This is a genomic window from Candidatus Auribacterota bacterium (genome assembly GCA_026392035.1).
Classification (GTDB): Bacteria; Auribacterota; Tritonobacteria; order UBA1439; family UBA1439; genus JAPLCX01.
This window is the reverse complement of sequence record JAPLCX010000016.1, coordinates 1-55345: the sequence shown is the minus strand read 5'-3', so window position 1 is coordinate 55345 and position 55345 is coordinate 1. Positions and strand designations below refer to the sequence as shown.

Sequence of the window (55345 nt, the reverse complement as noted above, 5' to 3'; positions counted from 1 at the left end):
GCACTGCACGCCCTCGGACAGAATGTCATTGGTAAACGCGAACGCTTCAGCCAGTGAGAGGTTCATATCGGCGATCTGGAAGAGCTTATCGTTGGCGACAGTGATGATCGTGTCGGCATGATCGTCAACCCTTCGCACCCCTTCGAGCGCCTGCGATTTCCGCTTCTGCCCTTCGAAATCGAACGGCGTGGTGGCGATACACACCGTGAGGATATTCTTCTCCCGCGCAGCCTGCGCCACCACGGGAGCGACCCCCGTTCCCGTGCCCCCTCCGAATCCCGCGACGATGAAAAGGATGTCGCAATCCGCCACCGATTCCTCGATCTCCGCGAGTGAATCCATTGCCGCCTGCCGGCCGACATCGGGATTTCCGCCCGCTCCGAGGCCGTGTGTAATTCTCTCTCCGATACGCATTTTACGCGCGACACTCGAGCGCGCGAGCGCCTGCCTGTCGGTGTTGATGGCGATATAGTCGATATTTTCTATGTTGCTTCTCAGCATCTGATCAAGGGCGTTCGACCCTGCCCCGCCGATGCCGAGCACCCTGATGCGCACCGGCCTGATTGCCTCGGTGTTCTCGGTAATCATGTTCTCCCCCCATTGCGTTGGTATACTGGGCTATTTTTAACTATTTTCGTAACTACTCAGGTAGTCAGAAGCCAGGAGCCAGAATCCAGAATGGATCGCGCATAAGCTTCCAGGAGCTTACTGACCTCTTCGAGTAAGTGCATTAACCCTGAATTCTGGCTCCTGAGCAGTTACCTATTTTCTTTGCAAACCCTCAGTTAGCGGGGGATAACCATATAATCGTCATTCCCGTCCCGCTAAGCGGGAGGAATCCAGCGTTAAAACTTTTTAAAGCTGTACTCCTGCCTGCCTGCGCGAAGCCGCTTCGGCATAGGCAGGCGTTCGCAGGAGTGACAAACCCCCTCATAATTGAGGCATTACTTTTCTTTCAACTTTCAACCTTACACTATCGGCTGTTGTGTTTATCTGTGGTGATGCATTAAAATCTACTCGCGAGCCACTCGCGCGCGCGGTTCACAACCCTCGCGAAGCTGCTCCTGACTTTGAACCTGGAGATTTTTCCCTCCATCCTGCTGCGGTACCCATACTGGGCGAGGCCCGCGCCGGTCGCGTACAGAGGGCTATCGAGCGCCTCCGCGATACCGGAGATCCCCGTGGGCGTGCCCAGGCGCACCGAAAGGTTGAATATCTTTTCGGCCAACTCGACTGTTCCATCCAGGAGGCACGCGCCTCCCGTGAGCACCACTCCCGACCCCAGGAGCCTCCGTACGCCGGAACGGTCCACATGCCTCCTCACCAGAGAGAGGATCTCTCCCATCCGCAGCTCGATGACCCTCGCGAGCTCTCTTTTGCTGTAGCGCGAAGGGAGCCTGTCGGCGCCCGTGGGTATTTCTATCTCTTCCTCGGGATCAACGCGATCTTCCAGCGCGCTCCCGTGCGCCTTTTTGATTTCCTCGGCGAGGGTGATCGGCACTCTCAGGGCGATCGAGACATCATTCGTCACATGATCCCCCCCCACCGCGAGCACATGTGACTGGTTGATGCTGCCCCGATAAAACACCACGAAGTCAGTCGTCCCGCCGCCGATATCAACGAGGAGCGCGCCGGAATTTTTCTCATCCTCGCTCAGCACCGAGATGCTGGATGCGAGCGACTCCAGCACGATGTCCTCCACCTCGAATCCGGCGCGGTTGATGCTTTTGATAATATTCTGCGTCGCGGTGATCGCCCCCGTGATGATGTGCGCCTCAGCCTCCAGTCGAACCCCCGACATCCCCCTGGGTTCCTTGATGCCGCTCTGCCCGTCTATTGTAAATTCCCGGGGGATCGTGTGCAGAATCTCCCGGTCAGCGGGAAGCGAGACGGCCCGCGCGGCGGTGATTGCGCGCTCGACGTCCTTCTCCGTGATTTCACCCCGCTCACCGATCGCGGCGACGCCACGGCTATTGAAACTCCTGATGTGCCCTCCCGTAATCCCGGCGAACACGGAGTGTATCTCGACATTCGCCATCTTCTCCGCATCCTCGATGGATTTGACGATGGACTCCACCGCGCCGTCCATGTCAACCACCACTCCCTTTCGCAGGCCGCGAGAGGGTGCGTGCCCCAGGCCTATGACGCGCACGGACCTGGTCGTCTTGTCGATCTCCGCGACGACCGTGCAGATTTTGGTGGTCCCGACGTCCAGACCTATGATCAAACTCGAACCATTGTTCATATTTTCTCCTCTTATGCAGGTCGGTAATGTCAAAAGATATTGTAAAGCAACCACAGATTTCTCTGATTATTTATGCCTTTTCTGAGTAAATCAGTGGTGATTCATCTGTGGTAACATCCGTATAATTAAGCCGCTGTATGGAAATTCTTTTCTTTCTCCATTTACCACAGATTTATTCACCACAGATTGGCGCAGACTGCTTCCCCCCCCAAAATCTTCACAACTATCTGTGCAATCTGTGGTTGCATTCAGCTCTTTCATAGAACTTTTGACACTACCTGCAGGTCGGCGTGACGCTCAGGCAGCTACTTCCTGGCGATAATTTCCTTTGAGAGCGGCAGTTCGGCCACGTCCTTCCACCGCAGATCAATGTAGCTCGCGGGGCCATCCAGCCCGCGATACGTGCGTTGCTTCAGGATAAACGAGAGGAGCCGGAGCCGCTCCCCCAGATTCTCGTTGCCGAGACGGATCTCCTGAACGACGTTTGACCTCATCACATAGTTATCAGGGTCACTCACATCCACGCTCACCAGCTCCAACTGACGGCACAGCTCCGATTCCCGGCACTGTTCCACGATTCCGAGCGCACGCTTCGCCGTTGCGGAACAGAGCCTGTCGCCCGGGCGTACCCCGGCCAGCTTCAGGCCGATGAGCACGGGCAGTGATTTACTATTCCTCTCCTTCCTCGCGGAAAGGACAACCCCTTCCGCATCCACCACACAACGGCGCATGCCCTCCCCCCCCAAAATCCCCGCGGCAAACCCCGCTTGTCCGGGGCTCGGCCGGGGGGAGCCTGCCGAGGGGCGAAGCCCTGCTTGTCCAGGGAATTGCCGAGGGGGGCTCAGCGAAGGGCAGAAAATTGCCGCGACAGGGAATCGCTCATGCACCCGTATCAGGATCCCTCCGGGCAGCCTGCGGCTCACGATCGCGTCCCTGATATCAGGATGCGCGCAGATGCGCGCGCGGATCTTCTGGAGATCCGCGGAGAACAGGTTGTCTCCAACTTTTATGCCCGCGAGCGTCCTGATGCGTTCCCTGGAGAGGAGTTCCTCGTTGCTCACCTCTATCCACCTGACGGTAAAGCCCGACGGCTTCAGAAACCGCCCGTTGAGGAGTGCCGCCGCGCACACACACACGGCGAGCACCCCCGCGCCCATGAGCGCGAGTTTCACTCTCGCCCGGCCGCCGCTCCCCGCTCCCCGCCTCGGGGATGCCCCGGGCCTGCGGCGCCGGGCGACATCCACATTAAAAATAATTGTGCGGCGCTTCCTCTTCAGCCGCGCGTTCCGTTTCCACATCGTCGCACCATTATGTGATCAACTCTCGCACCTGATCCTTCGACTGAGTTTATACTGAGCCTAGCCGAAGTGCTCAGGACAAGTTTGCTCTGACTCCACATGAATTTCCACCTGTCAGCGTAATCAGGCTAATCAGGTGCTGTTTTATTGAACGTCTAGGCCAGCATACTATGCCGTGCCGTCTTCCCCGACCACAATCACCTCGGGCTCCAGATCAATGCCCCGTTCCTCGCGCGCTTTCCCCCTGATGAGCTCCATGAGCGCGAGCACATCCCGGGCGGTGGCGCCCCCGCTGTTCACGATTACGTTCGCGTGCCGCTCGCTCACGGACGCCCCTCCCGACCGCGCTCCCTTGAGGCCGAGCTGGTCGATCAATTCGCCCGCGGAACACCCCGCCGGGGGATTTTTAAAAACGCAGCCCGCGCTCGGCTCCGCCGGCAGCACGGACGCGCGCGCCCCCCGGTATCGTGAGAACCGCTCCTCAATCTCAGGCCGCTCCCCCTCCCTCAGCGTCAGCTCCACGCTCAGCACGACCCCATCCCTCGCCGCCGCGCACCCCCTGTACGAGAATCCCATCGCGCTCCGCTCGACGCGCCTGGTGCGGCCGCGCCGATCCATCACGCTCGCCGCATCCACCAGCTCGCCGAACGTAACGCCGTGAGCACCCGCATTCATTCTCACGGCTCCACCCACCGTCCCGGGAATCCCCGCAAGACACTCGAGCCCGCTCAGCGAGCGGCTGACCGTTTCGTCAATGAGCGCGGCAAGGGACGCCCCCCCGCCCGCGCGCACACGCTCCCCGCGGAATTCAATTCGGGTAAAATGATCCCCGCAAAGCCTCACCACCACGCCACGCCATCCGCCGTCCCTCACGATGAGGTTCGCGCCCCCGCCCAGCAACAGCAACGGCATCGCTTCACTCCGGCATACACGCAACAGCTTTCTGAGCTCACGATCATCTGCGACTTCCATAACGGCATCTGCAGGGCCTCCGATCCCCATCCACGTGTGTCGAGAGAGCGGCTCGTTGAATCTCACCCTGGGGCCGGCGATCTTCATCAACTCTGCCTTGATCCTTTCCTCGATCATGAGTAATATTACCGATGAGCCGGTGATTCGTTCCTCTTGCGCGGTTAGCTTCGCGACTTACTTTCTGCACCTGATTTCTCCGATTAGCCCTGAACTCTTACTCATCCGACTAATCAGGTTAATCAGGTGCCAATTTTATTGATGTTCCGCGGCAGTTAGTTGCTCGCAGAGCGGGAGACGGGCCACGAGCGGCGGCTCACGGATTGCACACGGTCTCCTCTATCAGATCCGCGAGCCTCTGAGCCGCGCGAGGCGAGGCCAGCGATCTGGCCGCCGCCGACATCTTTTTCATGGCCGCCGCGTCTCTCTTCAGTGACAGTATGATTGCCGCGAGCCCCTCTGCGCTCAGCCCTGACTCGTCCCGGAGGAGCGCCGCCCCGATTCTTTCGAAGAGGCGCCCGTTCGCCGCCTGATGATCCCCCACCGCGCGCGGGTACGGGATCAACACCGAGGGAAGCCCCGACTGGGCGAGCTCCGCCAGTGTCATCGCGCCCGCGCGGCAGACTGCGAGATCCGCTGCCGCATACGCCCACTCCATCTCTCTCAGGTAGGGGACAACCACCGCCCTGAGGCCGACGCGCGCGTACGCCCTGACCACCGAGTCATAGTCTCCTCTCCCGCTCAGGTGGACAACCTGGAGGTCTCCGCCCCTCGCGAGGAGGCCGCTCCCCTCCGCCACCATCCTGTTGATCGCCCGAGCCCCCTGGCTCCCTCCCATCACGAGGACAGTGAACGCGCCGGGATCCACGCCGAGATACCCCCGCGCCTCCTCTCTCGTCACCCCCTGGAGCATCTCCGGCCGCAGGGGGATACCCGTGAGCAGGTACCCCCTCTCCGCCCACTGGTGTTCATCGGAGAGCGGCAGCCCCAGTGCCACTCTGTCCGCGAGCCGCGCCAGCACTCGGTTCGCCCGTCCCATCACCGCGTTCTGTTCGTGGATGATCACCTTCAGCCCGAGCGCCCGCGCCGCGAGCGCGGGTGGAACGGACACGTACGCACCGTAGCCGATGAGCGCCTGCGTTCCCCTTCCTCTCATCAGCGCGCGCGACGTCCTGTATGAACTCAGCATCGTTGCCACCACAGGAACAATCCTCAGGGAGAGCGCTCCCCCGAAGCCACTCGCGGAGACCTCCTCACACGGGAAACCGTACTGCTCAAGAATCTCCCGCTCCCTCCCCCGCCGCGAAACCAGGAACAGCGCCTCAAACAACCGATCGCGCCTGCGCAGCTCATCCGCAGTGCAGAGCGCCGGGTACAGATGCCCCGCGGTCCCCCCCGCGGCGAACGCGATCCTCATATTCTGAACGTCCTGTCGGAATGCGCCTCCAGGTAGTGAGTCGCCATGTCCACTCCCATATGCTTTCCGATATTCATCAGCACGCCGACCGCAAACAGGTTGACAATCATGCTGGAACCGCCGAAGCTGATGAAGGGGAGCGGCAGCCCCTTCGTCGGCAGCGTCCCCGTCACCACGGCGATGTTGATGATCGCCTGGAGGCTGATCACCGAAACGATGCCGAGCGCGAGGAGATGCCCGTAGAAATCGGGGGCCTTCCGGCATATCATCATTCCCAGAATGAGCAGGATGAGAAAAAGAGTGACGATCACTCCCGTGCCGATGAGCCCCAGCTCTTCGCCTATGATTGAGAATATGAAATCCGTATGCGCCGCGGGCAGGTAGTAGAACTTCTGCCGGCTCTGCGCGAGCCCCATGCCGGCGAGGCCGCCGGAACCAAGGGCGATGAAGGACTGAATGATCTGAAACCCCGTCCCTTCGGGATCAGCCCAGGGATTGAGAAACGCGATGATGCGCTTCCTGCGGTAATCCGAGCCGAGCACAAGGGCATAGATCGCCGGCAGCGCGGCGAGGGCGAGCGGCAGCAGGAGGCGGAGGCGCACACCCGCCACGAACAGCATGATGACCACGATCAGGGCCATGAGGACCGTCGTCCCCAGATCGGGTTGCATGATGACAAGGCCGAGTATCAGGAAGGAGAGGACGAGCGGTAGCGCGAGCCCCTTCCGGAATTGTTCGATCTGCCGCTGCTTCCTCGCCATCACATCGGCCATGTAGAGGATGAGCGTGAACTTGGCCATCTCGGAAGGCTGAAAATTGAAATAGCCAAGCCGGATCCACCTGCTCGCGCCCCCGACCGTCCTGCCTATCCCCGGCATGAACACCAGGGCGAGGAGCGCGATGCTTGTGAAGAGGAACGCGAGACTGTATGTGCGCAGGTCGTGGTAGTCGATATTGACCGCGCACGCGAACGCCGCCAGGCCGAGCCCGATCCAGAGCGCCTGCCGCTTGAGAAAATAATAGCTGTCGTTGAACGTATCCTGAGCGAAGAAGGCGCTCGTGGAATAGATCATCACCACCCCTATGCTGAGGAGCAGTACCACCGTCACAAACAGGAGCGTCCGCTGTTGCACCCCACTCACCCCTTCCCCCTCGGACACGCAGTCCGCATCACGCGCTCGTCACTGCGGTATCACAAGCGACTGGCCCGCCCTGACCTTGCCGGGATCTTCGATCCTGTTGACCTCAACCAGCCTCTTCAATGGCACCCTGTACCGCTTCGCGATAGATGAAAGCGTTTCACCCTTCTGAATGACGTGCTTTTTAAAGACGCCGGACACTCCCGTTTTTTCCGCCGGCGCCTTCTCCCCGGCTCTCGGCCTCAGTGCCGCGGCGGGCGTCTTTCCCGCCGGCGCCTTCTCCCCGGCTCTCGGCCTCAGTGCCGCGGCGGACGCCTTTCCCGCCGGCGCCTTCTCCTGGGCTTTCGGCTCAGGTAACGCCACCGGGCCGGGAATCATGAGCACCTGACCGACGCGTATGGCCGAATCCGCCTTCAGGTTGTTCGCCCCCGCGAGGTCTGCCACAGAAACGCCGTACCGCTGGCTCAATTTCCAGAGACTCTCGCCGGGTGCAACCTTATGTGTCCCTCCCGCATCCTTCTGAACCCCTGCCGCCGGCGCCGGTATCGCCGCGGCGGCAGGCCGTTTGACCTCAGGCACGATTGGCCCTTTCTCCTTCGGTTCACCCGCGGCCAAGAGTTCCTTCTCCTTCCGCTCGACCGCAGCCGCTATTTTCACCTCTTTCTGTTCAGCGGCGGCTGTTACCGCCTCCTCCTTTTGCGCGGCGGCGCCCGCTATGATCGTTTCCTTCTGCTCAGCAGTGGCCGCACCCTTCTCTTTCCCCAGGCCGGCCCCCGCCTGCGGAGCCGATGGGAGCGCTGTTTCTGCCTTCGGAGAGATCGCCTCGGGTTCACGTGCTACCAGCAGGTCAGTTTCTTCGACCATCCCCTTGGGCTCGACGATCGATTCCGGCATGGCCTCCGGCGCGCGGATCTCCTGCACGGGAGCTGCGGTGGTGAGCTTGGGAACCTTTTTCCCCTTGACGCACCCCCCGAAGAGCACGGCCAGGATCAGCACGCTGACATGCGCGCCCACTACCACAATCACTAAATTACGCCCGCTCATAACAACCTCCTTGGTTGAATGACAAATGACAAAATCCAAATGACAAAACTCAGCCGACTCCCATTATTTGATTTTTCCTTTTGCCACCATTAGGTTTTGTCATTTGTGCTTTGTCATCTGTCATTAGCTTCACAACGCTTTTTTTAAACTCCTCACCCCTCTCCTCGAAACTTTTGTACATGTCATAACTGGAGCAGGCGGGCGAAAGAAGGATGGTGTCGCCGGGCGCCGCGCGCTCCGCCGCTGCCCGCACCGCCTCGGGCATGCTCTCCGCACCACACGTTTCGGCCGCACCATCGAGGTTACGCCTCATTTTCCCCCGGGCTTCGCCGATCAGTACGATGACCTTAACCCTCTTCGAGATCTCCCCCCTGAGGACTGAATAGTCAAACCCCTTGTCCCTCCCCCCGGCGATGAGGATCACAGGCCCGGCCACGGCCTGGAGTGCGCGGATCACCGCGTCCGGGTTGGTCGCTTTTGAATCATTGATAAACCTCACGCCGTTCCACGTCCCGACCGGTTCCATCCGGTGCGGGAGGCCGCTGAAACTCCTCAGCACCTCTCCCACCGCTTCAGGTCCCACACCGCAGACCGTCGCCGCGGCGGCTACCGCGAGCGCATTCTCGACATTGTGGCCACCCGTGAGCCGCACCTCATCGCGAGGGCACACCGTCTCAATCTCCCCCCGCCATTTGACCACGAGCGATCCTTCCCGCACGCACGCCCCCCCGTCCACGTCACCCTCGGCGCTGAACTCAAGGACCGGCTGATTCCTGAGCGCGCCCAACCGCTCCAAGCCAGCCCGCTCCCGGGCGTTCACGATCGCCCAGTCGCCGCCATCCTGATTCCGAAAGATCATCGCCTTGGCTTTCCTGTAGTCCTCAATCCCCCGATAGCGGTCGAGGTGATCATCCGCCACGTTGAGCACCACCGCAATCCAAGGCTTGAAGCGACTTACCCCATCGAGCTGGAAGGAGCTCACCTCGAGCACTACAATCTCCGGCTCGCGGCCCTCTCCGACCACGTCGGAGAAAGGCCTCCCGATGTTCCCGCAGGCAACGGCGTCGCGGCCTGCTCTCACCAGCACGCGCTCCATCAATGCCACGGTCGTGGTCTTCCCGTTCGTTCCGGTTACGGCCACGATCGGACGGGAGCAAAAGCGATACGCGAGTTCGATCTCCGACAGCACCGGGACGCCGCGGAGGGCCATCTCCCTCACGAACGGGAGAGACGGGTCAATCCCCGGGCTGATGACAACCATCTCAGCCCCGCGCGCGAAGCGCTCCGTGTGGCGGCCGAGCTCAATTCGGCATCCCACGGCCTCGAGCCGGGAGGCGCGCCGCCTGGCGTCATCTGCTTCGCTGAGGTCACTGCAGCTCACGACCGCCCCCTCGCGCACAAGGAGTTTCGCGGCAGCCGTTCCGCTCGCCCCGATGCCGAGCACCAGCACCTTCTTGCCCCGCACGCCTGTGTCCGTCGTTCGTCGTTCGTCGTTCGTCTCACGTCCATCCCCACCACTGGTCCTTCGTCGTTCGTCTCTCGTATCTCGTCTTTCGCACATCGCGAACGAAGTACGAACGACGACGTACGAACTACTGTAATTTCAGCGCGCCCAGGCCGACCAGCGCGAATATGAGCGCGATGATCCAGAACCTCACCGTCACCTTTGTCTCCGACCAGCCCTTCATCTCGAAGTGGTGGTGCAGGGGCGCCATCAGAAATATCCTCCGGCCCGTGAGCTTGAAGGAGGCCACCTGCATGATCACGGAGAGCGCCTCCATGACAAATATCCCACCCACCAGCAATAGCGCGATCTCCTTTTTGATGAGAATCGCCACCAGCCCCACGGCCCCCCCGAGCGCAAGCGAACCGGTGTCGCCCATGAATATGTCAGCGGGGTGCGCGTTATACCAGAGGAAGCCAAGGCCCGCTCCCGCGATGGACGCGCAGCACACCGCGAGCTCCCCGCTGTGCGGGATGTAGCGGACCCCCAGGTAGCGCGCGAACACCGCATGGCCGCTCACGTAGCTCAGCACCGAGTACACAAGCGCAGCGATGACGACGCATCCGATCGCCAGCCCGTCAAGCCCGTCCGTGAGATTCACGGCGTTCGAGCTCCCCACGATCACAAGGACGGCGAACATAATGTAGAAGAGGCCGAGATTGGCGGCGAGCGGGTGCTTGTAGAAGGGGACACTCACCTCGCCGGCGTACCGCGCGGTCGCAGGATGGGCGAGCAGATAGGCGCCGATGAACAGACCGAGGATAACTTGCCCCGTGAATTTCACCTTCGCCCTCATCCCGTGGACGTCTTTCCTCCTCACCTTCAGATAGTCGTCTATAAAGCCGAGGGTGCCGAGCCAGACAAGAGCGAACAGAACCAGTAGCACGAAGCGGTTAAGGACATCCGCCCACAGGAGGGAGGAGACGAGTACCGCGAGAATGATGAGCACCCCCCCCATCGTCGGGGTCCCCTCCTTGCTCTTGTGCTGGCTGTAGAGGGGGAACCAGTCGCGCCGCACGCGCTGGCCCAGCTCAAGTTCGTGCATCTTCCGGATCACCCAGGGGCCGAGGGCGATGCTCAGGATCATGGCGGTCACCGCTGCGGCGGCCGCGCGGAACGTGATATACCTGAACACGTTGAATCCGAAGAAATATTCCCTCAGCGGGTACAGCAGGTAGTACAGCATCGCCCCCTCTTCATCGTTGTTTAACCTCCTTTGTAAAAACCCCATTCGTCGAGTATCTTCTCCAGTCCGATACGCCGCGACGCCTTCAGCAACACGCAGTCACCCTCTCCGGCGCGCTCCCCGAGCACCGACGCCGCCTCCCGCACGCACGGGCATGAGACCGCGTTGCCCGCGGGCATGCCGGCCTGTCTGGCGGCTTCCGCCGCGAGGGCGCTCTGCTCGCCCACCGCAATCAGCAGATCCACGCCGCGTTCCGCGGCGAGGCGTCCGATCTCCCGGTGGGCCGCTTCCGCCGCCGCGCCCAGTTCGAGCATGTCGCCCATCACCAGGATCCTCTTGCCGCTCACCGCCATTCCCCTGAGCGTCTCCAGCGCCGCGCACATCGAGGCGGGGTTTGCGTTGTAGGCGTCGTTGATCACGGTGATCCCATCCCTGTCTAACATCTCCATGCGCATCGGCGGCAGGCGCACGGTGCCCAGGCGCTCGGCAATCTCCTCAGGTTTTATCCCCAGCTCCTCGCACGCAGCCGCGGCGGCGAGGGCGTTATAGACGTTATGAACCCCGGCGACAGGGATGGTGACCGCCACCGCGCGGCCCGCCTGCATGAACCTCATCGAAAAGCGCACCCTCCCTCGCTCAGCCCTCATGGACTCTCCTCGGACATCGGCCCCCGGACCCACGCCGAATGTCTTCACCTTGAAACCCAACCCTTCCCCCATTCGTGAAACATACTGATCATCGCAATTGAGCACCGCGACACCACCACCCCCCGCCGGCATCGCATCGAGGAGTTCTGCCTTTGATGCCGCAACCTCCTCAATCGTCCCGAGAAACTGGAGGTGGGCAGGGCCCACATTCGTGATCACGCCGATGCCGGGCCCCGCGAGCCCGGCGAGCCTGCCGATCTCCCCGCGGGCGTTCATCCCTATCTCCAGCACCGCGAGCGAGTGGTTCCGCTCGAGCCGCAGGAGCGTGAGCGGAACGCCCACGTCGTTATTGAACGTTCCCTCGCTGCCGAGCACCGAGAAACGGCCGGAAGAAATCGCGACCACCATCTCCTTCGTCGTCGTTTTCCCGTTGCTCCCCGTGATGGCAATGAGCGGTATCCGAAACCGTTCCCGATAGCGCTTCGCGAGCGCCTGCAGCCCCGCGAGGGTGTCGCGCACCCTGATGAGCACCGCGCCCCTCGTCGACCACCTCTTCACGTCGGCATCAGATACCGCGCGAGCGAACATGCTGCCGGCGCAGCCTCGTTCCAGCGCCTCATCCAGATAATCGTGACCGTCGAAAATTTTCCCTTTAAGCGGCACGAAGAAATCACCGCGCTTCAGCTTTCTGGTATCGGTGGCTATGGAACGGATACTGCCTCTCCTGTCCCCCGCAACAAGCTCGCCGGAAGTTGCCTCCAGCGCTTCGTCAATACCGATCGGTTCCATTCCCCTGCCCGCGAGCCGTCCCCCGTGTCCCGCAGTGCCCCTTGAAACGTAAGGGATTAATTACATCGTTCAACGTTTACCACAGATACACACAGATGAACACAGATCCCAGATCATCCCTGCCCAGCCAATTCCGTGATCACATCCCAATCGCTGAAAGGCACCACCGTGCTCTCGAACTCCTGCGTGCGTTCATGCCCCTTCCCCGCCACCACGACAATATCGCCCTCCCGGGACTCAGCGAGCGCCGCGGCTATGGCCTCGCGCCTGTCCGGAATTTGGACGCAGCGTTTCCCGGTCCCGCTGAACCCCCTCGAGATCTCCGCAATGATTTCCAATGGGTTCTCCCGGCGCGGGTTGTCCGTGGTCACTATCGACAGGTCGGCCAATCGGGCCGCCGTGCGTCCCATGGGGAGCCTCTTGCTCTTGTCCCTGTCGCCGCCGCAGCCGAACACAAGGATGATCCTCCCGCGGGCCCCCTCGCGCACGGCGAGGAGGGCGCTCTCGAGCGCTTCCTCGGTATGCGCGTAATCGATGAATACCCTGTACGGCCTCGCGCATGGTACCTCCTCCAGTCTTCCCCGCGCGGGTTTCGCCCCCGACAGGGCGGAGATAATCGCCTCGGGAGCGATGCCTACCGAGAGGGCCGCGCCAACTGCGGCGAGCGCGTTGTACACGTTGTGCCTGCCGAGCAGCGGGAGCGTGACGCTCAACCGCTGGTGCTCCGCCTCGATGTCTAACCGGCTGCCACCCGGGCCCGACTCGATGGAGAGCGCCCGCACCATCGCGCGCTCACCCATGCCGTACGTGAGGATCGGAGCGGCGATCGCCGCAGCGAGCTTCCGCCCCCATGGATCATCGCTATTCACCACCGCCCGCTTCAGGCCCGGAGTCGTGAAGAGGGGCGCCTTCGCGTTGAAGTACTCCTCAATGCTGCCGTGAAAATCGAGGTGGTCACTGCCGAGATTCGTAAACACCGCGACGTCGAAAGCGACGCCCCCCACCCTCTGCTGCTCCAGGGCGTGCGATGAAACCTCCATGACAAGGCAATCGCATCCCTCCCTCACCGCGTCTCGTATCATCGCCTGGAGATATGGAGCCTCCGGCGTGGTGCGCGCAGCCGGTATCGAACGCCCGCCGATGAGGTATTCGATTGTCCCGAGGAGGGCGGGCCTTCTTCCCGCCTCCTTCAGCATCGCCCGGAGAAGGTAGCAGACGGTCGTCTTGCCATTGGTCCCCGTCACACCGATGATCTCGATCTCCTTCGACGGGCTGCCGTAGAAGCAGTCTGCCACCCGCGCGAGCGCAGACCGGCTGTCCTCGACCCTGAGGGAGGTTGCCCGGTTTGAAGTGGCAACGTCTCTCTGGGACAGGATGGCAACCGCTCCCCTCTCGATGGCCTCGGTCACAAAATCATGTCCATCGGCTCTTCCCCCCGGGAGCGCGGCAAAGAGATAGCCAGGCCTCACCATGCGCGAATCAAAGGTGATGCCGGTCACCTCGATATCGCGTCGGCCGGTGACCGTGCAGGGCCCCAGTTCGGGGAGAAGCTCATTCAGTTTCATTGCGCTATCCAATCATCATCCCCTCAGTTCAAACAATCCACCCCGACGAGTAGGCTCAATCGGCGTACTCAGGAGCGGCGCCCTTCGAGAGGCGCGCCGCCGGAGCGTCCCACACCACCTTGACCCCCCCGTCGCCCTTCTCCGGCGGGATCGCGAGATATTTCAACACCCTCTTCGCAACCTCCCTGAATACGGGCGCGGCCACCGTTCCGCCGTAGTAGAGGGGTCTGGGCTCATCGAGGGCGACCAGGATCAATGCCGCGGGATCTTTTGACGGGGCGAACCCCACGAACGACCCCACGAATCTGGAGTGCGAGTAGCGGCCATCCGGATCAACCTTCTGTGACGTGCCCGTCTTTCCCGCCACGGTGTACTCCTCAAGTGCCGCGCGGGGCGCCGTTCCCTCGCGGCTCGGGACGCCCTCCATGGCGCTCACCAGGGCTGCCGCCGTCGCCTCGCTCACGACCCTCCCCCTCACCTCGGGCGAATAGGACTTGACGACCCTGCCCGAACTGTCTTTCACCGTTTCAATAATGTACGGTCTCATCGCGACGCCCCCGTTTGCGAGCGCCGCCACCGCCATGGCCATCTGGAGCGGCGTGACGCCCAGCTCCTGTCCCATGGGGACGGCGGCGATGGACAGGCCCGACCACCGGCTGAGCGGGTGCAGCATACCGCCCACCTCGCCCGGCAACCCTATGCCCGTGGGGGAGCCGAATCCGAACCGATGGATGCCGCGATAGAGCCCCTCCTCGCCGAGCCTCATCGCGACCTTCACGGCTCCGATATTGCTCGACTTCCGGATCACCTCCACCGTGCTGAGATTCCCATAGGGATGCACATCGTGCAGGGTGTGCCTGCCGACGCGGAAGGCCCCATTCTCACAGAAGAGGACATCGCTCATCGTGATGCATCCCCTGTCCAGCGCAGCGGCCACGGTGACGACCTTGAACGTCGACCCGGGTTCATACACGTCAGTGATGCACCGGTTGCGCCGGTACTCCGCAGGGAAATCCGATGGGGAGTTGGGGTCGTATGCGGGCCAGTTGGCGAGCGCGAGCACCGCTCCCGTTTTCGGATTCAGCACGATGAGGCACCCCGCCGCCGCGTTGAACTGGCGGCATCCCTTTTCGAGTTCGCTCTCCGCGATGTACTGGATGACCGCATCCATGGTGAGCGAGAGGTCGTAACCGTCAAGGGGAGGGATATCCTGGCTCCGGAGGGTCATAATCTCACGGCCCTTGCGGTCTCTGTGGGAAGCCATCCAACCCGATTGCCCGCGCAGGTACTGGTCCTCCTGGAGCTCGATCCCCTCCAGGCCGCGGTTGTCGATATCAACAAAACCGAGCACATGGCTGAGGAGGCCCCCCTGGGGATACACCCTCTTCACCTCTTCGCGGAAGCCGACGCCCCCGATCTGCAGGCGCTCGATCCGGTCCGCCAGATTGCGGTCGAGCTTCCTGGCCAGCCACACGAATTTTTTCTTCTTGTTCAATTTTTCCAGGAGCTGCTCGTACGGGAGGGAGAGGCAGCGCGCGAGGGAGCGCGCAGCCCCTTCCGTCGACGCGAATTTGTCGGGTTCGGCGTAGGCCGACTTCACGCGCATGCTCATGGCCAGCGGCCTTCCCTCGCGATCGTAGATATTCCCCCTGCGGGGATCTATCTTCACATTGAGACGGTGGAGACTGAGCCCCCTGTTGAGGAGTGCTTCGTGGTTGACAATCTGGAGGAGGAAGAGTCTGTAGTAGAGGCAGGAGAAGCAGAGGAGAAAAAATAAATAGACAGAAAACGACTTAAGCCTGTACTTCTTGCCAGTCAACATTATACTCGCCTTTTATACACCCGCCGCACTGAGCGGCGTTGAGCACGTGAGCACGAATTATGGGAGGCCACGATACACGTGCGCGTTGGCCCATGCCGCGCCGGGCGCGGCACCCGTGCCACATTTACATATTGTCATGTCCGGCTCCGCCCCCGCCGCTCCTGTAACTCAAAAGAGTATCGGTGCCCCCTTCGCTCCCCGATTTCTCCTTATCCCGTTCATTCGCGTGGCGGTAATAGCGGAGCCGGACAATATCCTTCGCCTGAGGGAACACGAGGCCCAGATTGTTTTGGGCGAGCACGTGTTCGATACGCTGCGGATTCTTGAGCCGCTCGTTCTCCAGCTTCAGCGTCTCATTGGTTTTCTGCCACTCTGCGACTTCTCTTTCGATTCTCTTTATCGTGTACCCGGTGCGCACCAGCTGCACGTGCTGCCACACATACAGGAGCGACAGGGAGACGGCCATCGCCGCCAGGAGGACCCACTTCCCCGTCAGCGCAGCCATGGAGAGCCCCTCATCGCATTTCCTGTTTCTCTTGGGCACCGCGTTCTCCTGTTCGTCAGCTTAATAGATTCCCACGCTACACACACTGCAGCGCCGAGTGCAGGGTATCGACCAGGAATGGTTTCGAGAGAAATGAGCTCGCTCCATTCTGGAGCGCCGCCGAGGAGTGCTCCTCGCCCGCTCCCGACATCACGATCACCGCGGTTCGTGGCGCGCGCTTTTTGATTTCTTCGAGCAGGCTCAGGCCGTCCATGCGCGGCATCTGCACATCGGTGATCACGCAATCGTACTGTCTGCGCACCGCTTTCGACAGCGCCTTCTCACCGTCCTCGGCCTCTTCGGTGATGTAGCGCCCCTGGAGGCACAGGCTGATAAACCTCCTCACGATAGGTTCGTCATCCACGATCAGAACTCGTTTCATCGTCCCTCCGTCGACGCGCCGTACACCGAGGGGCAAGGCCAGGGAATGCAGAGCCTCTAGGGTTGGAGGTGCATCATTGACGAGTTGCCACGCGCAACTCAGATCACTTTTCAATGATCGCTTATAAAGACGTACCTGCCATTCCCTGACCTATCCCCCTTGTTTTGTTTATGTTGCTTTTACCATTTTTTACTATATTTTCTCTGCCGCGCGCAGCCGCGCGCTTCGCGCGCGCGGATTATTTATAACCTCCCCCGGAGAGGGCCGCACCGGCTTCTTCGTGATTATCTTCAGCCGCGGGGTTCTCCCGCAGATGCACACCGGAAACTCCGGAGGACACACACATCCCCGCGCCCCCTGCGCAAACTCCTCCTTCACGATCCTGTCTTCAAGCGAGTGGAAGCTGATCACAACGATCCGCGCCCCTCTCCGCGCGACGTTGATCGCCTGCGGTATCGCGAGCCTGAGGTTCCCGAGCTCATCGTTCACGGCGATCCGGAGGGCCTGAAAAACCCTCGTCGCAGGATTGATCCTGCTCCGCCTCCCCTCGCGCGCATAGACACGCGCGACGAGTTCGGCGAGTTCGACCGTCCCCTCCGGGCATCCCCTCCTGGCAATCTCACGCGCAATCGGGCGGGCGAGCCCTTCCTCCCCGTACTCCGTGAGCACCCGCTCCAACTCGCGCGGACCGCACCGCGAGAGGAGCATCCTCACCGTCTCCGTCCTCCGGCTGTCCATCCGCATGTCCAGCGGCGCGGGTACTGAAAAGCTGAACCCGCGCCCCTCGGATTCCAACTGCAGGCTCGACATCCCTAGATCAAAGAGCAGCGCCTCAACCTCATGAATCCCTTCTTCCCCAAGAACCTTTTCCAGCTCGCTGAAGTTCCGGCGATGGAGCCTCACATCCCACTCCGGCCGCTTCAGCTTCCCCCTGGCAACCGCGAGCGCCTCGCCATCCCAATCCAAGCCGATCAGAACTCCACCAGGGCCTATGCGCTCCGCGATCGCCGCAGCGTGACCCCCGCAACCTACCGTGGCATCTACCACGCGCATGCCCGGTTGAAGCCTGAGGAACTCGAGCGCCTCCCCACGCATCACGGGCGTATGGCCATTGTTCATCAGGACATTGGCCGTGTATAAAATCGGTAATTCTTCCGCTGCCTTCGGCCCACATCGATGCTCCCGCTCGCCGCCATCATTGTAGCGAGCGCGCCCTGTTCCCTTTGGCCACCGTGTGGTACGCTCTTCGCCCCGACCGCCGCGAGCACTGACGCGATCCGTGGATACCTGAGCAGGATTCTCTCCGCGAGCGGCCTCTGAATTCTCCTGGGAATTATCGGTTCATCACTTTCGAACTTGAGCTTCCCCACTCCATCCTGCGCGGACGACTCGTGCATGGATTTCCCCTCCTCACAAACCCACTCCGATGAGCTCTTCCGCAAGCCCCTCGTAATTGCTCCCCCGCTCCAGCTCAAACGTGCGCCAACTCTCCTCGTCCCATATTTCAAATCTGTTCAGCACGCCGATCACCATGACATCCTTCTTTATCCCCGCCCACTTGAGCAAACTCTGCGGCAGCATGATCCTCCCCTGACGGTCGCATTCCACCTCGCACGCGCCCGAGAGAAACAGACGCATGAAGTCCCTCGCCTTCTCCTTCGTGAATGGCTGCTCTTTGAGCTTGTTGATAATAAGGTTCCAGTCGGTTGGCGTAAAAACAAAAAGGCAGTGCTCAAAACCTATTGTCACAAAAAATTTATCAATGTAATTTTCGCGCAGGGCATCCCTGAATTTAGCGGGGATGATCAGTCTCCCCTTGCCATCTACTGCGTGTCTGAATTGGCCGTAGAACATATGTCTTGACACCTAGTATAAAAGACCGCTTCCACCACTATACACCACTTCACCCCACTATCTACCAAAATGTATATTACCAGCCCCACTTTGTCAATGAAAAAAATCATTTCTTTCAAATTTTTCTTATGTTTCAGCCAAAGTATGTTTTTATGTCATCACTGATTTTTGATGAGCAATGGGTTAGAAGGTGTGAAAAAATCAGCATTAAGGTTGTCATTGCGAGGACGCCGAGTCCCGCTAAGCGGGACGAGGCGGACGCGGCAATCCGACCCAAGGGGTCGTCCCGAGCGCAGCGAGGGATCTAGGCGAGATCGCCACGTCCCGAAAGCTTTCGGGACTCGCGACGCTTCGCGGATTGCTTCTCCCGCTTAACGGGATCGCAATGACAATTTCTCATATCAGTGTACACGCGCTGAAAATACGATTTTTTCACACCTTCTGACCTATTATTTTGCTGAGGCAAAGCGTGTGCGCTTCTCCCAAATTCCCACAGTGTGTTAATAGCCGACGCGCAAGTGTCGGCTACGAGCAATAGAGTCACTTGGAGAAGCGGCAATGGGGAGGCTTATACCTGGCCGGCAAATCAGGAGAGGAGGATAGAACAACTACACGGCGAGAAGATTAACTCGGTGGACAAACTGGCTGCTCCGTATTGGTATGATATGAATTGCGCCTGTCTTCCTACCATTTGCCCCTGCAGCGATCTGCCGGATACTTTCTGCGATTCTTTTCGATTTTTGAGGCGATGCACGCGCTCAGATCCAGCCTGAGCGTATTACACAGACTGAGAATATAGATAGAGATATCGGCAATTTCCTCTTCAATTTTCTGCTTCATTTCGGGAAGCGTTGATCTGGACCGCGCTTCATCGACATCCATCCATTGGAATATCTCCATGAGCTCGGCGGCCTCAATGGTGATTGACATGCTCAGGTTCTTGGGTGAGTGGAATTGTTCCCAGTCCCTCTCCTCGATAAAGCGCGCTATCTGTTTCTTGATCGTGCTGATCGTCGTGGTCGAATCTTTCATATGGTTTCATCCTCCGTGCTCATGCCAGTTCATTCTCGATCTTCTTCACCAATCGCTGTATTTCAGCGAGGTCGCCCGCGGGGAGGAGTTTCAGAATCTCAATATCCCGATGGAGGGCCTTCAGCATTCCCAAAAGCCTTTTCAAGGCGGCAATCTTCTTCTTCCTCCTCGCCTCTTCCGGCTCCAGCTCATCTCTCTTCTTCAGCAGGGAGGTCAGATCTCTCCTCGCGTCCCTCGCATCCTTGCCCCCTTCGAGGACATCCTTCTTGAGTTTCTCATAGTCGCGCTCGTCCAGCCCCCCCTTCGCCCTCCTGAGCACGTCAATGGATTCATACCCCGGTACAGAGGCCGCCTCGGCTGATTCAATATACTCCTGACGAAGGTAGGGCGCCGCCTCTCGCTCGAGAAAATAGTACGATTTCAGGAGCTTCAGCGCCGTCTGCTTCCTGATGCCTACTTCCTTTGCGGTGTACGCGTCAAAGGTGAGGTATCCCCATTGCGCGTACATCTTCTCCTTCCAGACCGAATAGAGCGCCTGGCCGAGTTCGATCCATGAGGTTTTAAAATCCTTTGCGATCCTCAGGAGGCGGTATCTCAAGGAGCGCTCATCCACGCCCCGCATCCTCTGTTCGATCCGGTTGAGCGCTTTCGACTTTATCTCGTTCATCGTTTAGATCCTCGATTTGTATTTCACCACGGAGACACGGCCTAAAGCAGCAACAACAGTTTCTCGTTTCTAGTGTGCCAGCTCAAAGATAACTTTCGTAATCATGTCATTGCGAGGAGTCCCGGCGAGCCGGGAAAGCAATCTATTGTATTACAATGAGTTGAGATTGCTTCCCCCTCTTTGCGGGATCGCAATGACAAATTAATTCAAGGCAATTCTGAGACACCACACTAGAAACGAGAAACTGTTGTTACTGTTTTACAGATCTCCGCGCTCTCCGTGCCTCCGTGGTGGAAATTAAGTTAATCGAACCGTGATGACAGTTGACGGGGCCACACACATACCGTAGTATATACCCCAAAAGGAGGCCTCACGCCATGAAGATTCACCACCTCGTCATCGCCCTTGCGGTCACCACCGGGACCCTCTATGCGGGAGGGATGGATGTCAAAGTGAATAAGGATGCGGTTGCAGTGAGCCCCGTGGATCCGCAGGGCGCGGTCACCATCACCGGGCCACCGGGGTGCGTCTTCGGCATGGCACCTATTCAAATCATGGCCCAGGACAAAAAGAACAAAATGACCGCTACCGGCTCGGTGATGCCAGACGGGAGCTTCGCTCTAAGGCTCCCCGCGAGCCCCAAGAATTCTATAAAGCTTATTTTTGCAGGGGCGGACGGCAAAAAGAAAGACATCAAGGTAAAAATCCCCAAGGGCGCGCTCGTCATCCCCCCGCCGCCCGCCGGGATTACCATCCCTCATGGTGAACCGATTGACCAGGGAGCTCCCGGCGCACCCCCCGGTGGCCGAGGTGAACATCTCCCTCTACCGAGCAATGACCAGATCAATAGAAGCGAGAAAGACCTTAACACCTCGGGCATGATTGAATAACGCGATTGACAGCTGTGTGACCAGATCGAGGGAGCCAGTCGGATTCAGTAGGGGAATCTGATCTTTTCCTTCCTGATAGAGCCATCAGGCTGGTGCAGGACTGACCCCACGAACCTGTCGTCAATGAAATAGATCGTGCGCATGGCAGGTTTCTCGCCCGCCCTGCTGGAGTAGTAGTAGTTCCACTTGCGGTTGTAGCTGATACCGTTCTCGCGGTGCGCCGCCTTCCCCACGCCGAGCCTCTCTCGGGGCTCTCCGAATTTTCTTAACACGCGCTCATGGTCGGCGAGTTGCGTCTTTTTCTCGCGGCGCGTGCGCACCATATCGCCGAGGTTCCCGAGAGCCTCCTTGAGCCGTTCGCACCCGCAGAGACTACCGATCAGCGCCACCGCAATGGAGATCATGCCGAGGCGCGCCATCAACGCTCGTCGTGGATGAGTGTGCTTTGTCATGGCAGGTAACATCGTCCTATTCCACTATGATATTTGTCATAGTGCGCAGGACACCGGGAACGTTCTGTATCCGTGAGACAATAAATTCTCCCAACACGTTGACATCATCCCCCTCGACGAGCACAATGATGTCGTAGGGCCCCGTCACGGCGTGGGCCGACTTCACCCCTTTTATTTTGTTTATCTCCTCGCAGATCTCTATCGCCTTCCCCTGCGTCGCCTCGACAAAGATATATGCAGCAACAGCCATAGCCCACCTCCCTCTCGCGCCATGAGTGACATTCGGATTCCCCTCACTCCCCCTGCTGCAATTATAGCAAGGGGCATCACCGGGGCAAGCGGAAAAAGCATACCACTGTAATGGGTATATGCTATGATTGCGCCCATGTAAGCGTTCCGGCGACCCGACCGTAAGTTGAGGCCCCCGACGCGCGGATTTCAAAAAGGAGGGCTCCATGATTCCGTTCAGGAAAAGGATACCACGCTGGTTCACGCTTCTCTTCTCCTTTGCGCTCCTCGCTGTTGTCTGTTCGGGTATCCAGGCAGAAAAATCCCCCCTCACCGTCTATTTCCTGGATGTGGGCCAGGGTGATTCCACTGTGATCAGCTCGCCCGCGGGGAAAGTAGCGATCATCGATGGCGGCATGGGAGGAGACCAATATAAGAAGAAAGATAAGGCGAAGACGGTCATCATCCCATTCCTCAAGTCCAAAGGGATCAAGAAGTTGGATGCGGTGATCATGACCCACGCGGACATCGATCATATTGGAGGCTTTGTCTACCTGCTTGAAAACACCAAGGCGGGCAGCGAATACCCGCTTGAGATCAATGAATTTTTCGATCCGGGGCAACCGCACACCACCTATCTCTACCAGGACCTCTTGAAATCGGTGAAAAAACGTCCGGAAGTAAAATATCGCATCGCGAAGAGAGGAGACCTCATTGACCTCGGCGAGGGGGTACGCGCGGAGATGGTCGCCCCTGACCACATCTATGAAGATCCCAACAACTCCAGCATCGTGCTCAAGCTCACCTATGGCAAGATATCGCTCCTCCTCACCGGAGACGCGGAGGCGGAGTCAGAGAAAGCCATGGTCAAAAAATATGGCGATGCGTTGAAATCAACCGTGCTCAAGGCCGGGCACCATGGTTCCGCAAACTCCTCGAACGATGACTTCCTCAAACGGGTGAAACCTGAAGTGGTGGTGATCAGCGTGGGCGAGAAGAACAAGTTCAAACTCCCGTTCAAGGAGGCCATGCAGCGCCTGGAGGCCACCGGCGCCAAGATATACCGCACGGATTATCAGGGAATGATCACCATCTCCACGGACGGTGAAACCTATAAGGTGACGACGGAGAAGGAAGCGCCGCCGCCCGAAAAGAAATGGGATTTTCAGAAAGTGCTGAAAGAAGAAGAGAAGATCAACATCAATACCGCCTCAGAGGACGAGCTCGAGACGCTGCCGCGGATCGGCAAAATCAAGGCCCACGATATCATGATCAGGAGGCCTTACGCCTCAATTGACGATCTGAGAAGAGTGCCTGGGATAGGGGCAAAAATTATGGAGAGGCTCAGGCCTCTGATCACCGTCGGTCGTCCGGGGAAAGGGGCTGCCCCCGCTCATGAAGGCACCCCGATCAACAGCATCAGCCCGAAGGATGTAGGGAAGAAGATACCGACGCTCACCGGAGAGATACGAGCGGTCAAGGTATTCAGGGATGAGAAGGGGAGAACCCTCATGCTCAGAGACAGCACGGGCACCATAGACGTCCTCATCTGGAAGGATCTCTACGAGAGCATACCTCAGAGAGAAAAGCTCGCAGAGGGGACGCGGATTCAGGTGAGGGGGGAAATCGGCAGCCACGAAGGCAAGCTCCAGATAAAGCCTTCCGTTCCTGGCGATATCCGGATCGTGGAAGAGGAGAAAACAGAAAAACCCGCAGGAAAAAGCGCCACGGCAACCCCCGCTGCTCCCGTTCCAACCGCGCCCCCGACGCTTAAGCGGGCTGCTTGATATCCCGCCTCATCGCGTGGCGTCGGATTGGCGGGCATTTTTGAAAAGCTTCCCCACGGCATCATCCTGGGCGGAGAAGGCATCTACGACGCTCGTGTATCGAGACCTTCCCATTACTCAGCGCACACGGACTGTGACCAAGCCATAGTAAGTGGCATTCCCCCTCACCTGCGGGACGGCGGCGGGAATGAGGGCGGTTTCAAAGAGATAATTCCCCAGAGGGACCGACGGGACAAGGGTGTTGAGCACATACCCGGAATACCCGTACGGCAGCCCTCGAACCTGCGCGATCCTCCCGTGGAACCGCTGGAATGAGTTGTTCCAGACAGTGAGGACCTTCCCCTGTGGCATGGTCACGATAGAATAGGCATTATAACCTGACGGGCTGCTGATTATGGGCGGCACCGCCACTGTAACGGCGAGGGGCTGCCCTTTGCTCACGATGGTGACCCCCGAGCCGATCCCGACCGCAGCGAAGGAGTTCATCACCAGGTAATAGTCGTCGCCCATCCCGTAGAGGTCACTGCACGCCTGGAGGGCGAGATCGCGTAGCTGGCTAAAATTGGTCGTCGTGGTGCAATACGCGGTCTGCGTCCGGTACCAGACCTTCTCGCCCTTGTCCAGGCCGATCGCCTGGCAGATCAGGTAGAAGGTGTGCGAGATGATGGACATGTTGATGTGCACGCCGCCGTTGTCCTGATCGGTGGTGATATATTCGCTCATGTTCGCGGGCATTGCTCCGAATGAATACGGCTCTGGATTGTATCCGAGGTGCGGGTTCTCAAGGTTGCGGCAGTAGCCGGGCGAGGCGAGCCAGCACCCCTCCGCGTTGTACTGCCACCGGTTCTCGAGGGCGCAGGCAAACGAGTCAGAGAACGCCTCGTTGATGGCGCCGGACTGGTTCTTGTATTCAAGATTGCAGGTGTAGTTCGTCACGCCGTGGGTGAGCTCGTGGGTGACACAGGTGAGAGATCCCGATTGCGAGCGGGCGGTTACATCATCGCCTACGCCGAAAAAGACGGCCCCCTCTGGAAAGTACGAGATCCCCTTTGACCACATCGCGTTGGTCGCATCACTGCCGAACATGCAGCTCACATTGACAAATATGTTCATTCCGGCGTTGTTGATGCTGTTCCTGCCGAAGTGGCTCTGCCAGTAGTCATACACCAGACCCGCATTATAATGGCCTGAAAAATCGCCACGGGCATAGTCCCTGTAGGCCAAGCTCGTATAATTGGTTGTTGTATGCGCACACATTGGCGAAGGCAAATAGGCCGAGGTTACATCCTGACCCACTGCACTTACAGTTTGGATATAACCCTTGCTTGTTGATGGATTGAACATCGCTTTGCTGGTATCCACGAGGCCATAGCCGCTGATCGAATAGCCGTACAAATCCCAAAATGGTATTGTATATGGCCACGGAGCCCAATCCAACCAGTAGGCGTATGTCCAGTTCTGACTGTAGCCGTGCACCGTCAGCGTCTCGCCGAGGACACCGATCCCGGTGAGCATGGTATCCTGGTACTTCGTATCGTTCCATTTGTCAATGATCGTCCCCGCCTTCGCGTCCACAAAGCATTTCCACTCCGCGAATGGCTTTTTCGTCACGAGGGTGAGGCACCAAGCGAGATGATAGGCGCCGTCCCTTGGATAGATCATCAACTCGGGGCCGATAGTGTTGTGTATATCATCATCAATGAGGCCCAGCGCGCCCTTCGCGATCCCGATCGCCTCCTCAGCGGTGATGGCCGGCGCCGTATCGAGCGAGATATCGGGCAGGTAGTTGCCGTTCACCGAGTTGAGGTTGCCCTCCTTGTCAAAATTCGCGACGAGATCGCCGCCGTACACAGGGATTCCATTGTGCTGTTGAGCGAACCTGATCGTGAGCAGGCCGGACTGGTCTATTTCATTGCTCCGTGTTCTCAGCTCGCCCTCCGCGTCACGCATGCGGAATATGTCCCTGTTCTTGTTGAGGAAATCTCTCGCCATTGCCTCTGCACCCGCCCCGGCTTTCGCCCCGACAGTAAATTTGCCGGAAATGAGATACGGCATGCTGTTCTCATTATATTTGATATCAAGCGGCTCATTGGATTCGCTCCTCATCCGTTCAACGGCGTTGAGCTGCGCCTTCGTGGCCATCTTCACTGACTTCTGTGCCGCCGGCCTCCCGATCGTGTACTCCGTGATTTTCCCCGGATAGTACTGGCCCATGACCGTCACCGGCGCGATAATGAGCGACACAAGCAGAAATATAGCCCATCTCTTCATAACTCCTACCTCCTTCCACTCTATTTCTTAACTATAGTATATCATAAAGAAAAGGAAAGCGCAAGCTACGCCAGCAATTGCGATTTTCCTCAAATTTCCGCACAATACATCCCACGGCTAAAGCCGTGGACTACGAAACCCAAATGTATTATCCAGCATTTGACAGCAATGTTGCAAAGCAACGGCAATGGCTAAAGGCTAATTCAGCGTGAACGCGGTTGAATAGACCGGACCGAGCTCGGCGCCCGTCCAGGCGTCCCAGGCTCCGCTCTCGAGGTAGTAGGTCCCCGGCTTGATGTTCCTCCACCAGAGGCCCGTCAGGTACAGGCCGCTTATCGGCGAGTTGATGACGATCGGGGATCTCAAGTAAGTCACAGGGTAGCGATACATTCTCTTGCGCGCGGTAAGATAGAACGTCCCATAGTACGGCGTCACGATGCGGACATAAGGGTAGCAGGCGGAGATCGCATCAGTGTAGGCATAGATGTACATCAGGTCGCTACTGCTCGAGAAGCTCGTCCGGTCCGGATATGCTCTGATCGGGCATGGGGGGGGCGGTTCCGGCGTGGGGGGCGGCGGTTCCGGCGTGGGCGTCGGCGGGACCGGCGACGCGCCGCTGATCCGGATGACCGTAACTCCGGAGTGCGCCATACCGCCGTATGAACCGCCCCACGTCATGGTATGGTCGGCGTGGTCCCACGTATCGTGTATATATACCAGCGAACCCGAGGTGTCGTATCCGTACCCCAGCATCGTGTGTCCCTCGAGCTGTATGAGGACAGGATAGCCGGCATCAATTTCCGACTGGAAATTGGCGAAAGTGAATCCCTTGCCCGGGTCAGTGCCGGTCCAACCCTGTCTCTTTTGCGAATAATTTGTCGTCACGCTATAGCCGCGCGATTCCACGAAAAGCCGCAGGCCATGACATCCGTCATACGAGCCGGCAGGGTAACCGGTATAATCTTCGAGCGGATCGCCATTTAAACTATACCAGAACGTCGTCGATCCATCCTTGCTTGCGTACTTCCATTGACTGGTCCCCATGAAGTCGCCGGTACACTCACCCCAGGTGTGTTCCCCCCAACCGCCGGTGACATACGGGTCGGGGCCGGGCATATTCTCATCTATCCAATAGTCGTCCACGTGCCCACGTATTGTCCTGCCATCTATGCCATTATGCGTCACAACCAGCGGGCAGTTGCCGCAGGTAACAAGCGAGTATGCTGTATTTGCCCAAAAATCCTCGTTATTTAATGGGCAGACGCCTCCGTTCGACGGGCCCATATACATGTTCGGATACCCGTTCCTGTCGAAATGCCCCATCGCCATGCCGGCGGATGTCGCCGAACATCCGTAGCACCAGTTAAAGGCAGGCATGTCGGGTATAATATTGACGCCTCGTGCGATATCCGACGCCGGAAGTTTAACTGCCTCTCCCCTGAAATTTTTTGGAGGGGGACACGGCGGGACCACAACCATCTCCAGGAGCCTACCGTCTTGCCATACTTGCTTTGCCACATACGGACTCCATGACCGGACGCCGTATTGATTGAGGGGCGGCTGTTCATCAGCAGAGCTATTTGACGGCACCGCGGAAACAAATACGGCCCCCGCCAGGACGAGGCAGAATAAGAACCGAAAGTCCCTCTCAAAACTCCGCGTTTTCATAATCGCTACCTCCCTTCAGATAGTTGTGCGACTAAGTTTACAAACTCATTTTCCGAACGGGCGTATCGCTCGACATCACCCGCGAATGAGAAGTTGACTGTCCTGACGGCGCCATTTTCCACGATGAACTCACAGAGGTGCTCATTGTACGTGCCCGACCCCAACGACCGGTATGCCCTGCCGCCCTTTACCGGCGCAAGGAGCGCGATAATCCGGGAGCCCTTCTTATACACCCCGTGGTACTGGGCCGGCCCCGCCGACTCGCCCACGATCACCATCCCGCGCTCCTCGCCCGCGGCCGGGGTGCACTGATATCTTGTCGAGCCGGGTTTCGTGTAGGATTCCTCAATAACAAGATCCCCGCCTGCGTACTGCCCTTTTAATATTTTTTCAACTTTGAGGACAGCGTCCATCCTGACTTCTTTCCCTGCGCTGACAGGCCCTTCGGTTTCTTTCACCTCTCTTATTTCTCCGACAACGACAAGATCCGCCTTGAGGATGAGCTCCCTCAATTGCGACATGCCGAGAGGAGGTGGAGGAGGCTGCATGGCAAAGCCTATTTTTGAAAGAACGACAATCAGTGCTGCATGTTTGACAAGGGTTGATAATTTCATCAGATAAAAACCAACGATATTATGAACGCGCGCCCATTAATCAAGACGTCTGCGCTTTCTCCGATTCCCCTCCATATATGGTAGATGTTCCCTGCCTGCCGGCGCGTGCCTGCAGCGCTAATCAATTATCATTACAATTATCGCTGAAAACATGCTCTTTGTCAATAGAACTGCCTCATATTAAAGGGCCTCACATTAATGTTACCGGAACGATTTTTTAAACTTTTAGCCTCCAACTTTAAACCGTAGGCCGGATCAGCGTTTATCCGCGTTCATCCGCGGCTATCCCCCATAACTGAGAAGGTGTGAAAAAATCAGTATTAAGGTTGTCATTGCGAGGACGCCGAGTCCCGCTAAGCGGGATCGCAATGACAATTTCTCATATCAGTGTACACGCGCTGAAAATACGATTTTTTCACACCTTCTGAGATCCATTATTGTGCTGCGTCGAAAGACCTTCCCACAATGCCCTCGATAATAGTATAATTTTATGTAGAGGCACTTATGGAACAGACACAGACAGCAACCAGCGGCGAAAATGCCATCAAGGGGAACATCCTCCTCTTCTTCTGCTACGAGCTCGCGTATGCCGTGAAGGTTGACACGCTGGAGAAGCTACTCCGGAAGCAGGAGACGGAGGGGGTCCTCTCCCTGCGCCGATCGAAAAGCCACTACCTGCGCTTTGAGAGCTATCCCCTCGTCATCAAGCTCGGCGAGGAGAAGTTCCAGCTCCAGAACCTCCCGGAGACGGCGCTCGTTCAGGCGCGCGTGTTCGATTTCGGCGTTGTCAGTCTGTGCTTCAATATACCCTTCTCAGGCGATTTCAGGGGGCTCGCCGCAAAGGCATCCGCGCTTTCGGAGAGCGATATTTTCCCCGACCTCGCCACCGGCTATCTGAAAAAGATAAAGAAATTCGTGGCGCCCGCGCTCCACAGGCCGATCGACAGCAATCTCGTGGAGGACTACGCGATATTTCACGTCACCGAGCTCGACGAACCCCTCACCGGCCAGCAACTCCTCCACATGCACGGACCTGAGATCGCAATGATCCTCAGGGCCGAGGAGCGCAGCCTGAGCGAACAGGAAACGGCGAACGCCCTCTCGAACAACATCTCATACTATCCTGAGGATGTCCTGGTGGTTGACTGGGACCGCGCCTTCCTCTACGACAGGGAGGATCACCGCGACCACATCAACATCATCGAGTACGCCAACACCAAGCTCCTCGACATGCGCTATTACGACCGCTGGCTCGACGGTGAGCTTGACACGATCCAGCGGGAAATGCAGCTCGAGGGATTGCGGGCTCCCCTCTTCAACGCGGCCCGCTACCGGCGGTTGAGCAGGCGCACGATGATGCTCATGACCGATGTGCTCTGGCTCATTGATCAGATAGATAATTCACTCAAGGCGATCGACACGCTCTACGCCGCGCGGGTGTACCGTGCGCTCGGCAAAAGGCTGTACCTCGACGAGTGGAAAAGGGGACTGGATCGGAAACTGGAAGCGCTGCGGGACATATCGGGCACCCTCAATATGAAGATCTACAACCTGCGCTCCACCATACTGGAACTGGCAATCGTCATTCTCATCGTCGTCGAAATCATCCTTTTCCTCGGCTGGGGATCCAGATAAATCAGGGAAAGTCGCGGTTATGAGGTCTTGCCACGGACCTACACGGATTATTACAGATGCTCGCGGATACTTACCAAAATCAACCCGTGCACATCCGTCAATCATCCCTGCCTACGCCGAAGCGGAGCTCCGGCTCCGCGCAGGCAGGCGTGAGAATCAGTGGCGAACAACTTTGTTCTACACCCTATCTGGGGCATTACAGTTGCGGGTTTTTCGGCATTGACAACCGTGGAGCAATCTGGTTAAATGCTTTCAATAAGTTGAGAAACTGCATACACCGTGGCGGTGAAAAAACCGCGGGAGGAGGAGGTTCATGAGCAACATCTTGAGGAGGCTTGGCGCAAATGGAGCGAGCACAAGCATTCCAAATTACCCAAGCCGGGAGGAGGGACAGAAGATGGTCATCCAGGATAAGCTTCAGCAGCCGATATCTCACAGTGAGGTTAAAGAGACTGTGATCAGCCCCGATGCGGAGTTCAAGGGCTCCCTCAAGTTCAAGGATTCACTGAGGATAGACGGCACTTTTGAAGGTGAGATTGACTCTCAGGGGACGCTCTTCGTCGGCAAAACCGGTGCGGTAAAGGCCGAAATCCACGTGGGTAATCTCATCGTCGAAGGCAAAATTGAGGGGAACGTCACCTGCGATGACAAGATCGAGCTCAGGGCCACCGCGAAGATGTTCGGCGATATCCAGGCGGCCCGCCTCACCATCGCCGAGGGTGTGAACATTGTCGGCAAGTGCTCAGTGAGCGCCCAGAAGCCTTCCCAGGAAGGGATGAGACAGGAAAAGCCGTCCCGCCCGGACTTCAAGAGAGGGAAGGACGATAAGCCGGGCGAAAGAACGGGGTCACCGATAATGGCCGATTGACGCGCTCATCGCCGGCCGATTCTCAATCTATACTTCACGGGGGACCGTAAGGCCCCCCGCTCTTTTCCTGCCCTTGTTCATACGTCTCTGAATCCCGTCAATGAATTCCAACGTGTGAAATTTTACGTAAATTAGGCCCCGCAAGGCGGGGCAACTTATAAAACATTGAAATTCCTAGACATTGAATTAAGGAGCCGACACTGAAGTGTCGGATCGATCTCTCACAGGGCAGGGCTACTTTTTTTCGCAGCCGAGACTTAAGTCTCGGCTGCGTGGTGATATGCAGGAAAGCCCACGCCCGCATGTACGCCATCTGGATTCCTGCCGCGCTACTCCTGTTTCTTCAGCCTCTCGAGGGCTCTCCGCCCGAGTGAGGAATCATATCCGTAGAGTTTTGCCGCGCGCTCCAGGTGGTACCGCGCCAGTACAAACCGGCCCTGCTTCTTGTAGTTGATTCCCGCATTGTAGTGAGCCTCGGCATTGTTCTGATCTTTCTCAAGTATCTCTTTATACTCCTTGATCGCATCCTCGTTGCGGCCCATGGCCCCGTAGAGAAATGCCAGATTGAGCTTCGCGCCGGGGTAATCAGCTTTCAACGCGATCGCTTTTTCAAATGACTCCTGCGCATCGGGAAACCGGTTGATGTGCATGAAAATCAAGCCCAGGTAGTTATACACATAGGCATTGTCGGCATCCAGGCCGAGGGACGTCTGGCACTCCTTGTGCGCATCCAGATAATTTCCATCACTGATATGAACCCACGCGAGGTTGGTATGGAGCGACGCCTCGGCAGGTGCTTTCTCTATGCCCCTTCGATATACCTCCGCGGACTTCGCGAGATTGCCCCTCTTCTCATAGTACTCACCGAGCGCTATATACGCGGGGACGAACTGAGGATTCCCCTCTATGACCGAGATATATACCTCAACCGCCCGCTTCCCTTTGCCCAGTTTCTCATTGATGAACCCGACCCTCATCTGCGCCTCGGTATCCTTCGGTACGATCTTGACCAGCTCCGTGAACTCACCGAGCGCGCCCTCGAGGTTCCCCTTCTTGATGAGCGCCTCTCCCCTCAATCTGCGTGTCTCGGGGGACCCGGGGGAAATCGCCAGTGCCTTCTCCGTGATCGAGATCACTCCGGAAATATTCCCCTCCTCCATGTAGCGGGCTCCAAGCTTGCGATACGCCTCCTCCAGCGTGGAGAGCACATCCACCTTGGGGTCGAGCTTCTTCGCGCTCTCGTAGTGGTCCACGGCGCTGCGGTAATCGCCCTTCTCGATGCACACACCGGCGAAGCCGCGGTGCGCGGCGGCGACACGCTCCTTGAGATCGGTCCCGGGAGCGAGCGACTGGGCTTTGGTAAACATCGTGAGCGCCTTGTCATATTGCCCGCTCTCCATGAACGCATTGCCGAGCCGGAGGTAGAACTCGGCCGACTGTTCAGGCTGCTCCTCCGCCGCAAAGAGCTTAACCGCCGCGCTGCTCACCATGAGCAGCGCCATGAGCACAACTCCCATACGGGAGACATTCATTGCCCTTCCAATCTTTTCTCGCATAGCTTCAGATACTCCTCCGCGGCTGAATTCGAAGGGTCAATCTGCAACACCTTCTCGAATTCAATCGCCGCGCGCCGGTATTCCTTTTTTTTGAACAGATCGCGCCCGAGGGCCGCCATATCAAGCACCGTGCGGGCCTTGCGCTCGGCACGCGACAGCTCCGGAGGCTGCCCACCCTCTCCACCCGCCGACTGCTGAGGCCCAATGAGCGCCACGCACGAGAGAGCGATAAGGATACATCCCGACGCGATGGCCTCAATTCTGTTTCGTTGTCCGAATCCCGCCATCTGATCTCCCACGCCTACTCCACGCTGAGCGTGTACTCCCTTCCCCGATAGCGGAGCCGCACACCGTCGAGGCCAATCTTCACCACCCTGGCGCCATCAATCTCGCCGCCCACGGTCAGCGGCCTGCCGTTGAGAATGGCGAGCGGTTCAGTTTTATCCCAGAGCACGCCTGAGAAATGAAGCGGGGGGAGCGCAGGCTCCTCCGGCTCGCCTCCTCCCCTGGAGATGCCGGCTGCCCGCGCCGCCGTGGGGGCTGCGGCCGGCTGAGGGGAGGAATCCTCCCTCTCCACGGCTCGCCCGCGCGGCTGAAGATAGTACGCGATCCCCGTGACAAGGACAAGCGCGGAGAGAAGAATCGCCGCGCCCATCCATACGCGCGCACTCGCAGGAGCTGGAACAGAATCTGCGGAAAGGATCTTCCCGGGCAACGTGTTCTTTGCCATGCCCTCTTCCGCTTTTTTCAACGCTTTCAGAATCGTGCTCATGCCTTCAACTCCGTGAGGCCTGGGGTGCAAGGCGCGGCACATCTCTCCCCCCCCGCGCACTCATGATCAGGATATTCTCATTGATGCCGGCCACGCCATCCTGGGGGAGGCCACAGCGCGCCTGTAAACGCCTGACCGCTTCCGCGGTGCGCGGGCCGTACCATCCGCCCTCGTCAACCGTCAGTAAATTCATTCCCCGGAGACCGGCCTGGAGTTCACTGACAGCAGGACCGTTCATACCGGGGGTAAGGGCGCCGGCGAGTGTCACATTGACGGGATAAAAGAACGTGGCCTTCCCCCGGAGCCGCGCCTCCAGCTCCGAATTTTTGAGAGAGAACTCGGCGCCGTTCCCGCGCGCCAGCCCTGCGACGCCCTCTCGCAGGGATTTCAGAACAACAAGCATCTCCCCCTCACCGGAAATTCCCGCCACCCTCACAAGGCAGGGGAGGTTCGCTCGCGACAGAAAATCAATATCAGCCCAGCACCCGATGGCCTTCATACCGCACCTCCCCGCGAGGGTATGCAGATCCCTCTCTCCCTGAGGCATGGCGTGAGAGACCTCCCCGCGATTCCATAACTTTGCGAGGAGCAGCGCTGCCCCCGCCTCCGTATTGGGAGCGGCAACAGGCTTTTCGAGAGGGGGGACGGGAGCGAGATGCCATTGGTTTCCGGCGACCACCGCAGATTGAACGGGGGCAGCCTGTTTTATTCGCGGCGCGTGCCCGGCGCCCGCGCCCTGCGCGGGAACCAGCGCGTGCCTCATGCCCATCGAGTAATAAAACAGGAGGCCGAACACAGCGAGCGCACAGATCCCGGCAACCGCTGCCTTCCAGAAAAGCGGCAGCCGTGAGGAGCGCCTCCTCCCCCGTGACGCCCTCGGATGCTTCTGAATCTCAGCGATCGCCCGGCGGATCATTCCATCCGTTATCCTATTTTTATTCCGTACATACCCGACGAGCAGCGCGCGATCGCAGAGGATATTTATTTTTCGCGGGACGCCTTCCGAATACAGGAATATCCGTTTCAGCGCCGGCCGGCTAAATCGCACGCCGCCCCTCCCCGTTTCTCCCGAGCCGTCTTTCCCATCGCCGCCGGAGGCGACATTCAGGCGATGATGGATGTAGTTCACGGTCTCACGATAATCGAGCGGCTGTAGGTGGTAGGTCACGCTGATCCGCTGCGCCAGCTGCCTCAAGTGAGCGCTCTCGAGTTTTCCCCTCAGCTCCGGCTGGCCGACCATGATAATCTGGATGAGCTTTTCCTTTTCAGTCTCCAGGTTGGAGAGCATCCGTATCTGTTCGAGCACGGGCATCGCGAGGTTCTGGCACTCGTCGATGAGGACCACGACGGTGCGCCCGCGCTCGTGCTGATCGAGCAGAAAACGATTGAGCTCGTCAACGAGCTCCTTATTCGACTGTGCCCCCCGGTGGCAGCAGAGGTCTTCGTTGATCGCCCGTAGCAGCTCTTTCGCGGAGAGGAAACTGTTGAGGATGAATCCGACCTCGGCCTCTCTTTCGATCTCCTTGATCAGGGTCCTGCAGAGCGTCGTCTTCCCTGTCCCCACCTCCCCGCTCACGAGCATGAAGCCCTTGCGCTCCCTGATGCCGTAGAGCAGATGCCCCAACGCGTCCCTGTGCTGCGTGCTGAAATAGAGGAAGTGAGAGTCCGGCGTGAGATTAAACGGCCGCTCCTTGAGGTGATAGAACTTCGTGTACATAGGCAACTACAGCTGAAGGTTAAAAGCTGAATGCTAAAGGCAATGATTTAATATCACCGGTTACACGTTCTCCTGATCGAGAAGTTCTTTTATCTGTCCCTGCACATCTCTCGCGTGCCGAATATCGAAAATGGTGCTACGGATCTTGCACATGCTCTGTGACCTGGCGAGGTCTTATGATATCAAAAAAATGCATGATGAGGAAGAAAAACGGCCGTTCCCTTGTAAGGGGTCACTTATAGAGGTGGGCCACGGATCCCGCTAAGCGGGACGGATTATGACGGATATTCACAGATGAAAAGAAAGCTTCATCTGCGGCCATCCGTGTGGTTATCCGTAAAAATCCGTGGATATTCCTCTTATTTTCCCCCGTAAATGAGGCATTACTTTCCCTCGCTCCGATCAGACGTTCTCCAGCGCGAGGAGATCCCTCACCTGTTTCTGCACTTCTCTCGCCTGATGGATTCCAAGGCCGGGATCCTCGATGAGAAAGGATTCACCGCTGTCGGGAAGTTCATACACGATAATTTTCCTGCCTGTCCCAGGCTCGATCACCTTGTCCCGGGGGACGAGCCTCTTCTTGCGCTCCATCATCAGCGCGAGGATGTAGCGGAAGTTCACGTGGGACGGCTCCTGAGCGTTCAGGTATTTCCGGAGCAAACGCTCGACCGTGCTCTTCGCAATCGGCTCTTCCCGCTGCTTCGGCGGCTCGGCCTTATACCTCCCCTGCCAGTAAGAGATATATCGTTCGCGCTTCCCCGGCTCCACCTGCTCCCAGCATGAGGCGCAGTAATCCTCCCGGGTGATCGCTTCACCTCCCATGAAGATCATCGAGAAGTAATCCTCCCCGCCTGCGAAATCATGCCCGCACCCGAGGCAGCGCTTCGCGCGCTTCAGACTCGCCCATTCCCGGCCATCTCGAAGCATGCCTACCCCCTCTGCGTTCACCCCTGTGGAACTTTATCTTCCGGGGGAGGCTTCGCATCCTCATCCCGGGAGCTTGCCGTCTCCTCTGCCGCAGGCTTCTCTTCCCTGCGGCTGCTCTCCTCAACGAAGTTCAGCTGGAGCGTGTTCAGGCAATTGACGAGTATCCGATCCTCCTCGAGCGAGACATTCCCCTTTGTCTTCACCTTCAGGGTCTCCAGGAGATCGATGCTCCCCCGCGCTGCTTCAAGATCCTTCTCCACCTTGCCCGTCACGGGGCTGGCGATCTTGCCCATGGCGATCCAGGCAGAGTTGTAGAGGCTCAGGACGAGCGAGAGAAACCGCGCCTCGTGAATTGCATCATTCGTGTTCTTCATATCTCTATCTCCCCTCTCCCACACTCAGGATTTACTCTCGGACCATCAGCTATCAAACACCCCGTCAAATGCCTCCTTGAAATCGTACCCCCCCTTAAAATCGTCCCTGCTGTCCTCCTCCGTTTTATTGAGCAAGCCATTATCAACAAGGTTGAATACCACCTCTCCCACATCTTCGCATCTTCGGATGCCGCAGTGTTCAAGGACAGTTCTCGCCATGGGGCCGTACCGCTCAAGGGCGTAGCGACGCACCCCTTCCAGGAGCTCCCTGCCGGCGACATGCCTCCGCTTCTTCACCATGCGGTACGTGTAATCCAGGGCTTCTAAAACGAACTGGTACGCATCGAAGGTATATCGCCGATCACGCGCGATAATGCTGCAGACAATCTGTTCGGCGGATTTATTTTTTTTCATTGTGAAAAACGATCGCCCCGCTCCGTCACTCTCCCGGGTGAACGGCGTTATAGGCAATCCGGTAGCGCGCCTTCTCATTCGGGGAGAGCGAGTTAATGTTAGCCTTCTTGAGTTCGCTGTAGGTCGAGCTCGCGTACATGACGAGCACGGTTATCCCGTCGAGGATTTCCCCCTCCATGCTCCTGTGGCGATCCTCAAACTGAGCGAGCCTCGCCGTCCCCACGCCGAGGAGCCGTTTTAGAAAACTCTTATCCGCCTTGAGCAGCGCCTCGTGCTGTATCATGACCTGAGCTGCCTGCGCCGCGTCATAGATGAGATCAAGGTACTTCACAAATATATTTTCGCTGCGCCAGCCCCTGTTCCCCCTCAAGGCGCAGATCGCCTCATAGCGCGCCTCGCTGAGACGCTTCAGGATCTCTTCGATCCTGCCCCGGCGTTTCAAGATCGAGGCATCTGCGCGCCGCGCCTCGAGCAGCTCTATGCAGCATCGGTAGTGAGCGTCCCGCCGCGCGAGGTGCACGGCTCTATTCATTGAGATATTGACCATATATTAAATCCCAAATCAAAAATCCCAAACAATCGTAAGGCAAAAGTAAAAACGCAAAAGTCAAAACTACAATTCAAAATTCAAAATATAAAAATAGTTTTGGGCTTTAACTTTTGGTTTTGCCTTTTTGCTTTTGACTTTTTACTTTCCGCGCGCATTCCGTGGCCTCTCCACGGAGGAGCGCCAGCGCGTGGGGGATCGCCGGCCATACCGACGAGAGGCACTCCGCCGCACCGCGCGGGCTGCCAGGCAGCGCGATGAGGAGCGCCCGCCCGCGGGTACCCGCGACCGAGCGACTGAGAATGGCATTCGGTGTCATCTCAAACCCTTGACGGCGCATCAGCTCAGCGATCCCGGGTATCGCTCTATCGATGAGTGGAAGAATCGCTTCCGGCGTGACATCACGCGGGCCGATCCCCGTCCCCCCCGCCGTGAGTACGACGTCGAGCCCCTCACCGTCTGTCATCTGTTGCACGGCTTCCTGAATCGCTCCTATCTCATCGGGGACGATCGTGTGCGCGGCAATCGCAGCATCCGCCGGCGGAAGCACCTTCTCCAATGCCCCGACGCAACCGTCCCTCCGCAGGCCCGCCGCCGCCTTATCGCTCACCACCACGACGCCCACCCTGATCGCGCTCGCGTTTCCGCCCCCTTCGCGCCTCGATCGCATCAACAGTGTGCCCCCTGATTAATAGTAACGCGTAGACCTGACCCCTTTATGGCGGGACCAGATCAACAGAATCCGCCACCCTGATGACACCCCCCCTCGTCACCCGGGAAAAAACGCCTTCCTCGGGCATGATGCAGGAGCCGACCTTGCGGAAAATCGCGCACGGTGCGGGGCATTTCTTCCCGAGTTCGGTGACCTCCACGATGCCGTGCTCCCCCAATTTCAACCTGTCCCCAACCCTCAGGCTCCTGAGATCGATTCCGACAGTGGTGATATTCTCCCCGAATGAGCCATACCAGATCGCTGCGCCCTTCGCGCGCATGGCGAGCGTACGCTCCCACGCAAGCAGGCTCACCTGCTTTTCACCCGGCCCACTATGCGCATCCCCTTCGATACCCCTGTCAACGATCAGCATAGCTTGTGAAACCGGACTCTTCGGCCCACCCTTGGTCGTGCTGATATTGATTGATTTGATATGACCCATAACGATAAATCCGAAATCCCAAACTCTAAACACGAAACAAATCCAAAACTCGAAATCAAAAACACTTAATACTTCTGGTTTGTGATTTTGAGTTTGTTTCGAGTTTCGGGTTTCGAGTTTCGGGTTTTATCAGAACGTCCTCCCGTTTTGCTGACAAGGCGAATTTCAGAAATCTTCATCGATTTATCTACTGTTTTACACATGTCGTATATCGTCAGCGCCGCCACGCTCACCGCCGCGAGGACCTCCATTTCCACCCCGGTCTTGCCGACGAGGCGTGCGGCCGCCTCGATATCGATGCGCGCGCGTCTATTCCGGACGCGCGTCTCGAAACCGATGGAGATGTGCGTGAGGCAGAGCGAATGGCAGAGCGGGATCACACAGTCGACGCGCTTGGCAGCCATGATGCCCGCGAGCCGCGCGGTATTGAACACATTCCCCTTGGGGATTTTATCACGCGTGATAAGGGAGAGCGTATGCGGCGCGAGTGTCACCCGGCCGCGCGCGACCGCCTCACGGAAGGTGTCGGATTTGCGGCTGATATCCACCATGGATACCCTCCCCTCACGGTCAACGTGGCTCAACTCCCTGCTGGCTGCTCTTGTTCTCTTGCGCATGGCGTTGTGGAGAGGGGGATGAGGAATCACTTCCTGCGGGGTACGCGGCGAATCAAAAAGGGCGAGAGCGGCAGTGCGCATGTGCGCCGGCATCCGGGGCACCTGCTCACGTCTTGGGCTTCCGCCCTTCCTCTTTTTTGGGTTTCCTCACCCTGACCGGTTTTGTGGTGTCAACCAGTTCACAGATGGCCATGGGAGCGCCATCTCCTCTTCGGAATGAGGCTTTCACAATTCGAGTATAGCCGCCGCTCCTCTGAGCGTACCGCGGCCCCAGCTCCTTGAATAGCTTGGCAACGGCGCCGCGGTCATGGATCAGACTCGTCGCGCGGCGACGCCTATGGAGGCCGCCGCGTTTGGCCAGCGTCACCATCTTCTCCGTGAGCCGGCACACCGCGCGGGCGCGGCCTTCCGTCGTCTGCAACCGCTCCAGCTTGATGAGGCTGGAGACCGCGTTGGCGAGCATGGCGCGCATGTGCGCGGGAGTCCGATTCAGCTTGAGCGACTCTTTTCTGTGCCTCATATGTTCTTCCCCGCTCCCTGTTCCACTGCGATATTACTCCGGCAGTTCCTTCTTCTCCAGGGGCTTCATGCCAAGGGATAACCCCATCCCCGTCAGGATCTGCTTGATCTCATTGAGCGATTTTTTCCCGAAGTTCCTGTATTTCAGCATTTCCGCCTCCGTATTCTGCACCAGGTCACCGATCGTCTTGATGTTCGCGGCAGTGATGCAGTTCGCGGCGCGGACGGACAGCTCGATCTCGTTGATGCTCATGTCGAGAAGGCGATCCATATCTTCTCCCTTTTTCTTCTCTTTCTCCTCCTCCTCTTCCTCCCCTATCGCGAGCGGATGCTTGTCAAAATCAACGAACACGGCGATGTGTTCCCGTAGAATCGAGGCGGCCTGTACGAGGGCATCCTCAGGTTTCACCCTGCCATCCGTCCATATCTCGAGGATGAGCTTATCGAACTCGGTTATCTGGCCCACGCGCGTATCCTCAATGTGATAGGCGACCCTCTTGACAGGGGTGAATATGGAATCGAGCGGGATGATCCCTATCGGCTGCCCTTCTTTCTTGTTCCCCTCCGACGGCCGGTACCCCCTCCCGATTTCAACCTCCAGTTCGATCTCGAGTTTCACCTTTTTACTGAGGTGGGCGATGTGGTGCGCGGGGTTGACCACCTCGACGGTCCCGTCAGTGGTGATGTCAGCCGCGGTGACCTCTCCCTTTTTGTCCGCCTTGAGCTCGATCTTTTTCGGCTCCCTGCTGTGCGATACCAGGAGCACCTGTTTCAGGTTCAGGATCAATTCAGTGACATCCTCAACCATCCCATCGATGGTATCAAACTCATGCAGGACCCCGTTGATCCTGACCGAAGTGATCGCCGCGCCTTCGAGCGATGACAGGAGCACCCTCCTCAGCGCGTTGCCGAGGGTGTGCCCATAGCCGCGCTCAAACGGCTCAGCGATGAATTTCGCGTAGGTATCAGTCGCACTTCCCTCTTCCTCAAGCAAGCGCTTGGGCATTTCAAATCTTCCCAATCGTATCACCATGATTGTCACCTCTCTTTTATGTAGTGAACTGCCCCGGGCCCCACCCGGCGCCGCTCCCTCTTATTTCGAATAGAGCTCTACCACGAGCTGCTCATTGACCGGCACGGTAATATCTGCTCTCTCCGGAGACCTGAGGACCTCCCCCTTCAGATCCTGCCGATTCACCGAGAGCCACGCCGGGACATCCCTCTTCTCAGTGACCTCGATACTCTTCATGATTATCTTGCGGCAGCGCTCCTTTGGCTTTACCTCTATGATCTCGCCCGCCCTCACCTGGTATGAGGGGATATCAACCGTGTGGTTCTTGATGCGAAAATGGCCATGCCGCACCAGCTGCCGGGCCTGCGCGCGCGAGACGGCAAACCCGAGCCGGAATACCACATTGTCCAGCCTCGTCTCCAGGAGCTTGAGCAGATTGTCTCCGGTGATCCCCTTCTTTTTCTGCGCCCTGTTGAACAGGATCCTGAATTGCTCCTCGAGAATGCCATATGAGCGGCGCAGCCTCTGCTTCTCGCGCAACTGTTCCCCGTAGGAAGAGAGCTTGCGCCTCTTCGCCCCGTGCATGCCCGGAGCAGGTTTGCCGCGCTCTATTGCGCATTTGGCCATTTCGCAGCGGGTGCCCTTGAGGAAGAGCTTCATTCCCTCCTGCCGACAGAGCCTGCACACGGGTCCTGTGTACCTTGCCATATATTTACTTACCTCCCTTTATTCATTGATATCTCGATAGCCTGATCACTTGATATCTTTAGTACTCGATAGCTCGATTGCGAGCTTGCCCTGAGCGTAGCCGAAGGGATAGCTCGATAGCTCCCCCCCAAGGGTGCGCTACTGCTATACACGCCGCCTCTTCGGCGGCCGGCACCCATTGTGCGGTATGGGGGTGACGTCGCGGATAGCCGTGATCTGGAGTCCGGCAGCCTGGAGAGCCCTCACCGCCGATTCCCGCCCCGCGCCAGGCCCCTTGACATTGACTTCGATTTCCCGCATCCCCTGTGCGAGCGCGCGCTTGCCGCAGTTGCTCGCCACCACCGTGGCGGCAAAGGCAGTGCTCTTCCGCGCCCCCTTGAACCCTGAGGAACCCGCGCTCGCCCACACCACCACATTGCCCTTTGCGTCCGCGATGCTGACAATCGTATTGTTAAAGGTCGCCATGACGTGCGCGATCCCCCTGGGGCCGCACCTCGCAACCCTTTTCTTGACCACTCGTTGCGGCTTCTGCTCTTTGTCCTCCGCCATTTTCTCTCCTTTGCCGGACTGACTGACTCACTGATGCTGCGGACCCCGCTCATGGCGACCTCGCGACCCGCCCGATCGGTGCACGCAACGCCCCCGCGCCTCTTCAGTGCAACGGGCGCGCAGCGGGATTATTCAGTCCCGCCCTGTTTTTTCATTGACGCCTTGCGCTTCACGCCGACTGTCTTCCGGGGCCCCTTCCGCGTGCGCGCGTTCGTGCTCGTCCGCTGGCCGCGCACCGGCAGGCCGCGTCTGTGCCGTATCCCCCGGTAGCACCCGATGCTCATGAGCCGTTTGATATTCTGCGCCACCTCCCTGCGCAGGTCGCCCTCGACCATGCAGCTGCTCTGAATCACGGAGGTGATCTTGGCAATCTCCTCCTCCGTCAGATCCTTCGCCCTGGTATCCGGATTCACGCTCGCCTGAGTGCACACCTGGGACGCCTTCGTGGGGCCGATCCCATAGATGTACCTCAAGGCCACCTCGATCCTTTTTTCCTTCGGTATATCAATACCCACAATTCTCGGCATAACGCTACTCCTTCTATCTCTTTTTTCTTTACGCTTTACACTTTTAACTTTGGGCTGTAGTTAGCCCTGCCGCTGCTTGTGTCTCGGGTTCGTACAGATGACCCGCACCACTCCCTTGCGGCGCACGATCTTGCACTTTTCACAGATTCTCTTGACCGATGCTTTTACTTTCATCTCCCGCTCCAGCCCTTCATTTGTGCGGATGAGCCGCGGGTCGCGCCAGGCGCCCGCTCACTTGACGCGGTACACGATCCTCGCCTTCGTGAGATCATACGGCGACATCTCAAGCAACACCTTATCCCCGGGGAGGATGCGTATGAAGTGCATCCTCATCTTCCCCGATATGTGCGCGAGCACGCGATGACCATTCGGCAGATCCACCCTGAACATCGTGTTGGGCAGAACCTCCACAACGATCCCCTCAACCCTTATGGCATCTTCCTTTTTTGGCATGTCAAAACCTCAGGGCCGTCCCCCGTGATGACAATAGTGTCCTCGAAGTGGGCGGATGCTTTCCTGTCCTGCGTGATGACTGTCCAGCCATCCGGCAGCACCCTTACGGCATAGGTTCCCGCATTGATCATCGCCTCCACCGCAAACGTCATGCCTGATTTGAGCTTCGGCCCGGTATGCGGCTTGCCAAAATTGGGGATCTGCGGATCCTCGTGGAGCGTTGCACCGATACCGTGCCCCACATAGTCACGGACCACCGAGAACCCGCTCGACGTCGCGCGGCGCTCGATCGCGCGAGAGATATCGAAGAGCCTGCCGCCAGACCGCGCCATGCCCACCGCGTCCTCAACTGCGAGCCGCGTCACCTCCACGAGGCGGGCCTTCGTGCCGTTCACTTCCCCCACCGTGAAGGTACGCGCCATATCGCCGCAATAGCCGTCGTGCTCCACCCCCACGTCAACGCTCACGATATCGCCCGCTTCCAGAACCCTCTCGCCGGGGATCCCATGCACCACTTCCTCATTCACAGAAATGCATACGTGCGCGGGATAACCCCGGTACCCCTTAAAGGCTGAGCGGCCGCCGCGCTCCTGAATGAGCCTGGCAGCCACCCGGTCGAGCTCCACCGTGCGCACCCCAGGCGCGACCATTTTCTCCAGTATGCCCATGACCTCCGCGGCGATGCGGCTGCTCACGCGCATTTTCCCTATTTCATTCGCGGATTTTATGATGATCATTGTTGATTCATCACCGTGAGAACCTGAGCGTACGTCCCCTGCACCGGGGTATCGCTGTTGACGGTGGCCAAAAGCTCCTGGTTTTTATAATACTTTATGAGCGGCGCGGTCTGCGCCTCGTACACCCCGAGGCGGTTCAGGACCGTATCCTCAGCGTCATCAGGCCTCTGGTACAGATTCCCGCCGCAGGCATCGCACGCGCCCTCGATCCTTGGCGGCATGTTCACGACGTGGTAGTTTGCTCCGCACGACTTGCAGACCCTCCTGCCGCCGAGCCGCTGGAGGATCACCTCCTGGGAGGTCTTCATGTAAATGACCTTATCAAGCGACTGATTCAACTCATTGAGGAGCTGATCCAGTTTTTCCGCCTGGGGGAGGGTCCTCGGGAAGCCGTCGAGGAGAAACCCACGCGCGCGACAATCGTCCCGCGCAATCCGCTCCCGCACCAGCCCCACGGTGATATCGTCAGGCACAAGCTCACCCTTTCCCCAGTAGTTGTCGTGCGCCATGCGCCCCAGCGTGGTGCCCTGTGTGTACGCCTCGCGAAACATATCCCCCGTCGAAATGTGCGGGATCCCGAATTTTGCGCACAGCACCTTCGCCTGTGATCCCTTACCCGCGCCGGGCGGGCCCAGCAATATCAATCTCATATAGACGGCAACGAGTAGCCAGTAGCTAGTAGTTAGTAGTTAGGGAAGAAATAGAACTTATAAGTTCCCTGACTACCGGCTACTTACTACTCGCTACTGAATTTACCTTCCTCGTATCTTTCCCTTTCGCATGAAACCATCGTAGTGCCTCATCACGAGGTGGGATTCGACCTGCCGCATCGTGTCCAGCATGACGCCGACAATAATCAGCAGCCCCGTGCCTCCAAAAAATTGGGAGATGGTGTAGCTGATATTCATGTACCCGGCAATCACACTGGGCGACACGGCGATCGCCGCGAGGAATATGGCCCCGGGGAGCGTGATGCGGTTCATGGTCCTCTCAAAGAATTCCGCCGTGGGCTTGCCGGGCCTGATGCCGGGCACAAATGCGCCGCTCTTTTTCATATTGTCCGCCAGGTCAATCGGGTTGAAGGTGATCGCCGTGTAAAAGTAGCAGAAGAAAACAATCAGCACCACCTCCAGCAGGGTGTACAGAAACGCCCCGGGGCGAAGCATGCCCATCGCCGTCTTGAGCCACTCGGTCTGCACAAAGCCCCCGACGGTCGCGGGGAAGAGGAGGATCGAAGAGGCAAAAATGATCGGGATTACTCCCGCCTGGTTTACCCGAAGCGGAATATACGTGCTCTGAGCGCTGTAAATTTTCCTGCCGCGGATCTGCTTCGGCCTCTGGATGGGTATCCGCCGCTGGCCCTCAGTGACCAGTACCACCGCCGCCACCACCAGCGCCGCGAGCACCGCCATGCCGACGACCGCATAGGGGCGGATATTGCCCGTCCGGGCGAGTTCATAGACTTCATAAATCGCGTTCGGCAAGCGGGAGATTATCCCCGCCGTGATGATCAGCGAAATACCATTCCCGATCCCATTCTCGGTGATCTGCTCACCCAGCCACATGATGAACACCGTCCCCGTCGTGATGGTCATCATGATCATGAGTCGGGTCGCCCAGCCCGGGTGAGGAATGATCACCCTCCCTCCGAAGCTCGCAGGGTTCTCGAGGAATCGGCTGATCATACCCGCCTGGAAGAGACAGAGGAGCACCGTCCCGTAGCGGGTGTACTGATTTATTTTTCTCCTCCCCACCTCCCCCTCCTTCGCCATCCGCTCGAGCGAGGGGACCACCGCGGTGAGCAGCTGGAGAATGATGGACGCACTGATGTAGGGCATGATCCCGAGCGCGAAGATCGTGCACTGGCTCAGGGCTCCCCCTGAGAACATATTCATGAGGCCGAAGAGGTTCCCCCCCGTGCCCTGCGTGCGCTGCAGTTCCGCGAAGAACATACTGAGGGCCTTCGCATCGACACCGGGGGTCGGGACATAGGCACCGAGCCTGTACACGATGATCAGGGCGAGCGTGAAGAGAATACGGCTGCGCAGTTCGCCGATCCTGAACATATTCCTGAACGCCGATATCATCTCTGGCTCACTTCGTTCGCTCAACTCGTGAATCGTGATTCGTGGTTCGTATCTCGGGCTGCTCCGCTTGACGGGTCACGAGCCCCGAGTCACGCCTGCGTGCCGAAACGCCTGCCCTCGCCGAAGCGTTGTCTCGGCTACGCGCAGGCACGCACTCCGGCGTGCAGGTACGGGTCACGATCTTTGCCGCGCCCTTCGCGGCCTCGATCTTTATCCGGGCAGAGGCGCTAAACGCGTGCGCGACCACCTCGAGTCTCTTCTTGAGTTCGCCCTTCCCAAGGATCTTGATCTCGTCCAGGTGCCCCTTCACAATCCCTCGCGCCGCCAGGGCCTTGGGATCAACCACGCTCCCCTCGTCGAAGATGTTGAGCGACTCCACGTTCACGATGCCCTGGCGAAGCCGAGAGGGGCTCCGAAAACCGCGTTTGGGCAGCCTGCGTATCAGCGGCATCTGACCGCCCTCGAACCCGGGACGGATACTCACCCCCGAGCGGGCCTTCTGCCCCTTGTGCCCCCGGCAGCTCGTCTTCCCGTGTCCGGAGCCCGGACCACGGCCAATGCGCTTCCTGCCCTTGCGCGCGTGCGGGTTGTTGCTTATCTGATCCAATCTCACGTCAGTCTACCCCTCTCGCCTGCATCAGTTGTTCCCTGGTGCGCAATTGCTGAAGCGCGTCAAAGGTGGCCTTCACCACATTGACGGGGTTCTTTGATTTAAGCGATTTCGCCAGTATATCCTTCACCCCCGCGAGATCCAGGACCACCCGTGTCCCCCCGCCGGCGATAATACCCGTGCCGGGAGCGGCTGGCTTCAGCAAGACCCGCGCGCCGCCAAAGGCCCCCATGGTCTCATGAGGTATCGTGGTATTCCGCCTCGGCACGAAGAGCGATTGTCTCCTGGCAGCTTCGGAAGCCTTTCTGATCGCATCAGCGATCTCGTTCGCCTTCCCAAAACCGTAGCCGACGCGCCCATTCCTGTCTCCGCTCACCACCAGCGCGCTAAAGCTGAAGCGGCGACCGCCCTTCACCACCTTCGCGCAGCGGTTGATGCTCACCACCTTCTCCTCGATTCCCGGAGTCCCTGACATTTTCCTTTCCAGCGCCACCTGCTCCTCCTTCCCCGAAAAATTTAAAATTGTAAATTGGAAATTTTAAATTTACAATTTAAAATTTCAGCGCCCCTTCTCGCGCACCCTCGGCCACGGCCTTCACACGCCCGTGGTAGCGGTGCCGGTTCCTGTCAAAAACTACACGCTCGATTCCCTTTGCCTTCGCCATCTCAGCAATGAGGCCGCCGACGACCTTGGCCGCCTCTTTCTTCCCCTTGGCGGATGACTTCTCCCGGTAGATCGGCGAAAGGGTTGAAACGGCGGCGAGTGTTTTGCCGCTCGCGTCATCAATCAACTGCGCGTAGATGTGCATGTTGCTACGGGACACACACAGCCTCGGCCGGGCGGCCGTGCCCTGAATCTTCTTGCGCACGCGCATCTTCCTTCTCCAGCGTGTCTTGTCAATCCCTCTCATCGTGACTCCAGCCCCATGTTCCCGGTTGCCGGTGCGCCCTGTAGCCCGCCTGTCCGCTGGTCAAGAAACCAGAATCGAGCGCCCTGCAACCGATTCTCTCACCCGCTCAGGTGGCCGCAGTGGTCGCGACGGCCTTCCCTGCCTTGCGGCGCACCAACTCGTCCTTATATCGAATCCCCTTGCCCTTGTAAGGCTCGGGGGGATAGAAACCTCGAATCTCCGCTGCCACCTTTCCCACGAGCTGCTTATCACAGCCCGAAATCGTCAGGGTATTCTCCTTCCCGATGCTTATCTTGATGGTTGGAGGGATATCGTAATTGATGGGGTGCGAAAAGCCGAGCTGTATCACGAGCTTCTGCCCCTCGACTTTTGCCTTGTATCCCACACCCACAATCTGGAGCGCCTTCTCGTAGCCCTCGGAGACACCTCTCACCATATTGGCGATGAGGGTGCGCGTGACCCCGTGCAGCGCGCCGCCTTTCTTGGTATCCGGCGCGCACTCCACCAGGAGCTGCTGCCCCTCCTGCCTCACGGAGATGCCAAGGGGCAGCTTCAGACTGAGTTCACCCCGGGGACCTTTCACCGTGAGGCGACCGGCTTCGCCCGTGGCCTGAACACCCGCGACCACGTCGACCGGCTTCTTTCCTACCCGTGACATTGCATGATCCCTTCGTTTTAACCACGGAGGCACGGAGCTCAAAACAGCTTTAAATTGAAAGCACAAAGTGTAAGGGACCCTCACTTCAGCACCCTACTACTCTTAACTTTAGACTTTACACTTTCCGCTGTACCTCTCCTCCGTGTCCTCTGTGTCTCCGTGCTGAAAAATTTTCACCAAATGTAACAGATCACCTCACCGCCGAGCCCCTGGGCCTTCGACTGAGTGTTGTTCATGATCCCCTTGGAGGTGGAGAGGATGGCAACCCCCAATCCCCCGAACGGCCGGGGAATCTCCTCGACCCCAACGTAGTGCCTGCGGCCGGGCGTGCTCGCCCGCTTAATGCCGCGGATCACCTGTTCGCCGCCCTTGGTGTACTTGAGAAAAACCCGTATGAACCCCTGAGACTCGGCGTCCATCATTTTAAAGTCTTCTATGAACCCCTCGCTCTTGAGAATCCTGACGAGCTCGAGCTTGAGCTTTGATTTTGGAATATCCACATATTCGCTTCGCGATCTATTCGCATTCCTTATCCTCGTGAGCATATCCGCGATCGGATCAGTCATTGTCATAACAATTATCCTCGTTCTTCATCTCTGATGGCCTCAGTTGCCGAGATGCAGCTATCCGGCTCAATGCGTTACACTTTACACCTTGGGCTTTATATTTATACCACTGAAGACACTGAATATACTGAGAACACTGAAAATATCGTCTATTCTGCGGTTTTCAGTGAATTCAGTGTCCTCAGTGGTTAAAACATTGAAATTCCTAGACATTAACCGTAGTAACTACCAGCTCGCCTTCACCACCCCCGGAATTTCGCCTCTCGAGGCGAGCATCCGGAAGCATATCCTGCACAATTGGAACTTGCGCAGGTAGCCGCCCGAGCGCCCGCACTTCCTGCAGCGGTGATAGTGGCGGACCTTAAACTTGGGCTTCCGCTGGGACTTCACTATCAAACAGGTCTTCGCCATACATTCCTCATCAACATAGCCACAGAGAGCGCAGAGAAAAAGTAAATTTCTTTTTCCTCCGCATTATCTCCGTGTCCTCCGTGATAAAACATTACTTCTTGGCAAACGGCACGCCCATGAGCTGAAGCAATGTCTTCGCCTCCTCATCAGTCCTTGAGGAGGTGACCACCACGATATCCATTCCCTGCACTCGCTTCACCTTGTCCAGTTCAAGTTCGGGGAACACAACCTGTTCGGAGAGTCCGAGCGTGTAGTTGCCACGCCCATCGAATGACGTGAGGGGCGCGCCCCTGAAATCCCTTATCCGCGGCAGCGCCACGCTCACCAGGCGATCAAGGAACTCGTACATGATCTTTCCCCTGAGCGTCGCCTTGCAGCCGACCGTGGCGCCCGCGCGCAGTTTGAAGTTCGAGATGCTCTTCCTCGACCTCGTCAACACCGGCCGCTGTCCCGCAATGAGCGCGAGATCCGCCGCTGCGTCATCGAGTATCTTCGTGTCCTGGGTAGCCTCGCCCACGCCCATATTGATGACAATCTTCTTGAGCCGCGGCACCTGAAGCTTATTTTTGTACCCGAACTGCTTCATCATTGCGGGCACGATTTCAGTCCTGTACTTGTCAAGCAATCTGACCATAACGCACTCCATTAAATCACAAATCCCAAATCCCAAATCCCAAAGTGAAGGGGTAAATGGGGCGTTGGAAAACGTTATTGGGATTTTGGATTTGGGATCTGTGATTTATCATGTCTTCCCTACAACCTCTCCGCACTTCCTGCAGTATCTCACCCTGGTGCCGTCGGCGAGCACTCTATTCCCGACTCGAACTCCCCGCTGGCACTTGGAGCAGTATAGCATGATATTGGAGACGCGGATGGAACGCTCCTTCTGAACAATACCCCCCTTCGGATTCTTCTGGGTGGGGCGCATGTGCCTCTTCGAGAGGCTGAAGCCCTCAACGATCACCCTGCCCCGCTGGGGGAATACCTTCAACACCCTCCCCGTCTTCTTTGAAAAACGCTCCTTCCCCGCGGTGGCGATGACGAGGTCGTCTTTTCTTACCCGCATCTTTATCTGCATGCTTGTATCCTTACTTCCTAACTACTAGCTACTGACTACTAACTACTTAAATGACCTCCGGGGCGAGCGATATGATTTTCATAAAGTTCTTATCCCTCAGCTCCCTGGCGACCGGACCGAATATTCTCGTCCCTTTCGGGTTGTTCTGGTCGTCGATGATGACCACCGCGTTCGTATCGAATCTGAGCAGCGAACCATCCTCACGGCGGATTGGCTGTCGGGTTCTCACGATCACGCCACGGACAACCTCACCCTTTTTGATTATCCCGTCCGGGGAAGCTTCCTTGACGGACGCAATGATGACATCCCCTATGTGCGCGTAGCGCCTTCTCGTACCACCCAGCACCTTCACGCACGCGATGAGGCGCGCACCGGTATTATCGGCGACATCACACCGTGTACGAAGCTGTATCATGAACTCGCTCCCTAGACCTCGAACTTCCAACTTCAAAACAAATCCAAAATCCCAATCACCATGCCCTACGCTCGCCGGCTTTTATTGGATTTGGGATTTTGCAGTTGTTTTTGATTTTGGATTTTGAAGTTTGAAGTTCTACTCCCTCCCAGTCTGTGATGTGTCAGCTGATTCTTCCGCCACGCCTGCGCGCTCAACCGCAGGGGGGGCTTCTGCTGACACCCCCCGTATCTCTTCCTGCAGCTCGCGTATCTCTTCCTCGCTTCTCCCCGGCGCTTCGATGCCTTTGCCCTTTTTCACAATTTCAACCAGTCTCCACCGCTTGAGCCTGCTCAACGGCCTGCACTCCATGATGCGCACGATATCGCCCGGATGCGCCTCCCCGCGCTCGTCGTGAACATAGCACCTGGAAACCGCTCGAACGACCTTGTCATAGAACCGGTGCCGGTAGGCGCGTTCCACATCCACCACGAGCGTCTTCTTCATCTTGTCGGCCACCACCGTGCCGACGCGCACCTTTTTCTTGCCCCTCGCCTGAATGGTCATGATGCCGTGCTCTCCTTGTCGCGAACCGGGCTCGCCGTACGCGTTCCCCTCACAATCGTGAGAACCCGGGCGATATCCTTCTTTATCTCTCTCACCCTGCTGTACTGCTTCATCTGTCCGGTCATCGCCCGCACATTGAGGTTGAACAACTCCTCACGCCAGGCGGCGAGAAGATGATTCAACTCCTCCGACGTTTTGTCCCTCATTTCCTTCGCCTTCACCGCTACCTCACTAGTCGTACATCGTCGTTTGTATCTCGTATTTCGTATATCGCAACGAAGTACGATTTACGAACAACGAAATACGAATGACGAACGACGAATTATGGTGTCCCGCCCCGCGACACAAATCGCGTCCTGATCCCCAGCTTTGCCGCCGCCCGGCTCATCGTCTCCTGAGCCATGCCCTCAGTGATTCCGTCTATTTCGAAGATGATCCTCCCCCTCCTCACCACCGCCACCCAGGTCTCGGGCGGCCCCTTGCCCTTCCCCATCCTGGTCTCCGCCGGCTTTTTGGTCACTGGCTTATCCGGGAATATCCGTATCCAGACCTTCCCATGGCGTTTCATGTGCCGTGTGATGGCAACCCTCGCCGCCTCGATCTGCGTGGTGGTAATCCACGCGCTCTCGAGCGACTGGAGGCCGTATTCGCCGAAGGCAACCGTGGCCCCCCTCGTCGCGTGCCCCTTCATCGTACCCCGCTGGGCTTTTCTGAACTTACTCTTTTTGGGCTGGAGCACCATGTCCAGTCACCTCCCTCGCCGGCGCCTTTTCACCCTTATAAATCCACGCCTTGACGCCGATCTGCCCGTAGGGCGTGTGCGCCTCGGCGAAACCATAATCAATGATGGCGCGCAGGGTGTGCAACGGTATCTTCCCCTCCCGGTACCCCTCGGATCTGGCGATCTCAGCCCCGCCGAGGCGGCCGGCGCAATTGATCTTAATCCCCTGGGCGCCCGCATCCATTGTGAGCGACACCGCCCGCTTCATCGCCCTGCGGAAAGAGACCCTTTTCAGCAGTTGGAGCGCCACGTTCTCCGCGACGAGCTGCGCCTCGAGCTCCGGTTTCTTTATCTCGGTCACGTCCAGTACGATCTCCCGGCCGGACAGTTTCTCGAGATCGTCCCGGAGCTTGTCGATCTCTGAGCCCTTTCTGCCGATCACAATTCCCGGCCTCGCGCTCCATATAGTGATCCTGACCTTCTTCCCGTATCGCTCAATGCAAATGCGCGCGACACCGGCGAGACTGAGCCGCTCCTTGATATGGTTCCGTATCTTGATATCCTCGTTGAGGAGCGTGCCAAACTCGCGTTTGCCGGCATACCACTTCGACCGCCACTCTTGATTAATGCCAAGCCGCAAGCCGATCGGATTTACTTTCTGACCCAATGCGTACCTCCCCTTCGTTAGTAATGACAAATGACCCGCCTCCCAGAGTACTGAGGTACTCAGTACGGCGGGCAGGCAAAATTCGAATGACAAAACCTCATATGTTTTGACATTTGTCCTTTGGTATTTGTCATTAATTTGTCATTTGGTATTTGTTATTTTATATTCGCTCTCTGTCGCCCGCTTTTCTTCTGAGGGAGCGGCTTCGCCTTCTCCTCCTGCTCCTCGATGACGATGGTGATACGGCTCATCCGCTTCCTGATTATTGTTGCCCGCCCCATCGCGCGGGGCATATGTCTCTTGAGCGTCGGCCCCTCATCAACAAAGGCCTCCCTCACCACGAATCTCTCAGGCGTATCTTTCGCCGCGGCATTCGCCATGGCCGATACGAGGATTTTCCTCACCGTGTGAGCCGCCCTCTTGCGGCAGAGGCCCAGCGTGTTCAGCGCGTCGGTGACACTCCTGCCGCGGATGAGATCAACCACCAGGCGCGCCTTGCGCGGCGCCACCCGTATGTAATTACCGACTGCCCGTGATTCTTTCATTATATATATTCCGTATTTCGTATCTCGTATCTCGTACTTTATGGTTTGCGAACGACGAGATACGATATACGAATGACGCTATTTAACGGCGACCGCCTTCTCCGTGTGAAAGCCATGCTTTCTGAACGTGCGCGTGGGGGAGAATTCACCGAGCCTGTGCCCGACCATGCTCTCCGTGACAAACACAGGTATAAATTTCCTCCCGTTGTGCACCGAGAACGTGTGTCCAACGAAGTCAGGTACAATCATGCTCCTCCGCGCCCATGTCTTGACCGGCCGCCGTTCATTCAGCCGATTGAGGCGCTCGATCTTGCCGAGCAGCTTCTCGTCCACGAACGCACCCTTTTTTAACGATCGTGCCATTGTCTCTCCTCACGTGTTTCCCGGCATCCGCGCTCGGACGCCGGGTATGCGGCGCACGCCTTCAGGCCTGTCCGCCCCCGCCCCGCCTGCGCTTCTTCACCCTCGGCTTGATAATGTGGCGCGTGGACTTCCTCTTCGATCGGGTCTTGCCGCCCTTCGCGAGCACCCCGGTCGGCGAGCAGGGATGCCGGCCGCCTGAGGACTTTCCCTCCCCGCCGCCCATCGGGTGATCAACAGGGTTCTGGGCCACTCCGCGGACCTTCGGGCGGTGGCCGAGCCAGCGGCTGCGCCCCGCCTTGCCGAGGCTGACCGACTCGTGCTCGGGGTTGCCGATCTGGCCGACGGTCGCCATGCAGTTCACATCCACCAGTCTCACCTCTCCAGAGGGGAGTTTCAGATGGGCGTATTTCCCCTCCCTCGCCATGAGCTCTGCAGCCGCGCCCGCGCTCCGGGCGAACGCGCCGCCCCCTCCCGCGTTGAGCTCGACATTATGGACAAGCGTCCCCAGGGGAATCTCGCGAAGCGGCATACAGTTCCCCACCCTGTTCTCAACCTTCTGCCCCGCGACCACCGTATCATTGACGTTGAGACCGAGCGGGGCGAGGATGTACCGCTTCTCCCCGTCTGCGTAGTGGATGAGGGCGATGCGCGACGAACGATTAGGATCATACTCTATCGCCGCAACCCTGGCAGGAATGTTCAGTTTATCCCGCCTGAAATCGATCATCCTGTAGCGGCGCTTGTGGCCGCTTCCGCGGTGGCGCACCATGATCCTTCCCATGAAATTGCGCCCCGCCTTCTGCCTGACGGGCAGGGTCAGCCGCCACTCCGGCTCACGCTTGGTGATCTCAATAAAATCATATCCCGTGATCCAGCGCCGACTGGGCGTCGTCGGTCTATACTTTTTTATACCCATTTTCTACTCCACCTTCTGCTTTTTCACCACGGAGTCACGGAGAGCACGGAGAAAAAATCAATACGCCATCTCCCTCTGTGCGGTCTCTGTGTCCCTGCCTGCCGGCAGGCTCCGTGTCTCCGTGGTAAAACTACGTTGTGTATTCTATCTTGTCGCCCTTCTTCAGGGTCACCATGGCCTTCTTCCAGTCGGGGGTCTTTCCCGTCTGCCAGCGGACCCGCTTTAATTTCCCACGTGCGCTCACGGTATTCACCCTGGTCACGGTCACCTTGAACGCCCCCTCGACAGCCCTCCTGATCTCGATCTTGTTCGCCCGGCTGTCAACCTCAAAGCTGTACGTGCCATCGCTCTCCATCTTCCCACTGGCCTTTTCGGTAATCACCGGCCCCCTGATCACACTATACCGCTGCCTCATCCCAGCCGCTCCTGCAGTTTGTTGAATACGTCTTTTGCCACGACGAGCTTGCCATGGGCCATCAGCACCCAGGCACTCAGCGACTCCACCCGCGCCACCGCGGCGCCCGCGATATTCCGCGCGGCACGCACCACATCCACGCCGGGCTCACCAAGGACAATGAGCGGTTTCCTCTGCGCGTCAATCTGCGTGAGCCAGCGCGCCATCTTCTTCGTCTTCCCCCCCGTGTCGGGAATGCGCTCCACCACCACCACCTGTCCCTCCCGCAGCTTATCCGCGAACACGGCCTCAAGCGCCCGCTCCCTTAGGCCGCGGGGTATCAGCCGCCTGAAATCCCGCGGCTGCGGACCGAAGGTGACTCCCCCGCCGCGCCAGATGGGCGACGCAACGGAACCCGCCCGCGCCCTGCCGGTCCCCTTCTGCCGCCATGGCTTCTTGCCGGAGGCGCGCACCTCACCCCTGGTGAGCGTCGAGGCGGTTCCCCGGCGCCGATTTCGCTGATAGCCGACGATCACGTCGTGGAGGAGCTGGGGGTTGACACGAACCTGCGCCAGCTTCTCTGAAACCTCAACCTCGCCCACGACCGCACCGCTGTCGTTGACCACCTTCAGTGTACCCATGATCCCCCTATGTGCGCCCCAGATCCCCCGGAGCTGCCACTAGAGCTTTATCTTGATATCCACGCCCGCAGGCAGGTTGAGCTTCTTCAGCTCATCCACGGTTTTTGCCGTCGGGTCAAGAATATCCAGGAGCCTCTTGTGCGTGCGGATCTCAAACTGCTCCCGCGATTTCTTGTCCACGTGGGGCGACCGCAATACCGTGTAGCGCTCGATCTCCGTCGGGAGCGGAATAGGGCCGCATATCTTGGCCCCCGTCCTCTTCGCGGTCTCAACGATCTCCTCGGTTGACTGATCGAGCACCCGGTGGTCGTACGCCTTGAGCCTGATCCTGATCCTCTGCTTTGCCATTTATTCCGTCCTTCGTCGTTCGTATCTCGTATTTCGTATTTCGTCGTTCGTCATTCGCACTTCGCCATTCGTCCATCGTTCTTCGTTGCGATATACGAGATACGAAATACGAACGACGCATGACGATATGCAGCATTATTTAACGATCTCCGACACCCTTCCCGCACCCACCGTGCGCCCGCCCTCGCGCACCGCAAACCGCAACCCCTTCTCCATCGCAATCGGCATGATCAGCTCGCACTCCACCCCCACGTTGTCGCCCGGCATCACCATCTCCACTCCCGCCGGCAGCTTCATCACACCCGTCACGTCCGTCGTCCGAAAATAAAATTGCGGCCGGTACCCGTTGAAAAACGGCGTGTGCCTCC

General features: G+C 58.3%; 67 protein-coding genes and 2 pseudogenes (1 of these 69 cut by a window edge). 4 read left to right on the top strand and 65 right to left on the bottom strand.

All coding sequences use genetic code 11. The features are described from left to right. The 19 genes from ftsZ to NTX71_01660 all read right to left on the bottom strand — a co-directional run. A protein-coding gene (gene ftsZ, locus NTX71_01750) for a cell division protein FtsZ (GenBank protein MCX6338628.1) crosses the window boundary here: on the bottom strand, window positions 1-588 show its 5' portion. The gene continues 579 nt to the left of window position 1, outside the view; the window shows 588 of its 1167 coding nt (coding positions 1-588); its start codon is at window positions 586-588; the stop codon falls past the left edge of the window. A gap of 418 nt (window positions 589-1006) precedes the next feature. Then, window positions 1007-2245 carry a cell division protein FtsA gene (gene ftsA / locus NTX71_01745; GenBank protein MCX6338627.1) on the bottom strand — a complete coding sequence of 413 codons (1239 nt, stop codon included), beginning with the start codon at window positions 2243-2245 and terminating at the stop codon, window positions 1007-1009. A gap of 305 nt (window positions 2246-2550) precedes the next feature. Then, window positions 2551-3543 (bottom strand): FtsQ-type POTRA domain-containing protein, encoded by a 993-nt coding sequence (locus NTX71_01740; GenBank protein MCX6338626.1) that lies wholly within the window; start codon window positions 3541-3543, stop codon window positions 2551-2553. Between the two features lie 168 nt (window positions 3544-3711). Further along, window positions 3712-4632 (bottom strand): UDP-N-acetylmuramate dehydrogenase, encoded by a 921-nt coding sequence (gene murB, locus NTX71_01735; GenBank protein ID MCX6338625.1) that lies wholly within the window; start codon window positions 4630-4632, stop codon window positions 3712-3714. Window positions 4633-4828: 196 nt separating this feature from the next. Then, window positions 4829-5929 carry an undecaprenyldiphospho-muramoylpentapeptide beta-N-acetylglucosaminyltransferase gene (gene murG / locus NTX71_01730; protein ID MCX6338624.1) on the bottom strand — a complete coding sequence of 367 codons (1101 nt, stop codon included), beginning with the start codon at window positions 5927-5929 and terminating at the stop codon, window positions 4829-4831. Further along, window positions 5926-7071 carry a putative lipid II flippase FtsW gene (gene ftsW, locus NTX71_01725; protein ID MCX6338623.1) on the bottom strand — a complete coding sequence of 382 codons (1146 nt, stop codon included), beginning with the start codon at window positions 7069-7071 and terminating at the stop codon, window positions 5926-5928. The genes murG and ftsW overlap by 4 nt, the downstream gene beginning before the upstream one ends. Window positions 7072-7110: 39 nt before the next feature. After that, entirely contained in the window at window positions 7111-8112 is a 1002-nt protein-coding gene (locus NTX71_01720; protein MCX6338622.1) for a LysM peptidoglycan-binding domain-containing protein, read from the bottom strand. Between the two features lie 49 nt (window positions 8113-8161). Beyond that, entirely contained in the window at window positions 8162-9673 is a 1512-nt protein-coding gene (murD, locus tag NTX71_01715; GenBank protein ID MCX6338621.1) for a UDP-N-acetylmuramoyl-L-alanine--D-glutamate ligase, read from the bottom strand. Between the two features lie 31 nt (window positions 9674-9704). After that, complete coding sequence (mraY, locus tag NTX71_01710) at window positions 9705-10802, bottom strand: phospho-N-acetylmuramoyl-pentapeptide-transferase (protein ID MCX6338620.1); 1098 nt, start codon at window positions 10800-10802, stop codon at window positions 9705-9707. A gap of 20 nt (window positions 10803-10822) precedes the next feature. Further along, window positions 10823-12238, bottom strand: a complete 1416-nt coding sequence (locus tag NTX71_01705) for a UDP-N-acetylmuramoyl-tripeptide--D-alanyl-D-alanine ligase (protein ID MCX6338619.1) — start codon at window positions 12236-12238, stop codon at window positions 10823-10825. Between the two features lie 113 nt (window positions 12239-12351). Further along, window positions 12352-13803: a UDP-N-acetylmuramoyl-L-alanyl-D-glutamate--2,6-diaminopimelate ligase gene (locus tag NTX71_01700; GenBank protein ID MCX6338618.1), complete on the bottom strand. Its 1452-nt coding sequence runs from the start codon at window positions 13801-13803 to the stop codon at window positions 12352-12354. A 55-nt stretch (window positions 13804-13858) separates the two neighbouring features. Beyond that, window positions 13859-15625: a penicillin-binding protein 2 gene (locus tag NTX71_01695; GenBank protein ID MCX6338617.1), complete on the bottom strand. Its 1767-nt coding sequence runs from the start codon at window positions 15623-15625 to the stop codon at window positions 13859-13861. A gap of 124 nt (window positions 15626-15749) precedes the next feature. Continuing rightward, entirely contained in the window at window positions 15750-16169 is a 420-nt protein-coding gene (locus tag NTX71_01690) for a hypothetical protein (protein MCX6338616.1), read from the bottom strand. 37 nt (window positions 16170-16206) lie between these two features. Beyond that, entirely contained in the window at window positions 16207-16551 is a 345-nt protein-coding gene (locus tag NTX71_01685) for a response regulator (GenBank protein ID MCX6338615.1), read from the bottom strand. A 192-nt stretch (window positions 16552-16743) separates the two neighbouring features. Then, window positions 16744-17670 (bottom strand): 16S rRNA (cytosine(1402)-N(4))-methyltransferase RsmH, encoded by a 927-nt coding sequence (gene rsmH / locus NTX71_01680; GenBank protein ID MCX6338614.1) that lies wholly within the window; start codon window positions 17668-17670, stop codon window positions 16744-16746. Further along, window positions 17670-17948, bottom strand: a complete 279-nt coding sequence (locus tag NTX71_01675; GenBank protein ID MCX6338613.1) for a hypothetical protein — start codon at window positions 17946-17948, stop codon at window positions 17670-17672. The genes rsmH and NTX71_01675 overlap by 1 nt, the downstream gene beginning before the upstream one ends. A gap of 13 nt (window positions 17949-17961) precedes the next feature. Next, entirely contained in the window at window positions 17962-18405 is a 444-nt protein-coding gene (gene mraZ, locus NTX71_01670) for a division/cell wall cluster transcriptional repressor MraZ (GenBank protein MCX6338612.1), read from the bottom strand. Window positions 18406-19089: 684 nt separating this feature from the next. After that, entirely contained in the window at window positions 19090-19437 is a 348-nt protein-coding gene (locus NTX71_01665; GenBank protein MCX6338611.1) for a nucleotide pyrophosphohydrolase, read from the bottom strand. 19 nt (window positions 19438-19456) lie between these two features. Beyond that, window positions 19457-20104, bottom strand: coding sequence for a hypothetical protein (locus tag NTX71_01660; protein ID MCX6338610.1), 648 nt, complete (start codon window positions 20102-20104; stop codon window positions 19457-19459). A gap of 377 nt (window positions 20105-20481) precedes the next feature. Here NTX71_01660 and NTX71_01655 point away from each other — a divergent pair, with 377 nt between their 5' ends. After that, window positions 20482-20994 (top strand): hypothetical protein, encoded by a 513-nt coding sequence (locus tag NTX71_01655; GenBank protein ID MCX6338609.1) that lies wholly within the window; start codon window positions 20482-20484, stop codon window positions 20992-20994. Between the two features lie 44 nt (window positions 20995-21038). Here NTX71_01655 and NTX71_01650 read toward each other — a convergent pair whose 3' ends face one another. Next, on the bottom strand, window positions 21039-21446 hold the full coding sequence (locus NTX71_01650) for a hypothetical protein (GenBank protein ID MCX6338608.1): 408 nt from the start codon (window positions 21444-21446) through the stop codon (window positions 21039-21041). 16 nt (window positions 21447-21462) lie between these two features. After that, entirely contained in the window at window positions 21463-21696 is a 234-nt protein-coding gene (locus NTX71_01645; GenBank protein ID MCX6338607.1) for an Lrp/AsnC ligand binding domain-containing protein, read from the bottom strand. A gap of 205 nt (window positions 21697-21901) precedes the next feature. On the opposite strand from NTX71_01645, the gene NTX71_01640 reads away from it, so the two are divergent. Then, window positions 21902-23461, top strand: a complete 1560-nt coding sequence (locus tag NTX71_01640; GenBank protein ID MCX6338606.1) for an MBL fold metallo-hydrolase — start codon at window positions 21902-21904, stop codon at window positions 23459-23461. Window positions 23462-23578: 117 nt separating this feature from the next. On the opposite strand, the gene NTX71_01635 is transcribed toward NTX71_01640, so the two are convergent. The 3 genes from NTX71_01635 to NTX71_01625 form a co-directional block, all read right to left on the bottom strand. After that, window positions 23579-25732, bottom strand: coding sequence for a M4 family metallopeptidase (locus NTX71_01635; protein MCX6338605.1), 2154 nt, complete (start codon window positions 25730-25732; stop codon window positions 23579-23581). A gap of 198 nt (window positions 25733-25930) precedes the next feature. Further along, window positions 25931-27400: a hypothetical protein gene (locus NTX71_01630; protein ID MCX6338604.1), complete on the bottom strand. Its 1470-nt coding sequence runs from the start codon at window positions 27398-27400 to the stop codon at window positions 25931-25933. 5 nt (window positions 27401-27405) lie between these two features. Beyond that, complete coding sequence (locus tag NTX71_01625) at window positions 27406-28014, bottom strand: hypothetical protein (protein MCX6338603.1); 609 nt, start codon at window positions 28012-28014, stop codon at window positions 27406-27408. 504 nt (window positions 28015-28518) lie between these two features. Here NTX71_01625 and NTX71_01620 point away from each other — a divergent pair. Both NTX71_01620 and NTX71_01615 read left to right on the top strand, forming a co-directional pair. Next, window positions 28519-29649: a hypothetical protein gene (locus NTX71_01620; protein MCX6338602.1), complete on the top strand. Its 1131-nt coding sequence runs from the start codon at window positions 28519-28521 to the stop codon at window positions 29647-29649. A 313-nt stretch (window positions 29650-29962) separates the two neighbouring features. Continuing rightward, window positions 29963-30517 carry a polymer-forming cytoskeletal protein gene (locus NTX71_01615; GenBank protein MCX6338601.1) on the top strand — a complete coding sequence of 185 codons (555 nt, stop codon included), beginning with the start codon at window positions 29963-29965 and terminating at the stop codon, window positions 30515-30517. 329 nt (window positions 30518-30846) lie between these two features. On the opposite strand, the gene NTX71_01610 is transcribed toward NTX71_01615, so the two are convergent. From NTX71_01610 to tuf, 41 genes and pseudogenes are all read right to left on the bottom strand, one after another. Further along, window positions 30847-32073 carry a tetratricopeptide repeat protein gene (locus NTX71_01610; protein MCX6338600.1) on the bottom strand — a complete coding sequence of 409 codons (1227 nt, stop codon included), beginning with the start codon at window positions 32071-32073 and terminating at the stop codon, window positions 30847-30849. Continuing rightward, window positions 32046-32360, bottom strand: a complete 315-nt coding sequence (locus NTX71_01605) for a hypothetical protein (GenBank protein ID MCX6338599.1) — start codon at window positions 32358-32360, stop codon at window positions 32046-32048. Before NTX71_01605 ends, NTX71_01610 begins: the two co-directional genes overlap by 28 nt. Window positions 32361-32374: 14 nt before the next feature. Next, window positions 32375-32845, bottom strand: a complete 471-nt coding sequence (locus tag NTX71_01600) for a hypothetical protein (GenBank protein MCX6338598.1) — start codon at window positions 32843-32845, stop codon at window positions 32375-32377. Window positions 32846-32849: 4 nt separating this feature from the next. Beyond that, entirely contained in the window at window positions 32850-34562 is a 1713-nt protein-coding gene (locus NTX71_01595) for an AAA family ATPase (protein MCX6338597.1), read from the bottom strand. Between the two features lie 402 nt (window positions 34563-34964). Beyond that, on the bottom strand, window positions 34965-35489 hold the full coding sequence (locus NTX71_01590; protein ID MCX6338596.1) for a hypothetical protein: 525 nt from the start codon (window positions 35487-35489) through the stop codon (window positions 34965-34967). Window positions 35490-35506: 17 nt separating this feature from the next. After that, a complete protein-coding gene (locus tag NTX71_01585; protein MCX6338595.1) occupies window positions 35507-35863 on the bottom strand; it encodes a DUF1844 domain-containing protein in 357 nt (118 codons plus the stop codon). A 45-nt stretch (window positions 35864-35908) separates the two neighbouring features. Continuing rightward, window positions 35909-36277: a hypothetical protein gene (locus tag NTX71_01580; GenBank protein ID MCX6338594.1), complete on the bottom strand. Its 369-nt coding sequence runs from the start codon at window positions 36275-36277 to the stop codon at window positions 35909-35911. Between the two features lie 25 nt (window positions 36278-36302). Further along, a complete protein-coding gene (locus NTX71_01575; protein MCX6338593.1) occupies window positions 36303-36824 on the bottom strand; it encodes a hypothetical protein in 522 nt (173 codons plus the stop codon). Window positions 36825-36930: 106 nt separating this feature from the next. Then, on the bottom strand, window positions 36931-37494 hold the full coding sequence (locus NTX71_01570; protein MCX6338592.1) for a MogA/MoaB family molybdenum cofactor biosynthesis protein: 564 nt from the start codon (window positions 37492-37494) through the stop codon (window positions 36931-36933). Window positions 37495-37540: 46 nt separating this feature from the next. Then, a complete protein-coding gene (locus tag NTX71_01565) occupies window positions 37541-37978 on the bottom strand; it encodes an MOSC domain-containing protein (protein ID MCX6338591.1) in 438 nt (145 codons plus the stop codon). Window positions 37979-38043: 65 nt separating this feature from the next. Continuing rightward, the gene (moaC, locus tag NTX71_01560; protein ID MCX6338590.1) at window positions 38044-38595 is read right to left on the bottom strand and encodes a cyclic pyranopterin monophosphate synthase MoaC; all 552 of its coding nucleotides are present in this window, start codon (window positions 38593-38595) and stop codon (window positions 38044-38046) included. Between the two features lie 106 nt (window positions 38596-38701). Beyond that, on the bottom strand, window positions 38702-39115 hold the full coding sequence (gene rplQ / locus NTX71_01555; protein MCX6338589.1) for a 50S ribosomal protein L17: 414 nt from the start codon (window positions 39113-39115) through the stop codon (window positions 38702-38704). Between the two features lie 33 nt (window positions 39116-39148). After that, the gene (locus tag NTX71_01550; protein MCX6338588.1) at window positions 39149-40147 is read right to left on the bottom strand and encodes a DNA-directed RNA polymerase subunit alpha; all 999 of its coding nucleotides are present in this window, start codon (window positions 40145-40147) and stop codon (window positions 39149-39151) included. Window positions 40148-40207: 60 nt separating this feature from the next. Then, window positions 40208-40834, bottom strand: a complete 627-nt coding sequence (gene rpsD, locus NTX71_01545; GenBank protein MCX6338587.1) for a 30S ribosomal protein S4 — start codon at window positions 40832-40834, stop codon at window positions 40208-40210. 144 nt (window positions 40835-40978) lie between these two features. After that, entirely contained in the window at window positions 40979-41383 is a 405-nt protein-coding gene (rpsK, locus tag NTX71_01540) for a 30S ribosomal protein S11 (GenBank protein ID MCX6338586.1), read from the bottom strand. Between the two features lie 128 nt (window positions 41384-41511). Next, window positions 41512-41910: a 30S ribosomal protein S13 gene (rpsM, locus tag NTX71_01535; protein ID MCX6338585.1), complete on the bottom strand. Its 399-nt coding sequence runs from the start codon at window positions 41908-41910 to the stop codon at window positions 41512-41514. Between the two features lie 60 nt (window positions 41911-41970). Continuing rightward, on the bottom strand, window positions 41971-42084 hold the full coding sequence (gene rpmJ / locus NTX71_01530) for a 50S ribosomal protein L36 (protein MCX6338584.1): 114 nt from the start codon (window positions 42082-42084) through the stop codon (window positions 41971-41973). 57 nt (window positions 42085-42141) lie between these two features. Then, the gene (gene infA, locus NTX71_01525; protein ID MCX6338583.1) at window positions 42142-42363 is read right to left on the bottom strand and encodes a translation initiation factor IF-1; all 222 of its coding nucleotides are present in this window, start codon (window positions 42361-42363) and stop codon (window positions 42142-42144) included. After that, entirely contained in the window at window positions 42339-43100 is a 762-nt protein-coding gene (gene map, locus NTX71_01520; protein ID MCX6338582.1) for a type I methionyl aminopeptidase, read from the bottom strand. Before map ends, infA begins: the two co-directional genes overlap by 25 nt. Then, entirely contained in the window at window positions 43097-43750 is a 654-nt protein-coding gene (locus NTX71_01515) for an adenylate kinase (GenBank protein ID MCX6338581.1), read from the bottom strand. The genes map and NTX71_01515 overlap by 4 nt, the downstream gene beginning before the upstream one ends. 102 nt (window positions 43751-43852) lie before the next feature. Continuing rightward, the gene (gene secY, locus NTX71_01510) at window positions 43853-45187 is read right to left on the bottom strand and encodes a preprotein translocase subunit SecY (protein ID MCX6338580.1); all 1335 of its coding nucleotides are present in this window, start codon (window positions 45185-45187) and stop codon (window positions 43853-43855) included. 175 nt (window positions 45188-45362) lie between these two features. After that, window positions 45363-45800, bottom strand: a pseudogene (rplO, locus tag NTX71_01505) (50S ribosomal protein L15). Window position 45801: 1 nt separating this feature from the next. Beyond that, window positions 45802-46272, bottom strand: coding sequence for a 30S ribosomal protein S5 (gene rpsE / locus NTX71_01500; GenBank protein MCX6338579.1), 471 nt, complete (start codon window positions 46270-46272; stop codon window positions 45802-45804). 76 nt (window positions 46273-46348) lie between these two features. Next, on the bottom strand, window positions 46349-46708 hold the full coding sequence (rplR, locus tag NTX71_01495; GenBank protein MCX6338578.1) for a 50S ribosomal protein L18: 360 nt from the start codon (window positions 46706-46708) through the stop codon (window positions 46349-46351). Between the two features lie 106 nt (window positions 46709-46814). Then, a complete protein-coding gene (gene rplF, locus NTX71_01490; protein MCX6338577.1) occupies window positions 46815-47366 on the bottom strand; it encodes a 50S ribosomal protein L6 in 552 nt (183 codons plus the stop codon). A 173-nt stretch (window positions 47367-47539) separates the two neighbouring features. Then, a complete protein-coding gene (gene rpsH / locus NTX71_01485; protein MCX6338576.1) occupies window positions 47540-47938 on the bottom strand; it encodes a 30S ribosomal protein S8 in 399 nt (132 codons plus the stop codon). A 219-nt stretch (window positions 47939-48157) separates the two neighbouring features. Next, window positions 48158-48343 carry a type Z 30S ribosomal protein S14 gene (locus tag NTX71_01480; GenBank protein ID MCX6338575.1) on the bottom strand — a complete coding sequence of 62 codons (186 nt, stop codon included), beginning with the start codon at window positions 48341-48343 and terminating at the stop codon, window positions 48158-48160. Window positions 48344-48434: 91 nt separating this feature from the next. Further along, a complete protein-coding gene (gene rplE, locus NTX71_01475) occupies window positions 48435-48977 on the bottom strand; it encodes a 50S ribosomal protein L5 (GenBank protein ID MCX6338574.1) in 543 nt (180 codons plus the stop codon). A 108-nt stretch (window positions 48978-49085) separates the two neighbouring features. Beyond that, complete coding sequence (rplX, locus tag NTX71_01470; protein ID MCX6338573.1) at window positions 49086-49421, bottom strand: 50S ribosomal protein L24; 336 nt, start codon at window positions 49419-49421, stop codon at window positions 49086-49088. A 46-nt stretch (window positions 49422-49467) separates the two neighbouring features. Next, the gene (rplN, locus tag NTX71_01465) at window positions 49468-49836 is read right to left on the bottom strand and encodes a 50S ribosomal protein L14 (protein MCX6338572.1); all 369 of its coding nucleotides are present in this window, start codon (window positions 49834-49836) and stop codon (window positions 49468-49470) included. 285 nt (window positions 49837-50121) lie between these two features. Then, window positions 50122-50382, bottom strand: a pseudogene (rpsQ, locus tag NTX71_01460) (30S ribosomal protein S17). Beyond that, the gene (gene rpmC / locus NTX71_01455; protein ID MCX6338571.1) at window positions 50379-50588 is read right to left on the bottom strand and encodes a 50S ribosomal protein L29; all 210 of its coding nucleotides are present in this window, start codon (window positions 50586-50588) and stop codon (window positions 50379-50381) included. Before rpmC ends, rpsQ begins: the two are co-directional and overlap by 4 nt. Window positions 50589-50704: 116 nt before the next feature. Further along, window positions 50705-51121: a 50S ribosomal protein L16 gene (gene rplP, locus NTX71_01450; GenBank protein MCX6338570.1), complete on the bottom strand. Its 417-nt coding sequence runs from the start codon at window positions 51119-51121 to the stop codon at window positions 50705-50707. Further along, a complete protein-coding gene (gene rpsC / locus NTX71_01445; protein ID MCX6338569.1) occupies window positions 51099-51770 on the bottom strand; it encodes a 30S ribosomal protein S3 in 672 nt (223 codons plus the stop codon). Before rpsC ends, rplP begins: the two co-directional genes overlap by 23 nt. 155 nt (window positions 51771-51925) lie before the next feature. Further along, window positions 51926-52315 (bottom strand): 50S ribosomal protein L22, encoded by a 390-nt coding sequence (gene rplV / locus NTX71_01440; GenBank protein MCX6338568.1) that lies wholly within the window; start codon window positions 52313-52315, stop codon window positions 51926-51928. Window positions 52316-52393: 78 nt separating this feature from the next. Further along, window positions 52394-52678, bottom strand: coding sequence for a 30S ribosomal protein S19 (rpsS, locus tag NTX71_01435; protein ID MCX6338567.1), 285 nt, complete (start codon window positions 52676-52678; stop codon window positions 52394-52396). A gap of 61 nt (window positions 52679-52739) precedes the next feature. Then, entirely contained in the window at window positions 52740-53594 is an 855-nt protein-coding gene (gene rplB, locus NTX71_01430; GenBank protein MCX6338566.1) for a 50S ribosomal protein L2, read from the bottom strand. A gap of 130 nt (window positions 53595-53724) precedes the next feature. After that, the gene (locus NTX71_01425) at window positions 53725-54009 is read right to left on the bottom strand and encodes a 50S ribosomal protein L23 (protein MCX6338565.1); all 285 of its coding nucleotides are present in this window, start codon (window positions 54007-54009) and stop codon (window positions 53725-53727) included. Then, window positions 54006-54629: a 50S ribosomal protein L4 gene (gene rplD / locus NTX71_01420; GenBank protein ID MCX6338564.1), complete on the bottom strand. Its 624-nt coding sequence runs from the start codon at window positions 54627-54629 to the stop codon at window positions 54006-54008. Before rplD ends, NTX71_01425 begins: the two co-directional genes overlap by 4 nt. A 39-nt stretch (window positions 54630-54668) precedes the next feature. Continuing rightward, window positions 54669-54977 (bottom strand): 30S ribosomal protein S10, encoded by a 309-nt coding sequence (gene rpsJ, locus NTX71_01415; GenBank protein MCX6338563.1) that lies wholly within the window; start codon window positions 54975-54977, stop codon window positions 54669-54671. Between the two features lie 135 nt (window positions 54978-55112). Further along, window positions 55113-55345, bottom strand: a 233-nt coding sequence (gene tuf / locus NTX71_01410) for an elongation factor Tu (GenBank protein MCX6338562.1), incomplete at its 5' end; no start/stop codon positions are given.

Excerpts from the sequence above, each read along its gene's own strand:
- NTX71_01665 (MCX6338611.1), bottom strand. The coding sequence starts at position 19,437 with ATGAAAGATTCGACCACGACGATCAGCACGATCAAGAAACAGATAGCG.
- rplQ (MCX6338589.1), bottom strand. The coding sequence starts at position 39,115 with ATGAGGCACAGAAAAGAGTCGCTCAAGCTGAATCGGACTCCCGCGCAC.
- rpmC (MCX6338571.1), bottom strand. The coding sequence starts at position 50,588 with ATGAGGGACAAAACGTCGGAGGAGTTGAATCATCTTCTCGCCGCCTGG.
- rpsM (MCX6338585.1), bottom strand. The coding sequence starts at position 41,910 with ATGCCGAGAATTGTGGGTATTGATATACCGAAGGAAAAAAGGATCGAG.
- infA (MCX6338583.1), bottom strand. The coding sequence starts at position 42,363 with ATGCCAAAAAAGGAAGATGCCATAAGGGTTGAGGGGATCGTTGTGGAG.
- NTX71_01595 (MCX6338597.1), bottom strand. The coding sequence starts at position 34,562 with ATGTACACGAAGTTCTATCACCTCAAGGAGCGGCCGTTTAATCTCACG.
- mraZ (MCX6338612.1), bottom strand. The coding sequence starts at position 18,405 with ATGTTCTACGGCCAATTCAGACACGCAGTAGATGGCAAGGGGAGACTG.
- rpsJ (MCX6338563.1), bottom strand. The coding sequence starts at position 54,977 with ATGGCAAAGCAGAGGATCAGGATCAGGCTCAAGGCGTACGACCACCGG.
- NTX71_01480 (MCX6338575.1), bottom strand. The coding sequence starts at position 48,343 with ATGGCGAAGACCTGTTTGATAGTGAAGTCCCAGCGGAAGCCCAAGTTT.
- NTX71_01600 (MCX6338598.1), bottom strand. The coding sequence starts at position 32,845 with ATGAGCACGATTCTGAAAGCGTTGAAAAAAGCGGAAGAGGGCATGGCA.
- NTX71_01660 (MCX6338610.1), bottom strand. The coding sequence starts at position 20,104 with ATGAACGAGATAAAGTCGAAAGCGCTCAACCGGATCGAACAGAGGATG.
- NTX71_01585 (MCX6338595.1), bottom strand. The coding sequence starts at position 35,863 with ATGAAGAACACGAATGATGCAATTCACGAGGCGCGGTTTCTCTCGCTC.
- NTX71_01590 (MCX6338596.1), bottom strand. The coding sequence starts at position 35,489 with ATGCTTCGAGATGGCCGGGAATGGGCGAGTCTGAAGCGCGCGAAGCGC.
- NTX71_01645 (MCX6338607.1), bottom strand. The coding sequence starts at position 21,696 with ATGGCTGTTGCTGCATATATCTTTGTCGAGGCGACGCAGGGGAAGGCG.
- rsmH (MCX6338614.1), bottom strand. The coding sequence starts at position 17,670 with ATGAACAATGGCCATACGCCCGTGATGCGTGGGGAGGCGCTCGAGTTC.
- rplX (MCX6338573.1), bottom strand. The coding sequence starts at position 49,421 with ATGCAGATAAAGATGCGGGTAAGAAAAGACGACCTCGTCATCGCCACC.
- murD (MCX6338621.1), bottom strand. The coding sequence starts at position 9,673 with ATGTGCGAAAGACGAGATACGAGAGACGAACGACGAAGGACCAGTGGT.
- NTX71_01570 (MCX6338592.1), bottom strand. The coding sequence starts at position 37,494 with ATGCGATCGAGGCGCGAAGGGGGCGGAAACGCGAGCGCGATCAGGGTG.
- NTX71_01605 (MCX6338599.1), bottom strand. The coding sequence starts at position 32,360 with ATGGCGGGATTCGGACAACGAAACAGAATTGAGGCCATCGCGTCGGGA.
- rpmJ (MCX6338584.1), bottom strand. The coding sequence starts at position 42,084 with ATGAAAGTAAAAGCATCGGTCAAGAGAATCTGTGAAAAGTGCAAGATC.
- rpsE (MCX6338579.1), bottom strand. The coding sequence starts at position 46,272 with ATGTCAGGGACTCCGGGAATCGAGGAGAAGGTGGTGAGCATCAACCGC.
- NTX71_01720 (MCX6338622.1), bottom strand. The coding sequence starts at position 8,112 with ATGAGCGGGCGTAATTTAGTGATTGTGGTAGTGGGCGCGCATGTCAGC.
- NTX71_01425 (MCX6338565.1), bottom strand. The coding sequence starts at position 54,009 with ATGAGGCAGCGGTATAGTGTGATCAGGGGGCCGGTGATTACCGAAAAG.
- NTX71_01620 (MCX6338602.1), top strand. The coding sequence starts at position 28,519 with ATGGAACAGACACAGACAGCAACCAGCGGCGAAAATGCCATCAAGGGG.
- NTX71_01515 (MCX6338581.1), bottom strand. The coding sequence starts at position 43,750 with ATGAGATTGATATTGCTGGGCCCGCCCGGCGCGGGTAAGGGATCACAG.
- NTX71_01565 (MCX6338591.1), bottom strand. The coding sequence starts at position 37,978 with ATGGGTCATATCAAATCAATCAATATCAGCACGACCAAGGGTGGGCCG.
- NTX71_01610 (MCX6338600.1), bottom strand. The coding sequence starts at position 32,073 with ATGCGAGAAAAGATTGGAAGGGCAATGAATGTCTCCCGTATGGGAGTT.
- rpsK (MCX6338586.1), bottom strand. The coding sequence starts at position 41,383 with ATGGCGGAGGACAAAGAGCAGAAGCCGCAACGAGTGGTCAAGAAAAGG.
- NTX71_01575 (MCX6338593.1), bottom strand. The coding sequence starts at position 36,824 with ATGGTCAATATCTCAATGAATAGAGCCGTGCACCTCGCGCGGCGGGAC.
- NTX71_01740 (MCX6338626.1), bottom strand. The coding sequence starts at position 3,543 with ATGTGGAAACGGAACGCGCGGCTGAAGAGGAAGCGCCGCACAATTATT.
- map (MCX6338582.1), bottom strand. The coding sequence starts at position 43,100 with ATGATCATCATAAAATCCGCGAATGAAATAGGGAAAATGCGCGTGAGC.
- NTX71_01625 (MCX6338603.1), bottom strand. The coding sequence starts at position 28,014 with ATGAAATTATCAACCCTTGTCAAACATGCAGCACTGATTGTCGTTCTT.
- rpsS (MCX6338567.1), bottom strand. The coding sequence starts at position 52,678 with ATGGCACGATCGTTAAAAAAGGGTGCGTTCGTGGACGAGAAGCTGCTC.
- rplB (MCX6338566.1), bottom strand. The coding sequence starts at position 53,594 with ATGGGTATAAAAAAGTATAGACCGACGACGCCCAGTCGGCGCTGGATC.
- NTX71_01550 (MCX6338588.1), bottom strand. The coding sequence starts at position 40,147 with ATGGTGATACGATTGGGAAGATTTGAAATGCCCAAGCGCTTGCTTGAG.
- rpsD (MCX6338587.1), bottom strand. The coding sequence starts at position 40,834 with ATGGCAAGGTACACAGGACCCGTGTGCAGGCTCTGTCGGCAGGAGGGA.
- rplV (MCX6338568.1), bottom strand. The coding sequence starts at position 52,315 with ATGAAAGAATCACGGGCAGTCGGTAATTACATACGGGTGGCGCCGCGC.
- NTX71_01630 (MCX6338604.1), bottom strand. The coding sequence starts at position 27,400 with ATGAAAACGCGGAGTTTTGAGAGGGACTTTCGGTTCTTATTCTGCCTC.
- NTX71_01655 (MCX6338609.1), top strand. The coding sequence starts at position 20,482 with ATGAAGATTCACCACCTCGTCATCGCCCTTGCGGTCACCACCGGGACC.
- NTX71_01700 (MCX6338618.1), bottom strand. The coding sequence starts at position 13,803 with ATGAAACTGAATGAGCTTCTCCCCGAACTGGGGCCCTGCACGGTCACC.
- NTX71_01705 (MCX6338619.1), bottom strand. The coding sequence starts at position 12,238 with ATGGAACCGATCGGTATTGACGAAGCGCTGGAGGCAACTTCCGGCGAG.
- NTX71_01685 (MCX6338615.1), bottom strand. The coding sequence starts at position 16,551 with ATGAAACGAGTTCTGATCGTGGATGACGAACCTATCGTGAGGAGGTTT.
- NTX71_01615 (MCX6338601.1), top strand. The coding sequence starts at position 29,963 with ATGAGCAACATCTTGAGGAGGCTTGGCGCAAATGGAGCGAGCACAAGC.
- NTX71_01675 (MCX6338613.1), bottom strand. The coding sequence starts at position 17,948 with ATGCACGAGTCGTCCGCGCAGGATGGAGTGGGGAAGCTCAAGTTCGAA.
- ftsA (MCX6338627.1), bottom strand. The coding sequence starts at position 2,245 with ATGAACAATGGTTCGAGTTTGATCATAGGTCTGGACGTCGGGACCACC.
- murB (MCX6338625.1), bottom strand. The coding sequence starts at position 4,632 with ATGATCGAGGAAAGGATCAAGGCAGAGTTGATGAAGATCGCCGGCCCC.
- mraY (MCX6338620.1), bottom strand. The coding sequence starts at position 10,802 with ATGCTGTACTACCTGCTGTACCCGCTGAGGGAATATTTCTTCGGATTC.
- NTX71_01695 (MCX6338617.1), bottom strand. The coding sequence starts at position 15,625 with ATGTTGACTGGCAAGAAGTACAGGCTTAAGTCGTTTTCTGTCTATTTA.
- NTX71_01650 (MCX6338608.1), bottom strand. The coding sequence starts at position 21,446 with ATGACAAAGCACACTCATCCACGACGAGCGTTGATGGCGCGCCTCGGC.
- moaC (MCX6338590.1), bottom strand. The coding sequence starts at position 38,595 with ATGCGCAAGAGAACAAGAGCAGCCAGCAGGGAGTTGAGCCACGTTGAC.
- NTX71_01635 (MCX6338605.1), bottom strand. The coding sequence starts at position 25,732 with ATGAAGAGATGGGCTATATTTCTGCTTGTGTCGCTCATTATCGCGCCG.
- rplR (MCX6338578.1), bottom strand. The coding sequence starts at position 46,708 with ATGAGAGGGATTGACAAGACACGCTGGAGAAGGAAGATGCGCGTGCGC.
- rplE (MCX6338574.1), bottom strand. The coding sequence starts at position 48,977 with ATGGTCAGATTGCTTGACAAGTACAGGACTGAAATCGTGCCCGCAATG.
- NTX71_01640 (MCX6338606.1), top strand. The coding sequence starts at position 21,902 with ATGATTCCGTTCAGGAAAAGGATACCACGCTGGTTCACGCTTCTCTTC.
- rplF (MCX6338577.1), bottom strand. The coding sequence starts at position 47,366 with ATGTCACGGGTAGGAAAGAAGCCGGTCGACGTGGTCGCGGGTGTTCAG.
- rpsH (MCX6338576.1), bottom strand. The coding sequence starts at position 47,938 with ATGACAATGACTGATCCGATCGCGGATATGCTCACGAGGATAAGGAAT.
- NTX71_01580 (MCX6338594.1), bottom strand. The coding sequence starts at position 36,277 with ATGAAAAAAAATAAATCCGCCGAACAGATTGTCTGCAGCATTATCGCG.
- rplN (MCX6338572.1), bottom strand. The coding sequence starts at position 49,836 with ATGATACAGCTTCGTACACGGTGTGATGTCGCCGATAATACCGGTGCG.
- rplD (MCX6338564.1), bottom strand. The coding sequence starts at position 54,629 with ATGGGTACACTGAAGGTGGTCAACGACAGCGGTGCGGTCGTGGGCGAG.
- secY (MCX6338580.1), bottom strand. The coding sequence starts at position 45,187 with ATGATATCGGCGTTCAGGAATATGTTCAGGATCGGCGAACTGCGCAGC.
- murG (MCX6338624.1), bottom strand. The coding sequence starts at position 5,929 with ATGAGGATCGCGTTCGCCGCGGGGGGGACCGCGGGGCATCTGTACCCG.